Origin of the sequence: Moritella viscosa, assembly GCF_900120065.1 — a bacterium.
In the GTDB taxonomy this organism is placed as follows: Bacteria; Pseudomonadota; Gammaproteobacteria; order Enterobacterales; family Moritellaceae; genus Moritella; species Moritella viscosa.
In genome coordinates, this window is sequence record NZ_FPLG01000118.1 from 1 (window position 1) to 51,532 (window position 51,532).

Below are 51,532 nucleotides of genomic sequence, written 5' to 3' on the forward strand. Positions count from 1 at the left end.
AACAAATTAACTATTAATTACAATTAGGTAGTTAGGAATAACGACTTTAAGGCCTTGTTATAGGGTCAACTTGCTGGCAACTGTATTCAATATTTTGTAGCGCCTTGTAATCATGATTCTTTATCGCTGTTGCAATTGTTATTGGTTGCTTTCCTGTTTCATCAACGGCACTCAATAGCGCTTTCAATTCGTATTTCCTAAACGTAAGCAACGCATAAAATAATCCTACAACTGACAACAGGACGGGTAAGTAAAAACCGAACCCCGTTCTACCAACCCAATATTGTGCCAGCCAACCCACAGATGAAAACTGAAGCATTAATACCAACAAACGTAAAAGTTGGCAGCTTACACCAAGCTCTTTTATCCATACATTTTCAATTCGACTAAGTCGATATTTGTTTTTGCCTACAACAATATGTTTTGGCGTAATTTTTATACTTTTCAATTCATTATTTTCCTGACAGGAATGCATCACAGTGTATTATACAGATGTATTCATAGAGTCTATTTTAAGACAATTATAATTACATCTTAAACTAACTTATAAATCAATGTATTACATTATTTTTAAAAGATAACTTGGCCACTTTATTCCGATAAATCTAACTCAGGCCTAAACTTTAAGTGTTGCTCCATTACTACTTTCTCAATAATTTGAACCGCTAGACCCTTATTCATCACCATATTACTTAACATATAAAGCTCACCCTTTTTGATTATTTTTTTGCAGAAACCAAGCAGTTTCAGTTGATGACATTTTTCCTTTTAATCTGCTGGTGATATCCCTGCTTCCAACAGACTTCACTTGATAAGTAGCCGCATAATGGTGTTTTACTTCTACTTCGTTTATTGAGAATGGAGGGCCATCCATTAGCTGTTGATCGTATTCATAAGTGATCAGCAACTGCGGTGCAGCCGCGGTGATATTAATCAGGTGTGAGCTATATTGAACGCACATATTTCCTGGTAATGCAACCAACGCTGCTCGGTCATATACTGCCTCAACAGGCCCAAGAAGTTCTGCGGATACGTCAAAAATATCGCCGACAAATATATCGATATCTTCTGCGCTGTAGAGGATTAATGCACCTATTCTGGTGATGCTTGGTTCTACGCCAAGATCCTTAAACAACACATTAATAGCGAGTTCGCTTAATTCTGCGCCGACAACTCGATAGCCACAGGAAAGCAACCATTCAAAATCCCGTGTCTTGCCACACAAAGGGACGAATACTCGATTGTTCTTCGCTAGGTTTAGTTTTCCAAAATGTTCTATTAGCAGCGAGTTTACCTCACTTTCGTGAAAAGCGATTTCACCTTTATCCCATTTCTGATGCCAAAAACGTACTTTCATATCAATCCCCTTCAGTTCTCAAAGTATAAATTACCTACCACAAGCTTCACGACTAAAATCTTGTACTAGGTGATGGTAGAAGATAACATACAACTTCAAGTCGACTTGAAGTCAAGCAGTAATAGCACAGGGGAAAATAATGGACATAGGTGACGTTTCAAAGACTTCTGGGTTACCAGCCTCAACTCTACGATTTTATGAAGAAAAAGGGCTCATCCGATCTAACGGCAGAAATGGTTTACGGAGGCTTTTTGATGCAAGCGTAATAGAAAAACTAGCCTTGATTTCGTTGGGACGTAGTGCTGGTTTCTCACTTGATGAGATTGGTAAAATGTTTACTCCTGAAGGCCCTGAGATAAATAGAACCCTTCTCTCAGCAAAGGCTGATGAGTTGGACAAAAAAATTAGAGAACTGACCGAAATGCGTAATGGGCTCCGGCACGCAGCAGCTTGCAAAGTGCCAAACCAATTAGATTGTCCAAAATTTCTGCATCTACTCCATATTGCTGGTAAAAATCGTTCTAGAAAATCCAATATATTGAAGGAACATAAACTGAATCTAGGAGTTTAGAAAAATTAGGCAGGTAATATTAAATGCGTAGAAGGTGAACGACCTAAGGCCGTTGGTATTGAAACAGTAAGCTACTCTCACACTACGAAAAAAACAAAGAAAAAGAGCACTATTTATTCAATCAGTATATGCTGACTAAAACGAAGATTGGGCATACGAGAAAGAAGTTAGGCTATTCGCTTACAATAGGAATAAGGTTTATTACGTAAAAATCAGTTATCCAAATATAGCTAACGACAAAGTCGCTTGGTGATCACAACACCTTGAGATACCAACGCTTTGGATGTATGCCATATTTCCTATACTTGCTAAATCATATTGGTAGGGCATATTCTGAAGTCTATTTATCAGGGACTCGTTTGAATGGACAGTCGCGACCTCTCCTGACTTTTTTAAAACCGTAAGATAAGCTTTTCCTATTCGGTTATTAGCCACTAAACTGCTAGAAATCCCCCCTGCGGGTACTTTACACCTTCCATTTCCATTATGATTTGTTCTTTCTCATCAAACACATGTATTAGCCATTCGAGATAATTGAATCGAATGAAGCACTATGAAACAACAGCCGAAATAGTCATCTTGAACGAATTTAATATGGCTGGGAACGGAGCCACATATCTCCGTAAGTCTTTGCTTTTCTCTTTCTAACATTTCCAAGCATCGGTCAAGAAGTATGACTAAGTTGTTATTAGTTTCAGCATAAGCCTGAGCGGTAAAGGCCTAAAGGCAGTTACACTGCACGTATATTTTTAGTGCGGACATATATCAACGTAGCTTTAGTTCGTCTCATCGAATACGTACCATATAAGTTATCATCCATCTCTAAGCTTAGCCCCACGGCTTGATAATTTTTGAGTAGTAGAATAACTAATCGGTTTACCTATTCAGCGAAGACTCGGGAATAGGTAGCTCTCAGTTCCCAGTCTTGCTGAAATATCCACCTACTGATGCTTTGTTGACTTCTAGGTGTTATTTCAAATTGAACGTCATTACCTGTTTTACTTTGATTAAGTTGTATTCGTGGGTGAACGATACTTTAATAAACATATCCAACTTTCATTCTAAGTGAGTCACATGAACGCAGTTTGCTATCTATAGCCAAGTTTAAGAGAGCTTATTGCATTGGGTTTAATTGCTACTTTCCCATAATACTGCGCCTTTACCTGTTTGAGCCAATATGTCTTGCGGGTTTCTTAATTTACACTTATTGATAGATAGGCATCCACAACCAATGCATTCATCAAGGTCATCCCTCAAAGCTTGCAAACGATTAATACGTTCGTCCAACTGTAACTTCCATACATTTGCCATAGCTCTCCACTCTTCTTCTGTGGGGGCATTTTCTTTGGATAAATGAGAAAGCATTAGTATCACTTCTTGTAAAGACACCCCCAACTTTTGAGCCATTTTAATCACAGAGATTCGCCTTAACACACTGCGGTCATAGCGACGCTGATTTCCTGCATTACGCCGACTTTGAATAAGTCCTTTCGTCTCATAAAAATGTAAGGTTGATACCTTAACTCCAGCCCTTGTGGCGACTTGTCCAACACTCATTTCCATCTGATTTCCCTATCTAATTTTATATTTAAGTTTATGAAAATATAACTTTACCTCAACATAGGTTGAGGTATTAGACTAGCACCAATATAAATAAAAAGCATGGAGCATAAAATGAAAAATAGAACTATTCCCTATCTATTTGCGCGATTTTTTGATGGTATTTCATCTGGAATGTTTATGATGGCGTTGCCATGGATCATGCTTTCGGAAGAAGGTATGGGTATTTTTGTGGCTATTGCGGCATTAGTTTGTACCTCTTTATCATTTGTGTTTACACCATTTTTTGCCACTTTAATAGATCGCCATTCTAGAAAGAAAGTTTTGATCTTCATGCAGTTAATACAATCTACTACTGCATTGATAGTCTTCATTACTTATTACAACGGTATTCAGTCTCACTGGATTTTGGCCTTTTCTCAGTTTATTTTTTGGTTAAGTAATGATTTAGCTTGGAGTTGTAATAATGCTTTCACACAAGAAAACTATCGCCAGAATGAATACGCGAAAATATCCAGTTATCAAGAAGTCGTTATGCAAGTCACAACACTTGGTGCAGGCGCCTTAGGAATTATTTTACTTGAATACTGGTCAATGCTTGAGTTTTCATTTTTGGCCACATTTGCTTCACTCCTGTCTGGCTTATGTTATATCGCGACCCCTTACAAGCGCCAATTTCATCCAGCCTTAAAAGAGGCGTTCTTTAAACAGCTTATAGCAAGCAAAAGCATATTTTCTAAACAAAAACACTTCTATACATTTTTGGCATTATCTTGCTTGTCTTATCCAGTATTGACCTTTCTGGTAAAACTTGTCCCTATCTATTTCGCTGAACAAGGGATTAGTGGTAGTTGGTTTGCGACATGGAAAATGAGTTATGGCCTAGGTGCGTTACTTAGTGGGTTGTTGATTGCTCGCCTTTTAGCACGTTATGATCACGAAAATTCAATGATAGTTTCAATTTTAGTTATGGCGATCTTACTTCTTTTGATGGGATCTTACCTTTCCCCTACTTTGATTATATTACTTACGATTGTCCTTGGTTTTTTCAATTCATATAATCGTATTGCGAGAACCAATAAGATGCATCATGTCATTGCGATGGAAGAAAGAGGACGAGTTGAAGGTGGATTAAAACTGTTTTCTACATTAGCACAAAGTTTGAGTTACGTCGTTATTGCGCTGTTAAGTTACTTACAACTCACAGCCTTGGGTTTTATTATTATCGGGATCGTATTGTTGATTGCAGGGGGAATAATGATACATTTAAAACAGAGTTCAAGTATTAGAACATCGCTAAGTCAAGATCAGATTATCAGTCACTAGCTCAATACTCATAGGGTATTCTTGACGGTTGTAGTTCCTTTGGTTCGTCGTATCGACCTAATTTTGATGTCGATTATCTAGACACTTTACATGGATGAGAATAATATCCTTGTTAGCATGATTATACGACTTGATAAGGTTAACGATTATATTTTAGGAGGGAGTAATGAGAGGCTAACCCTCCCATTACTTTATTAATCATAGCTTTGACTCTACACATAATCATATATGACAAATATTCCTTTGAAGTACTGTAGATATTGGAACGCTATGTTTCTCGTAAGATAAAATAACTTCCTCTTGATACAGGGGATTTTGAAAATATAACATTAAGCTATTTTTCTTTTTCTTGATAAACCAAGACCCACTAAACCAAGACCCAATAATGTAGCTGAAATAGGTGCAGGAACTGTTACTGGAGGACCTGTAAATTGGATAAATAAATCCCCATCAATAGCACTGAAAACAGGGTTATCTAAAGATGAAATATTCGCATATGTGGTAGATTCGAACTGTAACGTAAAGCTGTCTGTATTAGCATAGTTTAATAACACAGCCCCTGACGTATCCGTTTCAGAAAAGTTAGTACCTGGGCCATTAAACAAAATACTAGTCCCCATATCAGTAGCGGTTAAACTTGCTGCACTAGTACCCGTGATATAGGACATCAGGCCATCACTTTTAAATACTCGTAAGTCTTCACTTTGTTGGTTACCGATATTGTCTAACTCACCATCAACATCATAGGCAATAATACTTAATTTATCGGCTGTTATTGAATTTGTAAAAGTATTAGATAGAGCACCCGTACCATCAAATAATTCAAAAAGGAAAATTAGTCCACCATTTGCTTCTTGATTTCCCGGTAATGAGCTATCCCTACGATAAAGAAAACCATGATCACCATTAGGTTCGGAAGCACTTGTATTCGAATAATTTGGTGCCTGCCAATCAGACACATAATCACCAAACACGGTAGCTGTAACCCTAGCATCAATAGTGTTACCACCACTCATACCAACATTTGTGTAGTGAACAACCGCGTCTGTGGTTGCCGCATGAGAAGTATCCCAATAGATATTCGTATCAAACGTTACGTTATATGGGTTTGAAAAATCAAGATCAATAGGCACTGCATAGGCAGATGTGGTTACAAGCATAGTACTCGCTAGTAATGATTTACAGAGTATATTTTTCATTTCACGCTCCTAGGTAAATTCCGCTTTCTATATCCACTCTACGTAAAGGTTATGGGTATAATTGCGGTTGACCATTACCATAAAGCAAGTCGTGTGCCTACTTTTTTTTGTTAAGTTAAACAATGGATTAGATCTACTATATGTTTTTTCCTAACTAAAAATTTATAAATTGTAAATTTTATCGACGATTATGTTTCAATATTTAATTGTTATTTCCAGAGTGAATTTAGCCTAACACCACTGCTTTTTTCGACTGTATCTTGTGCTGTTGCATAATGATGTGTCTTTCAAATACGCAAGATTACAGCTCCTTTAATGGAACTGGATAGAAAATTCAATTGGTGATTTAAAAATAGAGCAGACTGATTAAACAGAAAAACCCCGCTGGCAAAAGCTAACGGGGTTTCTTTGTATTTACTATGATCTTATTATTTCATGAAGAGCCCTGTACTTCGGATCTCTTGTGCTTCACGCCAACCACCTAACCACTGACCTCGCGAATCTGCGCTTTGAAATGGACAAACTTCATTCGACCTACCCGCAGCTCCTGCTTGATAACCTTTCGAATATGCTCTTTCCAAACGATCTCGTTTCTGTCTCTTCATTCTAGATTCCTCAAAAAATGTTTAACTTAAACTTGAGACTTTCCAAGCCTCTATTAAGTAATAGGTTAAGATATTCGACAAATCAAATAAAAAAAGCCGCAGTAATGAAATTACTGCGGCTTTATGAAACAAAGCGTAATATTTAGCGTTTAACGTTTAAAACGACGGAATAAAAGCAACATAGTAGGTAATAATATGAACCAATTCATACTACCGCCACGGCGTGAATATTTTTCTTCCGCTTTGATAGGGCACTGTGATGTCGTAGGCAAATTATCTAAGTCATTGGCACTAATCGTCATTGAAAAAACAGCCCGAGTAGAACCCGTTCTATTCTTATAGTTTGCTTCGGTTTTATAATCATCACCATTCGATACAACCACAACGTTACCGTTCGCATCAGGATCGCTGATACTAATTGCATGACTTAATCTATAAGTAACTTCATTACCGGCTTCAATTTGTTCCTGACAATATAAGTCATTTAGATAAGCTGATTTTTTAGTTTTGTAATCATAAATAAAAGCACTTTGTAAACGTGGAGAACCACCTGCAGTCGGTGTCGTTTCACCTCGGGCATCACGCCAACCAACAACGATACCGTCATTATTGATTTTACTGACCTGTGAATTCGCACCTTTAATAGGATTGGCCATGAATGGGTAACGTATTTCTTGTGTTTTTACATTATACGTATAAAACTCAGTTGCATAACTTCTGTTTTGAGGCTGCTTATATGTACGGTTGCCAACAACAATGAATGCTTGAGTGTCAGTATCTATACCATCTGCAGTTGCAAACGGTGAACTAGCTGAAACATAAACAGTATCTGTAATATCAATCGCAACTGTATCGCGAATTACATCATCACCACCCGCATCCGTATTAGGCTTTGTGATTTCAGACATCTTATAAGAAAGCACATCTTCTGATTTAACAGTTGGCTTAAATATGGTTGCACGAGCACGACCATCTCTTGTCGATGAATTAATCTCTTGCGTAGAAAAACCAACAGCGAAACCAGATGTGTTAATCGCATAAGCATTAGCAATAAAAGTTGCATAATTACCCGTACTTAACCATTTAGTTCCTGAATTATCAGATAGGTATGCGATAGCACTACCATCTTCATTCCAATAACTTGCTTGAAGATCAAAACCAGGACAATTGTAGAGATCATCATAATCATAACGATCATTGTCGATTGGGTAATTAAAGCAATATTTAAAACGTTCATCTGTGCGCTTATTGCCCGACCACCGTACACTCGCTTGACCTACAATTAACCTTTTTGGTTTTGTCAGAATTACGGACAGTTACGTCAGAAAAATCATGCGCAGCACTAAAACCACCATTACTATCAAAATCTAAAGGTGCAAGTGTACTATCATTATAAAAACCACGTCTAACAATCTTACGCCCTGAATCAGTGGCATAACCCGCCTGATCCGTAGATGTTATTGCAGTAATCTTGCGAGATTCACTTAAGTCGCTAGGGAGCGAAATAACAGTACCGTTTACTGATGTTTCCGTTTCTGATTCATAAGTACCGCCATTGCTGTTATAGGTATTTAAAATATTTCGGCGCCAAACGTATAGGCCATCACTTTTATCTTTCTTTGAACCATCCCAGAACATTTGACATACATCTGAATCATAAAGGCAATATTCGTTATATGTCCAAGGCGCACCAATATCGTATGAAAATTGTTGTGCATATTTCTGACTGTACGTTGCGCTGGTTAGAGTACCATTCGCAGCACTTGATGTGTTCATCGCTGACACATATGGACCAAAGTCGTGAGCACCACTGCTGTCTACAACAATAGCGGTGGTTGAAGCCACCGCAGTTGTACACAATACGAGACTAATAATCCCTGCTAACTTAGTCTTTTTTAAAAGCATTATGTTTAGATTTCCTTAGCCTTTCATTTCTTCAAGCTCTTCCCAACGTGCAAATGCAATCTCTAGTTCTTGCTCTTTACTCGCAAGATTTTCAAGCATTGCTTTTGTTTCGTCAGCTGGCTTATTAAAGAAATCAGGTTGATTAATTTCAGTTTGCAAAGTTTCAACAAGTTCTTCAAGTTGTTCCATTTTTGCAGGCAATTTATCAAGTTCAACTTGAATGTTATAAGGCAGTTTCTTTGTTTTAACAGCCTTAACTGGTTTTTCTTGTTTTACTGGCTTTTCAACTACAGCAGCTTTTGCCTTTGGCTTTGCTGAAATAGATTGAGTATTGGCTTGTTGGTTCTTAGCATCATGGTAACCACCAACAAAGTTAGTGATGTTACCTTCACCATCAAACATCCAGCAACTTGTTACTGTGTTATCGATAAAGTTACGGTCATGGCTTACTAATAATAATGTACCCTGATAATTGGCAAGTAATTCTTCTAAAAGTTCCAATGTTTCGATATCTAAATCATTGGTTGGTTCATCCATAATCAAAAGATTAGATGGTTTTAGGAATAATTTAGCCAATAATAGACGGTTACGTTCGCCACCAGACAATACTTTAACTGGTGTACGAGCACGCTGTGGGTGGAATAAGAAGTCTTGTAAATAACCGAGTGCATGACGAGGTTTACCATTAACCACGACTTCTTGTTTACCGTCAGCTAAATTGTCTATTACTGTTTTTTCAAGATCGAGTTCTGTTCTATGTTGATCGAAGTAAGACACTTCTAACTTCGTACCACATTTGATGATACCAGCTTGTGGTTGTAATTCTTCAAGCAATAACTTGATTAATGTACTCTTACCACAACCGTTTGGACCAACGAATGCAATTTTATCGCCACGCATAATATTAAAAGTAAAGTCGCTAACGATTTTCTTATTTTCGTAAGCGTAGAATACGTCTTCGCCTTCAAAGATTCGTTTACCTGAACGTGAAGTCTCATCAACAGAGATCTTAGCTTTGCCCTGTACTGAAAGACGTTCGCTACGTTCGTTACGCATTTCTTTAAGTGCTTTTACACGACCTTCATTACGCGTTCGACGTGCTTTAACACCTTGACGGATCCATACTTCTTCTTGAGCTAGACGCTTATCGAATAATGCATTTTGTTCGTCTTCTACACGTAATGCTTCTTCTTTACCTACGAGGTATTCATCATAGTTACCAGGGAAAGACATTAAGTTACCGCGGTCAATATCAATAATACGTGTAGCCATAGAGCGGATAAAACTTCTATCATGACTTACGAAGATAATAGTACCGGCAAAATCTTTTAAGAACTCTTCTAACCAAAGAATAGATTCAATATCCAAGTGGTTCGTTGGTTCATCAAGTAATAGGATATCTGGTTTGCTTGCTAATGCACGCGCTAATGCAGCGCGACGTAGCCAACCACCTGATAAATCATCAAGTAACATGTCAGCGTCTAAATCTAAACGCGTAAGTACTTGTTCAATGTTTTGTTCAAACTCCCAACCATTACGGTTATCAAGTTCTTCTTGTAGACGCATCAATTTGTTTAATGCTTTTTCACTGTAATCTTCACCAACAAGGATCGCTTGGTGATGGTAATCTTTTAGTACTTGACCGATGTCCGCTAGACCACCCGCAACAAAATCAAAGATTGTCACGCCGCTTACTTTTGGTGGATCTTGCTCTAAACGAGAAACAACTGCATCTTGTTCAATTCTAAGGACACCATCGTCAAGTTGAATTTCGCCGCCAATAACTTTCATCATTGTCGATTTACCTGCACCATTACGGCCTACAAGACAAACACGTTCTTTTCGTTCAAATACAGCATCGGCATGGTTTAATAATGGTAAGTCGCCAAAGGCTAAACATGCATTTTGTAACGTGATAACAGCCACGATAATTCCTCAATATAAAATTCAATTGTTTCAAAAATAAAACCATTATGGATAATGTTGAAACAAGCAGTTAGATAGATTCTAACATAAAGTTGTAAAATAGAAAAAATCCGAGCGTTAACAATTACCTTTAATTGAGAATCCACTCGGATAGAGTCACGTAAATCAGTCTTGTGCGATAAAATCAGCCAATTCTTCAGTATCAAATGGCCAACCAATTTCTTTATCTGTCACCTTGTTCTTAATAACGGGAATACGAATACCATAACGGGCGATGTCATCTTCATCATGGATGATCTCTACTTGCATCATTTCACCGGCCAAGTGTTGAGCGGTCACCAGTTCCCAAGCTTGTTCACATAAGTGACAACCTTCTGTAGTATAGAATACGTATTTAGTCATTATGCTACTCGTTCAACAAGCCAACAGTTACTGATGTTTTTGTTACGCGCGAAATCTTTAGAGCGATTCTTTTCAGTAATATTGGTTGCCTTAAGACCTAGTTTTTCAAGTCCTTCAAAATCGAGCTTAAAGTTACGCTTATTATTAGAGAAAACAATTTCACCGCGTGCAGATAGAATATTTTCTAACCAAGTAAACAGTTGTATATGATCACGCTCTACATCGAAGCTATCTTCCATGCGCTTTGAATTTGAGAATGTTGGCGGGTCAATAAAGATAAGGTCAAATTTATCTTCACAACGCGCTAACCAAGAAAGACAATCTGCTTGTACAACTTCGTGCTTACGCATGCTGATGTTATTCAACTCAAAGTTACGTTTAGCCCAATCAAGGTAAGTATTAGACATATCAACAGTAACTGATGATTCAGCACCACCTAAAATAGCGTGAACACTCGCACTACCTGTATATGAGAAAAGGTTTAAGAAACGTTTACCCGCACTCATTTTGCCAATCATACGACGTGTTAGGCGGTGATCGATAAACAGACCTGTATCTAAGTAATCTTTCATGTTCACTTCAAATTGAGCACCATATTCACTTACCGTGAACACCGACTTAACCTGTTGTATTTTCTCGTATTGGTTACTGCCTTTTTGTTTTTGGCGTACTTTCAATACAAGCTTATTCGGATCAATTTGAGTCACATCAAGCGTAACAGCAACAATATCCATGATGCGTTGTTTCGCTTTTTGCTCTGGCACGTCTTTCGGTGCTTTATATTCTTGTACAACAATCCAATCACCGTATAAATCAATAGCAGCATTGTATTCAGGTAAATCCGCATCATAGAGACGGTAGCAGTTAACTTGTTCTTTTTTCGCCCACTTCGTTAACTGTTTGATGTTTTTCTTTAAGCGATTACGGAAGTCTTCAGCAAAACCTGGGGTCATTTGTGTTTCAACGTGCGCTTTAGCTTGACGTGCAATCGATGAAATTTGATAAAGCTTAAGGAAACACTCTAATGAACCGTTAAACAATTTGTATTGCTTATTTGCACGCATGCCTAAACGAGAGAGCAAATCTGGATTTGATGAAAAGAATGCGACATTCCAGCCCGAAAATTCACTCTTCAGACGTTCACCTAATACTTGGTGTAACACGATAAGTTCAGGTTGCTCACCCATACGTTCACCATATGGAGGATTACAAATTAGTGTACCTTCACTGGTGAAATCGTTAACGAGGTTTTTGGCATCACCCGTTTCTAATTCGATGATGTGTTCAAGACCTGCCGCACGTACGTTAGCTTTTGCTTGGTCAAGTACACGCCAGCTCTTATCAAAACCGTATACTTTAAGATCGCTGTTCGCAATATTTTTGCGCGCTTGGTATTTAGCTTGTGCAACTAGTTCTTCCCAACCTGATTGATCGTAATCATTCAGTTGTTGGAAACAGTAACGTGTACGTAAAATACCAGCCGGCACTTTTAAAGCCATTAATGCAGCTTCAATAAGTAAAGTCGCTGAACCACACATAGGGTCAACAAGTAAACCGTCAGTATAGCCACTACGTTTAATGATAGCGGCAGCCAGGTTTTCTTTAAGTGGTGCAGCACCTGTACCTTGACGGTAACCACGTTGATGTAAGCCATTACCACATAGATCAAGAGAAAGCGTCGCTTCTTCACGACGAATATGCAGGTGAATACGTACATCAGGATCATTTTTAGCGACGTTTGGACGATCGCTCATGCTTTTAGTGAAGCGGTCAACAATACCATCTTTAACTTTCAACGCACCAAACTGCGTATCACGAATACTGTCATTCGTACCAGAACAAGAAACTGCAAAGGTTTTATCAAGATCGAATATTTTTTCCCAATGCATGCCTGTTACTGCAAGATATAGATCTAATACATCGAAGATTTTGAATGTTTTTAATTGCAAGGTCACTCGAGATGCTAAGCGGCTCCACAAACAAATTTTATACGCTGTTAATTGAGTAGATTTAAATGAAACACCAGCCATGGTTTCACGGCAATCCTGTGCGCCAAGTTCAATTAGCTCTTCTTTAAGTAGAAGTTCCAATCCCTTCGGAGAAGAAGCAAAATAAGTGTTGATTGTAGTCAATTTGAAAGCCTATATTATTTCGAGATACTTTCTTGTAAAAAGAAAGTAAGGAATGTGATTATTAATGGGTGCGAACTATACCACGCGGTATTATTGTCGCATAGTAATGTTGGGGAAATTATTAGATAAACGGAGGATTATTGATGGATTATGCTACGCCATGATCTGAACGTAGGAAAAAGAATCATCTGTCAGTGCTTTTGCTACTGCATTCTGTAATTTAACACGATCATTCATTACTCGGATAACATCAAACTGATTTAATGTTTTGGAATCTGAAAGTTGCACACGACTTGCTAATAGCATACACGTTGAAACGCGATCATCTGCTTCTAAAATAACAAACTGAACATTATCACCGCTTAACGATAAAGTAATAACGTCACCCGTACTAAACTTGTCATCAGAATAATTATATTCAAAGTACCAGCTTTGCGGCATTCGTACTTTATGAAAACGTAAATTCGTCACCGCGTTCAATGCAATTTGTACTTTTTCAGGCACACTTAATACTAAATCTTTGAGTGCTTCTAAGAAATAGTAATAATAGCTTGAATCCTCTGCGCAAAAATTGACTCGGCCTTTACACAAATTATTCATGTTTCGTTTATCTAAATGGCAAGACATAGCAAGCCCATCGGATAATTGAATGACGATGAATTGACTTGCGCAGTCGTATTGCCAATACCACTTGTTGCTTGGTTCTAGTAACATCCTGATACCAGTAATGTAATTAACTATCTGGGTAGTTTAACTACACCCTATCCATATGTAAATACCCTTATCAGAAATATAGACTAAAACCAAGCTAAAAGTTACAAACTTCTTACAATGTTTTTAACTAATTTAGGACCTTTATAGATAAATCCGCTATATACTTGGACTAATTCTGCACCTGCAATAAATTTTTCTTTTGCCGCTACAACAGAATCAATACCGCCTACACCTATGATAGGTAGTTGACCATCAAGCAATACTGCTAGTTTACGTACGATTTCAGTACTCGCGTGCTGAACAGGACGACCACTTAAACCACCCGCTTCACAAGCATGTGGCATATCATGCACTAATGTTCTGTCTAACGTTGTATTCGTCGCAATTACACCGTCCATTTTATATTTAACTAATGACTCAGCAACTTGCACTAACTCTTCATCAGTTAAATCTGGTGCAATTTTAACCGCTAATGGTACATATTTCTCGTGCGTTTTGGTTAATTCGGCCTGACGCTCTTTAAGACAGCTTAATAAACCATCAAGCGCTTCACCATACTGAAGTGTACGTAATCCTGGGGTATTTGGTGATGAGATATTAATAGTGATATAAGACGCATATTGGTAAACTTTATCCATACAAATCAGGTAATCTTCATTCCCCTTTTCGATTGGCGTATCTTTGTTTTTACCAATGTTAATACCTAAGATACCTTTATAGTTGGCTTTTTTTACATTTTCAACCAGTGCGTCAACACCTTCATTGTTAAAGCCCATGCGGTTAATGATCGCTTCAGATTCTACAATTCGAAATATACGCGGTTTATCATTACCTGCTTGTGGACGTGGTGTCACGGTACCAACTTCGATGAAACCAAAACCCATCGCGGCAAAAGCATCGATACTCTCACCATTTTTATCTAGACCAGCCGCTAAACCAACAGGGTTATCAAACTTCAGTCCCATCACAGTCACAGGCTTGCTCGGTAATTTCTGCGAATATAAGCAACTTAAAGGAGTAGAGCCGGTTAATTTTAGCCCTTTAATTGTCATTTCATGCACTACTTCTGGGTCTTGCATAAACAAAAATTCACGTGCAATACGATATAACATTTTCTATTCCTCATAAAAAAGCACTGTATCAACAGTGCTTCATAATTAAATCATTTTAATTGAGTGTATACGTAAACACTAATTTATCCATTAGCTCGCATTACGGCAGCTTAAGTGAAGTAAATTCAATTCACGTAACGCAACTGAGAATTTAGCAAACTCATGCGAAGAACTCATATTAAAATCAGCCAACATTTGCAACCAACGAACAACAAGTACATCATGTTCAGATAACCATTGGTCCATGATTATATCGCATTTACCTGTTGATGAACAAGTAGATAACACTACAGATGTTAAGCTACGTTGTTGTAGCGCAAGCTCTTCGCGGAATGCAGCTCTTGCAAGCGCTTGCCAATGGTTGGCAACTGGTTGCAAGTTAATTTGATGCATAAAGTCATGTAACTGTAGTTTGTTACCTAACGAGAAGAAAATATGCTGCACTAATGACATAGGTACTTGGTGTTGTTTACAAACATCAGCAATATCAAACGCCGAGAATAACGTGTTCTGATGTACTATTTCGTTTGCAATTTCACTCGGCACAGATTTTTCAACCAAACCTTCGATGCGTATATTTTGTTTTTCTTTGTCAGCATCAACCAACACGTCAGCAGTATTTTCTTTCATACCATCGTAGATAGGTTTATAGAACGCGATTGTATCCGCGATACTCATGTTGCGGTCACGGTAACGCACTAACCAACATGTCGCACGACGAATATAACGACGACTTTCAAATAACATGTCTAATTGTGTTTCAGAATCTAGCTCATTGTCTAATCCTGTCACGTTATCCCACATGTGTTCCATGCCAATAACGTGTTTACTGATTACAAAACATTTCGCTATTTCAACAACAGTAGCACCCGTCTCATCTTGCATACGACCAACAAAATTCAGCCCCATGTCATTAATGATTTCATTCGCAAGCTGTGTCGCGATAATTTCATTTTTAAGTGGATGGTGTTGCATTTGACCTTTGTATTTGTCTTGCAACAACTTAGGAAATGCCGTAATCAGCAATTTAGATAATAATTCATCTTCACACACTTCAGGACAATTTAATTGTTCTTTCAATTGCATTTTAGCGTAAGCAAGTAATACCGAAAGCTCGGGACGTGTTAAGCCTTCATTTTTAGCTAAACGTTCCGCGAGTTCTTCTTCACTTGGTAAAAATTCAAGTTGACGGTTTAGTTTACCTGTACGCTCAAGCATTTGCATAAAACGAATTTGTTCTTTCAGCTGTTCAGGAGCTCGGGTTTGAGTAACAGATACTGACAACGTTTGCTTGTAAGCATTATTCAATACAATTTCAGATACTTCGTCTGTCATTGAATACAATAATTCATTACGCTGTTTACGTGTTAAATCACCATTACTCACAATACTATTAAGTAAGATCTTAATGTTTACTTCATTATCTGAGCAATCTACACCGCCCACATTATCGATGAAGTCACTGTTAATACGACCGCCATTTTTCGCATATTCAATACGACCTAGCTGAGTACAACCTAAGTTACCACCCTCGCCAACAATCTTAACGTTAAGTTCATTACCGTTAATACGTACGTGGTCATTAGCTCGATCACCAACATCATTATTCGTTTCTGATGTTGCTTTAACGTAAGTACCGATACCACCATTCCACAACAAATCAGCTTGTGATGTTAGGATCGCTTTAATCAAATCGGTTGGTGTCATTAGTGACACCTTTGTACCAAGCATCTTTTTGATTTCAGGTGTTAGCGTGATAGCTTTAGCTGAACGTAAGAAGATACCACTGCCTTTAGACATGATAGAACGATCATAATCACTCCAGCTAGAACGAGGTAGATTAAATAAACGGTCACGTTCAGCATAACTTGTTGCACAATCTGGATTTGGATCGATAAAGATATGCATGTGGTTAAATGCAGCGATTAACTTGGTGCTTTTAGATAACAGCATACCATTACCAAATACATCACCCGCCATGTCACCGACAGCAATACAAGTGAACTCTTCTTCCTGGCAGTTAAGGCCCATTTCACGGAAATGACGCTTAACGGATTCCCAAGCACCCTTCGCTGTAATACCCATTTTCTTATGGTCATAACCCACTGAACCGCCCGATGCAAAAGCATCACCTAGCCAGAAGTTATACTCATCGCTGATCTCATTGGCGATATCAGAGAAAGTAGCTGTACCTTTATCTGCGGCAACAACCAAGTATGAATCATCTTCATCATAAAAACGCACATTTTGTGGATGTACAAGTTCCCCTTCAATGATGTTATCGGTAATATCAAGTAAACCACGAATAAATGTACGGTAACATTGCTTACCAATATTAAAGACTTCATCACGGCTGTGACTTGGCTGGATTTCTTTACAAACAAAACCACCTTTTGCGCCCACAGGTACAATTACCGTGTTTTTAACTTGCTGTGCTTTTACAAGACCCAGTACTTCAGTTCTGAAATCTTCACGACGATCAGACCAACGTAGACCGCCACGCGCAACTTTACCACCTCGTAAATGAACACCTTCGACTTGTGGAGAATAAACAAACACCTCAAATTTAGGTAAAGGTAACGGCATATCCGGAATTAATGACGATTCAAATTTAAACGAAATATAGGCTTTACTTTGATCAGTCGCTTTTGACTTTTGATCGATTTGATAAAAGTTCGTACGTGACGTCGCTGTAATTAAATCAATAAAACGACGAATAATACGATCATCATCCAAGTTATTAACTTGTTCAAGCTTGCTTTCAAAATTAGCAATGATATCTAGGCTATCAATCTCACTTTGATCCATTGCAAATTTTTGATGAAAATAGCAATACAAGCTATTCGCTAATTCAGGTAATGACGTTAATGTGTTCTCAATATATGCTTGGCTAAAGTTGTTACCAATTTGGCGCATGTATTTTGCGTAAGCACGTAACACTGAAATTTGGCGGCCAGCAAGATTTGTTTTTAGTACTAATTTATTAAAACCATCATTTTCTAAACGTTTTTCCCATACTTGATGGAACGTCGACATAAAGTCAGCACTACGTTTGGTCGTATCAAGTACGTTATCACCCGTGTAAAGCATGGTGAAATCGAGCACCCAGTACACTGTGCCGTCTGCTGTTTTTACTTTAAACGGGGTTTCGCCAAGTACTTTTAATCCCATATTTTCTAACATAGGCAATACATCGGATAAATGAATTGGTTGATCTTTATGGAATAATTTTAGACGTACATGATTAGAGTCATGTTCTTCCTCTTGCGCACGGTAGAAAATCATCTCGAGCTTATGCTCTGCCGACAATGTTTCTAATTTAATAATATCCGCGACAGCTGAGTTTGGTAATACATATTCTTTGTATGACTGTGGGAAAGCATGACCATATTGCTCAGATAAATAGCGGCCTTTTTCTTCACCATAGTGGCTTACAATCGCAGTTTTAAATTTATCATCCCAAGACTTGGCGGCTTCAGTTATATTTTGTTCAATATCGGAAATATTCACTTTTACTTCTTTATCATTCTGATCTACATGGACAAGATAATGTGTTCTAGCCATATTACCTTCAGAGAAATAAGTATTGAATTCAACTTCTTTATCACTACCTAAGTAGTCAGCCAATACTTGCTGCGTTTTTTCACGTAATAACGTGTTGTAGCGTTCCTTTGTTACATACACCATGCAAGAATAATAACGACCGAATAAGTCTTTACGTACAAATAACTTAACTTGATCGCGATCTTGCATGTGTAAAACACCGAGCGCACAATGTAAGATATCTTCTTCACTAGATTGAATAATTTCATCTCGTGGGTACGTTTCTAAAATGTTCAATAACGCTTTGTACGAGTGATTTGCTGGATTATAACCAGACGCAATAAGTACACGTTTAATTTTATCGCTAATAAGCGGGATATCAATTGCACTGCTGTTATAAATAGATGAAGCATATAAACCAATAAAGCGTTCTTCACCAATGACGTTGTTGTCTTCGTCAAATAATTTTATGCCAATATAATCGATGTTAGCAGGTCTGTGTACACGTGATTTAGCATCACTCTTTGTTAAAATAAGTGTGTTCTTCGACAATACTTCACGTCGTGCATCTCTCGATAAATTACCTAAACAATAACCTTTATTATTCACCGAATTTTTCATGATGCCCAAGCTTGAATCACAATCAGGTGTAATAACATAATCACCTTTCACTGGTTCAATGCCATAGTGGCGGTAACCCAGTAAAGTGAAGTTATGATCACATAACCACTTTAAAAATTTAAGTGTATCTGAATAATCAATACCTTTTTGCTTAGGTCGTGAAGATAACATCTCAATAACAGAAATTAATTTATCTTGCATTGGTGACCAATCACCAACAGCTAACGCAACCTCATTTAATACGGAGTTTAATTCCGCACTAATCGCATCTAATTTTTTACTTTCTGTTTGACGGTCAATTTCAATTAAAAATACTGTTTCTGAAGTGAAATTTTTTGCATTTTTAGGATTTGTTAAAATTTTGTTTACACGGCCGTTATCATCTCGTTTCAAAGCAATTGGCTGATGTAACATCAAATGTGAAATTACGCCAAGTCGAGATAACGCCATCATTACAGATTCGGTCAGAAAAGGTGAATCAGGGACAATGATTTCAACAATCGAGTGTGTTGATTGCCAACCATTGAGACTGATCTCTGGGTTGTACACACAAATATCAGGGCCGCTATTGTTACTGCTGTTCAATCTGTTCCACAAACTAATTGCAGCACAATACAGATCGCTATCACTACGCGAAGAAAGATCTTCTTGCCTCATTCCAGCATATAATGCAGTGACAAACTGCTCGACTAATGTATTGCTTTTCGCATCTACTTTAGTCTTTACAAGGCTGATTACGTTTTCCAGTAACACGGGAATAGGCGTTTTATTCAACATACTAGCAATCCTTCAAATCTTGGTTTATTAAGTCTAGCTAAAAAAGTAACTTATGATGTAATTCAAGCGGGCATTCTAACATTAATATTTGTAATAAAAATGCTACAGAGGCAACAAGATAGAAAGATAAATGAAGGTTTTTAAGAATAAAACATTGAATAATTACTCAAGGTGGGTATATGACGCCAAAATCGGTCAAAATACCCACTTTTTATAAAACAAACGTTTAACTTAATGTTAAATATTTGCTGGAGAGTCTGGTTAAGCTAGAGCACGGTCTATCTTTTCAAACAGATCAGTAGCTAAACCATCAAGCTTGCTTAAACGGATCAGTTGCGCTTTCATTAACGCTTGGCGGGCTTGATCAAACTTCTTAAATTCAATAAGTGGCGTAATTAATCGAGATGCGATTTGCGGGTTACTGCTATTTAACTGACATAAAATATCCGTTAAGAAAACATAACCACTACCATCAATCGCATGAAAAGCACTGGTGTTATGTGCAGAAAAGCTACCCACTAATGAACGCGTTCGATTTGGATTAGCTAAAGAGAAACTGACATGGTTCAGTGTGTCTTTAACGACAGAGAGACAATTTTCACTTGGGCTAGCCCCGATTTGCGAAAACCACTTATCCATCACTAAGCCATCATGAGACCAGTTGGTTTCAAATGCAGACATCATGGTTTTAAAACAAGGTAATTGCGCTTTGTTTGCAGCACTTATCGCCCCCATGGTATCCGTCATATTATCTGACTGTTTAAATTGAGCTAATACCAATTCATTAACATGAGTAACACCCGCTAATGCGATATATTCAAGGCACACATTTTTTAATGAGCGCAAAGCAATGTGAGCATGATCTACTTCGTAAGCACGTTTAGGCATGTCAGCATAAATAGAGGCGCAAGTTGTTGCAACATTTTCAGCGATTGCTAACTTAATAAAAGCAGTCACTGACAGTAAGGCATCGACATCTACTTCGTCAAATAAGCCCATTAAGCTGTTTGTCGATGGGAACTGTAACATCTCAGCTTTTAAGGCTGGATCGAGTTCTTCATTACTCACTAGATCACGGAAAGCCTGCCCAAACACAGTGGGGAGTAGCAGATTCTGTTTGTCACGAATACGGGTTACATTTTCAATCACATGCTTATTAATTAATAACTGTGATGCATCCCAACGTGCAAAATCATTACTCGCATGTACCATTAACATTGTAAGTTGCTCATTGGTATAAGCATAGTTAAGCTTAACTGGCGCTGAAAACTCTCTAAATAGGCTTGGTACCGGTGCTGACATTACATTTTCAAACACAAAATCTTGCTGCTTTTCAGTAAGATTTAAAATATGGTGAACACCCTTACCCTCAAATATTAATTCAATCTTGCCACCCTGCTCGTCAAGCAGTTCAATATCTACAGGAATATGAAGTACGTGTTTTACTTTTTGATCCGCAGTGCTTGGCGTATGTTGCTGCATTGATAACGTATAAATATTGTTTTCAGCATCGTAATGATCTGTCACCGTTACTTGCGGGGTACCTGATTGTGAATACCAGTTTTTAAATAAAGTGAGGTCTACACCAGATGCATCTTGCATAGACGCAACAAAGTCATCGCATGTCACAGCTTGACCGTCATGACGTTCAAAATAAAGATCCATACCTGCACGGAAATTCTGTTCACCAAGAAGCGTGTGGATCATGCGGATAACTTCTGCGCCCTTATTATAGACAGTTGCAGTGTAGAAATTATTCATTTCAATCACAGAAGCGGGACGAATTGGATGCGCCATTGGCCCGGCATCTTCAGGGAATTGTGCAGAACGTAAAATTTTAACGTTTTGAATACGGTTAACAGCACGCGACCCCAAATCAGAGCTGAACTCTTGATCACGGAATACCGTGAGGCCTTCTTTCAAACTTAACTGGAACCAATCTCGACAAGTAATGCGATTACCAGTCCAATTGTGAAAATACTCATGACCAATAACAGCTTCGATACCCAGGTAATCAACGTCAGTGGCACTAGCCGCATCAGCTAATACGTATTTAGAATTGAATACGTTAAGCCCTTTATTTTCCATCGCACCCATGTTGAAGAAATCAACGGCAACAATCATATAAATATCAAGATCGTATTCTAAGCCAAAACGGTCTTCATCCCATTTCATTGAATTTTTTAGAGATTCTATCGCATGATGACCTCGCGATAAGTTACCCTTATCTACAAACAACTCTAACTTCACATCACGACCAGATGTCGTGATGTAGTTATCACGTAATACATCAAAATCACCCGCAACCAGTGCAAACAAATATGCCGGTTTAGGATAAGGGTCACGCCATTGAACCCAATGACGACCATTATCTAATTCTCCACGATCAACACAGTTGCCATTAGACAATAAATAGGGGAAGGCCGCTTTGTCAGCCGTGATCTTAGTACTAAAAACAGCCAGTACATCTGGGCGGTCAAGATAATAGGTGATTTTTCGGAAACCTTCAGATTCACATTGCGTACAGAATGCATCAGCGGATTTATATAACCCTTCTAAACTGGTATTTTCCTGTGGATTTACTTCTGTCTCAATGATTAATACACATTCAGAGGGTAAATCAGAGATGATAAGCTGATTATCTTTGACTAAGTAGTTATCAGTGTGATGGCCATCGATAGACACTGATAATAATGTGAGGTCAACACCGTCTAGTATTAGTGGGTCATTATGACTACCGCTACGGCGAACCTTACTGATTGCAACAATTTTAGTGCTGCTATCATCAAGATTAAAATCAAGATCGATACTGTCTATGAAATAATGGGGTTCTGTATAGTCTTTTAAATGCTTAGCATTAGGCATAACTGTCATTTATAGTCCTAATCTATCGACGGATAGATACGTAAAAATAAAGGAAAAAAGTGCAGTATCCCGCTGCACTTGGAGTAAAATAGAGGTGGTTTAGCTAGATTTACTTAAATCAATCGCTATGTTGGCTGCTTCTAATAAGAATATATCGTCAAACTCGAAGTCCTCTGGTTTATCATCATATGATTCAACCGCAGGTAATTCCTTTCGTGCTAAACGTTCATTCAAACGAGTTAAACGAATCGACTCGCTCTCTTCCCGTTCTTTAATACGCACAGACTCTTTTAAAGAAATTGTTTTACTATCAAGTTCCTGTTTATATTTGACAATATCTTCTTGGATATAACCAAACTCAGGATTAACAGCAACACGCTTGTTGTGACTTTTAGTTAACTTATTAACTTTTGACTGCAATACTAACGATTGTTGATAGCTTGCTTTACGGATATGGTCCCAAGCCAGCGCATTATCTTCAATTGACTCACCAGTGTCTTCGGGTTTCACTGCCGATGGGAAGGTAATGTCAGGTAGTACACCACGTAATTGAGTGCTTCCACCGTTAATACGGTAAAATTTCGATATGGTATATTGCACACTACCAATTGGTTTGTCATATAGATCATACAAACGTGCTAAGGTTCTGTGCTGTTGTACAGTGCCCTTGCCAAATGTTTGTTCACCAACAATGAGTGCACGGCCATAATCTTGTAATGCAGCGGCAAAAATTTCGGACGCTGATGCACTGTAACGGTTAACTAATACAACGAGTGGACCATCATAGTATGTTTTCCCATCACGGTCTTCGAGTACATTAACCTTATCTCTCGCATCACGAACCTGTACTGTCGGGCCTGAATCAAAGAATAAACCAGAAAGTAAGTTTGCTTCTTTTAATGCACCACCACCATTATCACGTAAGTCGACAATAATAGAGCTCACATTATCTTTTTTAAGCTTTGTTAATTCAGTCAGAACATTTTTCGTTAAACCATCATAGAAGCTTGGTATTTCGATAACACCAACCTTCTCGCCTTCAACATCGATAACTTTCGATTTTGCAGCACGGTCTTCTAAACGTACTTTATCGCGAATGATTTCTACGATTTTGTGTTTGGCACTCGCGCCTTCACCGCGTAAGATTTCAAGACGGACTTTTGTGCCTTTCGGTCCTTTGATCTTGTCTACGACATCATCAAGACGCCAACCAACAATATCCACAATCGTTTTATCATCTTGTGCAACACCCACGATTTTATCTTCAGCTTTAAGTTGTTTCGTTGCATCTGCAGGGCCACCAGCAACTAAAGATCGAATAACGGTGTAATCATCAACGGTTTGTAATACTGCACCGATCCCTTCTAAAGAAAGGTTCATTTCAGTTTTGAAACGATCCGCATTACGTGGGGATAAATAAGACGTGTGAGGTTCAATACTTCGTGCGTACGAATTCATCAATGTTTGGAATACATCTTCACTTTGTGTCTGTTTCAAACGCTTAATGGCAGTATCGTAACGTTTACGCAGTAATTTTTGAATCTCAGGCCAGTCTTTACCCGTTAATTTTAAATTGAGTGCTTCATATTTTACTTTTTGGCGCCATAACTCATTTAACTCATCAGTCGTTTTTGCCCAATCTAATTCAGATGTGTCAAAATAATATGCGTCATCACGATCAAATTTGATTTCAGTATCAAGTAGCGTTAATGCGTATGCAAAGCGTTCGTAACGACGTTGAAGCCCTACTGTGTAAATATCATAAGCGGGTGCAAGGCGACCTTGACGGAAATCTTTTTTAAATGAAAGTGCATATTTATTAAAATTATCGATATCGCTTTGCAAGAAAATGGTGCGATAAGCATCAAGTTGCTTTAAATAACGATCAAAAACTTCAACAGCAAAGCCACTGTCAAAATCAATAGATTTGTAATGTGAACGAGTAAAGAGATTAACAAGACGTTTACTTGCTTCAGAATGCTGAGCTTCTTGCTTTAATGTAGGGAGTTCTTGAATAGAAATGGCGGGATCAAATGCGAAAGCATGTGTGGCCAATAGTACCGAAGCACTGATAAAAGTTCTTTGTAAAACTTTTTTCATTAAAAATCCTTTTGAGAATAAGTAACGCTAAATCCATAATAGTCAAGTATTAGCCAAATTTCATATATTTAGCTAACACTCAACTATTAAAAATTCAGAACACTCTTATTGCTTTATACAAAAAGGTGCTCTTTTTTTACTTTTAGAGAAAGTCCAGATAGTAGTTCAACTTGAACACCATCTTTAGATACTTCAACGATAGTTGCTTGTACCGGTGCTTTACCAATTACAACTTTGACAGATTGACCTGATTTAAGTTCCGACTCATTTACAGGACGTTCAACTTTAATTGTAGGCTTTTGATCCGCTTTAGGAGCCGATTTTTTAACTACTTTTTTAGGTGCTCTTTTAACAGCAGGTTTTTGCTTTTCAGCTTTTGCCTTTTGTTCTGCATTTTTCTTATTACGTTCAGCGAAAAATTTAGTTTTGCTTTCTTCAAGTGTTTTTTGTGCATGCTCTATGTGCTCTGCATCTAAAACACCTGCGTCGTTGCCATCTAAGTCAACTCGTACAGCATCTTTTTTAGCGCCGTGAAGGTAACGCCAGCTTGCAGTATACTGACGAAGTGCCGTACGTAATAATGTTTTACTAACTTTACTATCTTCTTTTAGACGTTCAGCTAGATCTTGAAAAATGCCAATTTTTAGCGGTTTAGCTTCGCCCTTTGCAGTGAAACATTTTGGGAATATTTCTACCAAATAAGCGATAACTTCTTTGCTATTTTTTAGCTTTTCAATGTTTTCCATGAATTACCTTAAATTACTTCTAATTGTTCTGATATAACAAAATTGTAATCTTGCTATATCGCATGTATAAAATTTATCGCTATTATAGAGCGATTGCAATTAAATGCTATCTTTAATCCGCTAACTTAGCCCAAAAAGGTGTTAAAAAATAACTCTTCCGGTGATTTTTTATGCTTTCACAAACAATAATTAAGCGTACGAAAGATTAAGCCGCTTCTTTTCCAACCGTGCTTTTTGACGATTTTTTAGCTTTTGGAGCCTTTTCTTCTTTCTCTTCACTCGCTTTTAATTTGCCACCTTTTAAGATGACCTGTAGCGATGCACTATTTTGTGCTAAGTATAATGCTAACTCTTCTGTAAGGCGGTCATCAATTCCAAGAGATGACGTGCCGATAAAGTCTGTAAGACCATCTGCAACATCTAACATCTTGTCATATGCATCCGCTTCTTTTTTACTTGTAGATACCATTTTTTCCACACCATTTCGCTCTACTACATACTTTACTATTACGGCCATGAACTAATTCCCTAAATACACTGTATATTATGACAGTGTATTTAGTATTTCCTGTTAATTCAAGTCACCACCGATAAAATATGCTTGATTCAAGCTAAGACAGACTAATTCATTCATATTATAATCAACATCATGACGGATAAACTTGTGGTACTGTTGATATTTGCAATAAAATAATGCTATTAATGAACGCAATATGATCGTGCTAACTTTAAAAGCATAGTGAATCAACTATTGGCGGGTTTAAATGTCGAATATTAATGTCTGTAATAAATGTGATCTTATTGTTGATCATATACCGATTGCAAAAAATAGGCATGCGCTGTGCCCCCGCTGTAACACGCTATTATATACAAATAATGCTTTTTCCATTAGTTCCGTATTAGCTCTTTCATTAACGGGGCTTATACTTGTTGTTATTGCAAATGTGTTTCCAATGTTCACTATCACCATGCTAGGGGCTGAAGAATCAGCGACACTCATTCAAGGCGCGTGGGCCTTATTACAAAAAAAGTTTTACTTTGTCGGTTTACTCGTTATTTTTTGTAGCTTTATTGCGCCCTTTCTATTTTTATCTTGTCTCGCACAAGCTTGTTTATTACTACTGACTAAACGTAATACACCACAGCTCATATTATTACTTAAACTCGTTAAGTTTTTTACCGAATGGAGCATGTTAGAAGTTTATCTCGTTAGTTTTTTGATCGCTGTATTTAAACTTTCTGACATTGCTGATATCGAATTACAGCTAGGTTTACTTAGCTTTGTTTCACTTATGTTTGTTTCTAGTCTTATCATGTATGGGCTCAATCTAGAAATCTTCTGGCAGAAAATGGAAAAAAATGCAAAACGCTAAAGATAATCAAATCGCCAAATGTCATGAATGTAACTTATTAATTAGTGTAAAACAGGATATTAGACGGCATCGTTGTCCGCGCTGTTTTACGCGTGTTCATTTTCGTATACCACGTAGTATCCAAAAAACATGGGCACTTTTGATCACCGCTACAATCATGATGATTCCGGCCAACTTTTTACCGATAAGTACACTAACAAGTACTGGTCAGTCGACGCCAGACACCATTATGTCTGGTACCATTGCTCTCGCAAAAAGTGACAATTTAGGTATTGCGATCATTATATTTATAGCCTCTATTTTAGTTCCCTTATTCAAAATAATCGGCTTAATGCTGATTTTATTATCGATTCAAAATAAAATATTTATTACACCAAAACGAAAATTATTATTATTTAATGCAATTCATTGGATCGGAAAATGGTCCATCATGGATTTGTTTGTTATATCGATTATGGTCGCGGTGATTAACCGAGGAAATTTACTCTCAGTTGATCCCGGGTACGGAGCAACTTGCTTTGGTTTGGTTGTTATATTAACAATACTTGCCGCAGAAAGTTTTGATACACGTTTAATTTGGGATTTAAACCATAAAAATGAAAGAAAATAACGAACCACAAATGCCGGATAACTGTGACGCACCTAAAGCAGTGTTACATAAACCGAATGTGATGTCGCCAATATGGTTGTTACCCATTGTAGCTGTCATACTTGGACTCTATCTTATGTACCAAAGTATTACCCAAGCTGGTATCGAGATCCGTGTACATTTCTCGAATGCTAATGGCATTGTCGCGGGTAAAACACTGGTTAAATATCAAGGCTTAATAATCGGTAAGGTAAAAAAAATCGCGCTAGATGACAACCTCAAAGGCGTTTACGTCACCGCAGAAATTGATAATAAAGCAGAACAAGTACTACGTCGTAATACACAATTTTGGCTTGTTGCACCGAAAGCCTCTATTGCCGGTATTTCGGGTTTAGACGCCCTAGTCACAGGTAACTATATTGACCTCTCACCAGGGGATGGTGAGTACAGTATCGACTTCATCTCGGTGCAAAATGCACCGAACAACCCGCCAGATGATGAAGGGTTAATTGTGCATTTAACAGCAGACAAGCTTTCATCTGTACGTCCTGGTTCAGAGATTTTCTACAAGAAGATCCCTGTCGGTCAAGTACATAGTTTTACGCTGGATAAAAAAACCGATAAGATCCTAGTCGAAGCCGTAATCGATAAACAATATAGCTATCTTATTAAAGACACATCTCGATTTTGGAATGCAAGTGGTATTAACGCTAAGTTTGGGTTGGATGGCGTCAAAGTGGAAACCGAGAGTTTAACCGCCATTATCAGTGGTGCACTTGCATTTGATTCACCGACCATTGGTAAACCAGCCAATGATAATCAAATATACCCTCTATACAACAGTATTAGTGATGCACAGCGGGCTGTACAAATTAAATTAAAATTAAGTAACAGCAATGATATTAAAATAGGTAATAACATTTACTTCAACGGCTTAAAAGTCGGTGAAATAACACAAGTAATGACACAATCATTAACCCCTACGACGCAAAACTCGCCATCTGTTGCCACCGCAATTGCAGATGTAGATCCTGACGTTGTAGACCTGTTTCGTGACAGCACACAGTTTTGGGTTGAAAAAGCAAACCTGTCCCTTTCTGAAAGTAAAAACATTGTGAACTTGGTCACTGGTAATTACATTCTCTTTACACCGGGGCAAGGTGAATTGCGGACTACATTTGATTTAGTGTCAAACGTAGATGATCTTATTCCACATAAACAAATATCGATTACCGCTAACGATGCTAACGGCTTAGCCGTGGGTAACAAAGTTTATTATAAGAATTACCCTATTGGCCATATTAGTCAGGTGAACTTTAATACTAAAACTAACTTAATTGATTTAAACGTTAATCTTTATCAAGACTATGCGCATTTACTTACCCCGTCATCACGTTTTATCAATGTTAGTGGTGTATCTGTGAATGCGAATATATCTGGCGTAAACATTAAATCCTCACCCATCGCAGCATTAGTCAGTGGTGGTATTGAGCTTGTTAACGACCCTGCGTTCAAAACTAAACGCAAAAAACAACAATACCGCCTCTACCCTTCTTTAGCACTCGCTAAATTGGGTGACAACGCCTTCAAAACAAATAAATCGGTGACCTTAGTCAGTAAGCCAAACCATGTTATCTCTAACGGCGCACCTGTATATTACCGTAAATTGGTTGTTGGCACAGTTGCAGATTTTCGTTTAGCATCCGATAACGAGCACATCATTATCACGCTTGATATTCTTAGCCAATATGCACACCTAATTAACAAAAATAGTGTGTTTTGGGATGTTTCTGGTGTTCAAATATCAGGTAGTTTAAGTAATTTACAAGTTCAAGCAGAATCATTATTAACGATCGCAGCGGGTGGTATTAACTTTGATAACATCAAACCAGTTAATAACAATAAAGTAAGCCTATCCAAATCAAAATTGACCCATTATAAACTGTTCCGAAGCTTTGCTGCTGCGACTGATAATCGGCCAATAGTCACGTTAACCTTTGAGTCAGGCACTGATATTCATGTCGGTACTGAAATAAAAAACAAAGGTATAAAGGTCGGTGAAATCAGTCATATTAAGCTTAAAGTTGACCAAGGTTTCGTTGAAGCAACAGCTAAATTAGAAACTGATTATGCTAAATACTTTACCCGTCAAGGCAGCCTGTATTGGTTAGAATCAGTTGAAGTGGGTTTAGATGGTATCAAAAATGCCAATACGATACTCTCAGGCGCGTACATCAACGTAACTAAAGGTAACGGTCATAAAGCTAAACGGTTCAACGTGCTCAACGCTGCGCCGGATATCGCCTCTGAAAAAGTCGGCTTATCAGTCACAGTAGTCAGTGAACGATTAATGGCATTAACAACAGGTACGCCGGTTTATTATCGCCAAATAGAAGTCGGCTCAATTACACATTCTGAATTATCTGCGCTCAGTGATAAGGTACTAATTACGCTTAACATCCAGCCTGAATATCAGCACCTTGTCCACAATGATAGCCAATTCTGGGCGGTATCAGGGTTTAATGTTGATATTGGTTTAACTGGCGCAACCCTAAAAGCTGAATCATTAAAAACGATTCTGGCTGGTGGTATTGCGTTTGCGACACCAAATCCAGATAAAAACAGCAAATTAGCCGAACCTTTCGCACAATTCAAATTAGCCCAAGAAGTTAACCCCGACTGGTTGAAGTGGGACACCAAAATCCAAAAGCCTGCTAAATAAGAGAATAATGTACTACCCGGCTACGACGAGTTTCCTAAACTTGAAGTAGTTGGGGTATATGGTAAAATGCCCGCATCTTTCTAAATTGAGCCCGCAAAGTGCATTCCAATATAAAACTGCCTGAAGATTACCTTACGCTAATGGGTAACATTATCCCTGACCACCTTTCTATGGACGACTTTATTGCTTGTTGCAAAACACCATTGAAAACCAGTGTTCGTGTAAACACGCTTAAAATTTCTGTTGAAGAATTTAAACAATTAGCAAAAACAAAACAGTGGGAACTCACATCAATCCCTTGGTGTGAAGAAGGCTTTTGGTTACAACAAGAAAATACAGAAACCAAGCTAGGAAATAGCTGGGAACATATTGCAGGTCTTTTTTATATTCAAGAAGCCAGTTCAATGCTGCCCGTTACCGCATTATTTAAAGAACAAGTATCTGGTATCACAGCGCAATACAATACCATTCTTGACTGCGCATCTGCGCCCGGCTCAAAAACAAGTCAGATTGCAGCATTGTGTAATAATAATAATTTTATTGTGGCTAACGAATTATCATCTAGCCGATTAAAAGTATTAAGCGCGAATATCAAACGCTGTGGTATTAAAAACATTGCTCTTAGTCACTATGATGCAAATGTATTTGGTACTTGGTTACCTGAAATGTTTGATGCTGTATTACTTGATGCACCTTGTTCAGGTGAAGGCGCAATCCGTAAAGATGATAAAGCGATGATTAACTGGTCGTTAGCTAGTATCAATGATATTGCAGATATCCAGAAAGAATTAATTGAAAGTGCATTTAAAGCCTTAAAACCTGGTGGCACATTAATCTATTCAACCTGTACATTAAATCAAACTGAAAACCAGGCCGTTTGCCAACATCTCCTCGATTTGTATCCTGATAACGCAGATGTTATTCCACTTACCGACCTATTCCCAACGGCCAATGACTGTTTAACGTCAGAAGGTTTTTTACATGTTTGGCCACAGATTTATGACAGTGAAGGTTTCTTTGTTGCTAAATTCACTAAAAAAGAGTCACTTGGCCTACGCCCGATTAAAAAGAAAAAACGCCTAGTATTCCCGTTTAGCCCCGTTAGCCGTATCGAGAATGACGCAATTCGTGATTATTTCCGTGACACCTTTAATTTTGAATTTGAAAGTGGCGTCTTCTATCATCGTGATAGTGAAATCTGGCTATTCCCGAAAGAATTCCCAGCGTTCATCGGTAAATTCAAATTCGATCGCATCGGCATTAAGATTGCCGAGAAGTTTAAAAAAGGTTTCCGTGCGCAACATGAATGGGCGCGTACCTTTGGTCATCACTGCGATAGAAACTCCGTGTCACTTGATATTGAGCAAGCTAAACAATACATCATGGGACGCGACATTAACTTTGCTGATGTAGACATCGATAATTTAGATGAGTTACAGGGTGAACTAGTTGTATTACTCGAAGGTAGTGTGCTTGGTTTAGGTAAACGTGTTAATCAGCGTTTAAAAAATAACTACCCGCGCGACCTAGTTCGTGATAACAACTTGTTTAACGAATAGTGTCACGACCGACAGCGCGATAATTTAATGGCAATTTGATATACGCAAATAATTTACTATATTTAATATTACTATCACGCCAGTTTCCCTAAGCCCACTACAAGGATTTGTATTGGGCTTTTTTTTATTTATTTTTATAAATAACTCACCTTGAAAATATGTTTCTAATTATTCCAGTTAAAATGGCTATTCTTTGTTCCTAACTACTAGGTAAATAAGCTAAAAAATCACATTATGCTTCGTTACATAAATAACTATGATAAAATCGCCGTTAATATTGATTTATACAAACTTGAGTAAAATATATGAACTTCGACCTTACTAACATCACTGAACTACCTGCCGGTCCTGATGCAGCGCATATCGCCTTATTCGCTCTGACTTTAATCTTATTATTAATTACCTTAGTTCGAGGTGGAAAAAAGACAGTTGAAATAGAAAAGATTGTTGAAAAAGAAGTATTCGTTGAAATCGAAAAAATAGTGGAAGTAGAAAAAATTGTTGAAATTAAAGCACCATTACAAGAAGCCAGCCCAGCCGCCGCATGTCAGCTCTTATCACTGTTACAAAATGAAGCACGTTTTGTTGATTTCATTCAAGAAGATTTAACGAGTGCAACGGATGAACAAATTGGAGCTGCAGCACGTATCATCCATACCGGTAGTAAAAAAGTACTTAATGAATACTTCACGTTCACGCCGATTCGTACTGAAGAAGAAGAAAGCCAAGTAACTGTCGCTGAAGGTTTTAATCCATCAGAAATCAAACTGATTGGTAACGTACTTGGTAGTGCGCCTTATCGTGGAATTCTAGTCCATCAAGGCTGGAAAATCAGCAGTGTAAACCTACCTAAACTGGCACAAGGCCACAATGCTAATATCGTAGCAGCAGCAGAGGTTGAACTATGAGCGACAGCACTATGAGCGAAGTTACCGCACAATACAGTATTGGTATCGATTTAGGTACAACACACTGTGTATTATCATATATCGACCTTACCGACGAAAGTGATCAAGCAGCTAAGCAGTTGTTTGCAATCCCACAACTATCAGCACCGGGGTCTGTAACAGAAAAATTCCAATTGCCTTCATTTGTGTACCAAGCACATGCCGAAGAGATCAGCCAAGACCAAACGCCATTACCATGGGATGGTGAAAATACAGCCCTTGTTGGTGATGTAGCACGCCAACTTGGTTTAAAGACCCCGATCCGCTTGGTATCAAGTGCCAAGAGCTGGTTAAGCCATGCGACCGTCAGCCCACACGATGCGATCTTACCATTCTCAAGTCCTGACGAAGTTGAAAAGATCTCCCCTGTAACAGCGACAAGCCAATACTTAAACCACCTAGCTGCAGCTTGGAATGATGCACACCCAGATGCGCCAATTTCAGAGCAGGATGTAACAATCACTATCCCTGCTTCTTTCGACCCTGCTGCACGTAACTTAACGGCGCAAGCAGCACAAGATTTAAACCTTAAACATTTAAATCTACTTGAAGAACCTCAAGCGGCCGTTTATAGCTGGTTAGAAGCATGCGGTGACGAATGGCGTGACCAAGTCAATGTTGGCGATACTATTTTAGTCATCGACATCGGTGGTGGTACAACGGATTTATCATTAATTTCTGTTGAAGAATCTGAAGGTAATTTAACATTATCACGTATTGCCGTAGGTGAGCATATCCTACTAGGCGGTGATAATATGGATCTTGCCCTTGCATATCGTCTAAAAATGAAATTAATGCAAGAAGGTAAACAGTTACAACCTTGGCAAATTCAAGCGATCACACATGCTTGTCGTGACGCTAAGGAACAACTGCTATCAGATAATGACATCGAAACAATGCCAATTGTTATCCCTAGTCGTGGTTCTAAGTTAATTGCTGGCACTATGCAAACTGAATTAACACGCGATGAAGTACACCAAACGATCTTAGAGGGTTTCTTTCCTGCAACCACTGTGACAGATATGCTACAGCAAAATACGCGAACAGCGTTAACACAGATTGGTTTACCGTATGCACAAGATGCGGCAATCACGAAGCACATTGCTCACTTCTTGAATAAACAGCATGACGCACTAGAAACCGATGCGGGTGACTTCATCAAACCAACCGCAGTATTATTTAACGGTGGTGTGTTTAAATCTGATGCAATCAGCACTAAGCTAATTGATATTATCAATGATTGGTTAGTTGAAGCTGACGTTGAAGAAGAAGCGAAACTTTTAACTGGTATTGATTTAGACCTTGCGGTTGCAAATGGTGCTTGTTACCACGGTTATGCGAAACATGGTAAAGGCGTTCGTATTAAAGGCGGTTTAGCAAGTTCATACTATGTTGGTGTTGAAAGCTCAATGCCAGCTATCCCAGGCTTCGAACCGCCACTTGAAGCAGTTTGTATTGCCCCGTTTGGTCTTGAAGAAGGTTCAAATGTTGATGTAACTACACACCAATTTGGTTTGGTTGTCGGTCAACCGGTTAAATTCAAATTTTTTGGTTCAACAGTACGTCGTGACGATGTAGTTGGTACCCACCTTGATTTCTGGCAACCAGAAGATCTTGAACAACTACCTGATATCGAAGTATCGCTCGAGACAAGCAGCCGTAACAGTGGCGATGTTGTTCCTGTATCACTTTCAGTGACAGTGACTGAAGTGGGAACTTTAAAAATTGAAGCGATTGCTGATGATAGCGACGAAGCTTGGGAAATTGAATTAACGGTTCGTCAATAAACATGATCTAACATAATCATTACACAGTCATTATATTGATAAATGTGTACTTAACTCAGGGCACTTTGCCCTGAGTTTTATTATATGGAGTTTTTAATGCCCTCACCTGTTTCTAAAACAGCGCAATATGTAATTGGCATCGATCTTGGCACCACCCACAGTGTTCTTTCTTATAAAAATATCGATGATTATCAAGCCAGCGCTTCTGTATTTCTCGTTGACCAATTGGTTGGTCCTGGCAAAGTTGCAAGAAAACCGTTACTCCCTTCATTCCGCTATCATTTTAATGACAACGAAATTGCCCCAACTGATTGTATTTTACCTTGGAAAAAAATTAATTTTAACGGTGAAATAGCGAATGTTATTGTTGGTCAATGGGCACGCGATTTAGGCACAAAGACCAAAGGCCGTTTAGTTTCGAGTGCCAAGAGTTGGTTATCTCACCCAAGTATCGATGCACAAGCAGCCATTCTCCCTTGGGCTGTTGAAGATAACATTGAAAAAGTATCGCCAGTCATTGCCAGTGCAAGCTACCTTGCACATTTTCAAGCGTCTTGGAATTATCATAATCCAGAGCACTTACTTGCCAATCAAAATATTACTATCACTGTTCCAGCCTCTTTTAACGACACCGCCCGTGCATTAACTCTCGCCGCTGCCGATCTCGTTGGCTTAACAAACGTGACGCTATTAGAAGAACCACAAGCTGTTTGTTATGACTGGTATCACCGAAATAAACAAGCTAAAACAGATTTGATTGAACACGATAAAACCATGCTTGTATGTGACATCGGTGGTGGTACAACGGATTTAAGCTTAATCGAAATGTCATTAGATCATGGCGAGCTAAATTTAAATCGTGTCGCAGTTGGTGATCATTTAATGCTGGGTGGTGATAACATCGACTTAGCGTTAGCCCATATTGTCGAATCAAGAATATCACCAGACCAACGTTTAAAATCAGCGGCATTAGGGCAACTAATACAGCAGACACGTCAAGCAAAAGAGCTATTTTTATCCGAGCAACCACCAAGTACCACATCAATTACGTTGCTGGGTCGTGGCTCTAAGTTAATTGCGCAGTCTAAGAAATGTGAACTCACTAAAAATGAAGTCATCGATATGGTGTTTAATGGCTTCCTGCCCAATAGCGCGTTTAACGAATTACCAACGCACAGAAAAAATGCGGTTGTAGAATTTGGTTTACCATATACCTCGGACCCTGCAATTTCAAAACATATTGCCGAATTCATCCATACTTATTACGATGTAGACGCAGCCGACGATTATAATACAGCTGTCGTACCAGCCGCAATGCTTGTTAATGGTGGTATCTTTAATAGCCAACAAGTAAAACTGCACATTGAAAAAGTATTATCAGGTTGGAAGCAACAAAAAGTTCAGATGCTACACAATGGTAACCCTGATTTATCAGTTGCATATGGCGCTGTTGAATTTGGCTTTGCTAAAATGGGTAAGCAGAAAAAAATTGGTGGTGGTAGCCCACGAAATTACTTCATTGAAATAACCGATCGTTCAGGTCAACCGCAATCGATTTGTTTATTGCCGAAAGGCACAGAAGATGAGCAAGTTATCAATTTAGATAGCCGTTTGTTTTCGTTAACGATCGGTGAACCCATTCGTTTTAATCTTGCTACTACCAGCTATGAAAGCAATTTAAAACCTGGTGACATTATTGATAAAAAGTTTGAAAAAGAATTTGAGAGTGAGTTGAAAGGTAAAACGCCGTTACCGCCTTTTGTCGTTACTATTCCAGAGCACAAAGATCATAAACGTTTTGAGTCAGTGTACTTGTCTTGCAAGTTAAGCAGCATTGGTACTTTACAACTTGAATGTGTGAGTGAAACTAACAGTAAGCAACGCTGGGCATTAGAGTTCTCTGTTCGCCCAAGCTTATCAAATAAGGCGACCAATGATGATGCTAAAGATACCAATGCGGTTAAACAGCGTCACCCTAACCTGCCAGAGGCAATTAAATTAATTGAAGCTGTGTACGGTGCAAGTAGTAAAAAAAGCGATCCTAAATTAGTTAAATCACTGCGTAACGACCTTGATAAACGCTTAGGTAAACGTGATACCTGGGATACAGATCTATTACGTGAACTTGCAGCGCCGTGTTTACAGTTTGCTAAAAACCGCCGCCGTACCGAGCAGCATGAACGTAATTGGTTAAAACTAACAAGCTTCCTGCTTCGTCCTGGCTTTGGCTATCCTGCTGATGACTGGCGTATGGAACAGATTTGGCCAATATTCAAATCGGCTATTCAGTACAACAAATCGACACAATCATGGAGTGATTGGTGGAATTTATGGCGTCGTATTGCTGGTGGTCTTAATGAACAACAACAGATCGAAATATATGACACTATTTCGACCTACTTTGTTGAAGACAGTAATAAACACGCCAAGATCATAAACCAAGCTAAACAGCGCAGTTATGATGATATTATTCGACTTGCCGCCTCACTAGAGCACATTCCAGTGGCGCTGAAAATTGAGTTTGGTGAATACTTACTGGCTAAATTAAAGAAACCACAGAATCAACAATTGCACTGGTGGGCATTAGGTCGTATCTCGTCTCGTGTTGCATTTTATGGTAGCCAACATAATGTTATTCCACGTCATATTGCTGAAACATGGCTAAATACATTACTTGAAGCTAATTGGCAAAAAGAACCACACATTGCTTTTGCGGCTGTGATGATTGCCAGAAAAACCGGTGACAGAGAAATGGATATTCAAGATAAGGCCAGGGATGCAGTTATAGAGAAATTAACGCAGAATAAATTATCAGAATCTTGGTTAGAATTAGTTCGTAATGTGCAAACTTCTGATGAGACAGTAATGAAGCGTATTTTTGGTGACAGTTTACCAACTGGTTTGACGTTACTATCATAGCGTTAAGTTGACGCTATTTTAATAGGTGGTCTTCATAGACCACCTATTCTTTCGTTTTAACAATTCGTAAATTACTAATAAATGGTTAAAACACTGTATTATTTACTTGTTATTCTTCAATACCATCTTTAATAAACCATACGTTAGTAAAGCCTAATTTAGTAAAATGGTTTTTACGGAATTCTCTTACGGCTTTCGTACCTTTAGATACATCTTCAACTTGTTTTTCCATTATCAAATATTGCGTTAAATCGATGCCTTCTTCTGCAGCAGCCGCTTCATAGATATGGTGGAACTGTCGGTATGAAAATGGAATTTTCTTATCTTGTTTTTTATATGTATAGGTAACTAGGTGAGCCAAAATGCCTCCAAATAATAATTGAATTCGATAGTTCGTCACACGAATATCGAGATAGTACTGTAATTTATTAAGTTATCAAACAGTGCCATAAATTTGTGTGGATAATACCACACTCAACTCAGTCGTCAAAAATTGAGTGCTGTATATACCCAGTTCGTCAAGATTCTATATCAGAGACGAGTATAGATATTAGGGCGATATTACTTTTTAGCGTTAAACAGCTTAAAGTAGTTCTCTGTCGTTGATTCCGCTAATTCAGCGAAGGTTACCCCACGTAAATCAGCAACAAATTCGGCAACTGCGCGAACATAAGCGGGTTGATTTTCTTTACCACGATAAGGTACAGGCGCTAAATAAGGTGAATCTGTTTCGACTAACAATCGATTAGTCGGAATTGTTTTAACCACTGCTTGTAAATCTTTTGCTGATTTGAACGTCACAATACCTGAAATAGAAATATAAAATCCCATTTCTAATACTGCTGCGGCCATTACATCAGATTCCGTAAAGCAATGGATAACACCACCTATTTTTTCTGCGCCTTCTTCTTTTAAGATACGTATCGTGTCATCAACAGCACCACGCGTATGAATAATCAGTGGTTTATTGAGCTCAATTGCAACTTGAATATGATTACGAAATGACGCTTGCTGGATATCTTTGTTTTCAGGTGAATAGAAATAGTCTAAACCCGTCTCACCAATAGCGACGACCTTTTCATTTTGTGCTAATGCCAATAACTCTGATTTTTCGTATTCATCTTCAAGATTAAGTGGATGGACACCACATGATGCATGAATATTGTCAAATTCAGCTATCAATTCAATCATAGTTTTGAAGCGTGGTAAGGTCACTGATACGCTTAATAAATGCGACACGCCACGTTCTGTTGCTTTATTAACAACATCGGCAAGATCAGTATGAATGGTATCGTAATTTAGGCCATCTAAATGGCAATGAGAATCTACTAACATATTAATTTATGAATCTTTTTAGTTTAATTAAAAATGACAGAACCAATGTTTCAGCCGTTAAATTATTATTTTGCATTAATAACTGGCGAAGTTCAGTCAATTCTGATTGTAGTTGAGTAATTTTTTCTTGTGATAACTGCGTTGAGAAATGTGTTAACCACTCAAGCTGATCTGTATTGACAATATAATCAACACCTACCCCCCGATTCACTTTCTGTAAATCAAGTAAGATAAATTGTAACCAAGATAGCTTCTCTAATGTACGGTCTGTAATGATCTCACACAATCGTGTAATCGCAGCAGGCTGTTGTGTTAACAACGCTATATTCGAGAATATTTCTTGACGCAAACCATCATCACCATTGTTCAAATAACTTAGTGTATGCAAAGGCGCCCCATGATTAATACGGATAGCAGTCAATGTTGGGGTCTCAATCGGAAATTGCTGCTGTAGCCATAAAAGTGTTTCCTGCTCTGGTGGCGCGGGAAGGTGCAGCTTTTGACAACGGCTATAAATTGTCGGTAACACTTGTGACTTATTTTCAGCCAACAAAATGATGTAGCTACCATTACTTGGCTCTTCTAGTGTTTTAAGTAATGCATTAGCAGAAGCTAAATTAAAACTTTCAGCATGCTCGATAATAACGACTTTGTTACCAGCAAGCTGTGAATACTCATTTAATTTCTGACTAATATGTCTTATTTGATCAACGCCAATCACTTTACCTGATTCAGTTGAAACCAGATAATAATCAGGATGTACACTTGTCTCGAATAATTGACAAGGATGGCATTGGTGGCAAGGTTCCCAACCAATAGGCTCTTTACATAATAATGTTTGAGCAAGTGTCTGCGCATATGACAATTTGCCCATACCGCTCGCACTGGTAATAAACAGGGCATGATGCAAACGACCAGCTGTCATTTGCATTTGCTGTTTTTCCCAATGAGGTAATAACCAAGGATATAACATCTAATTAATCAACATTTTTGTTATGGCAATCGACATTCGCAGATAGCACTTCACGGATCTGGGCTTGAACATTATCAATATTCTGGCCAGCGTCAACACAGTAAATACTGTCATCCGCTTCGGCAAGTTCTTTGTATTTAGCACCAATACGTTGGAAAAAAGATAACTGCTCTAATTCAATACGATCTAATTCACCTCGTACTTGAGCACGTTGTAAACCAACAGCAGGATCGATATCTAACAATAAAGTCACGTCTGGTTTAAAGTCGCCAATAGCAACCTGACGCAGTGTATTCAACACCGTAATATCAAAACCACGACCACCACCTTGATAGGCGATAGAAGATAAATCATGACGGTCACCAACAACCCATTGCCCTTTTGCCAAGGCTGGTTTAATGACATTTTCAACTAATTGTGCACGTGCTGCATACATCAACATAAGTTCTGCTGACTTAGTCAGTGGTTCTTCGGTATTCACTTCTTTAACGATGGCACGCATCTTTTCAGCAAGTTTTGTTCCACCGGGTTCACGCGTGGTGATCACGTCTGTGATCCCCTGCTCCGCTAGCCAATTAATAACGGTACTTACAGCCGTACTTTTACCTGCGCCTTCAAGGCCTTCGATTACTAAAAATTTTGCTTGCACAATAACTCTCTTCAATTTATTTCTTTAAAATGTATTTACGAACCGCACGATTGTGTTCTTTTAAATTCTTTGAAAAATAATGACCACCATTACCACTGGCAACAAAATATAAATAGCTTGTTTTGGCTGGATGTAGTGCTGCATCAATAGACGTTTTACCAACCATTGCAATCGGTGTAGGCGGTAAACCTCTAATCACATATGTGTTATAAGCTGTTTTTTGACGTAGATGTTTACGACGGATATTACCTTTATAGTCATCACCCATACCATAAATAACGGTTGGGTCAGTCTGTAAACGCATACGTCTATTTAATCGATTAATAAACACGGACGATACAGTCGTTCTTTCGCTTTCTAATCCAGTTTCTTTCTCTATGATAGAGGCAAGAATCAGCGCTTCGTAAGGTGTTTTTAACGGTAGGTTTTTATCTCTTTTCTCCCACGCTGAATTTAAATAAGTTTTTAGTTTTTTATGTGATTTTAAATATAGCGCAGAGACTAGCGTTCCTTCCGGATAAAAATAAGTCTCCGGCAGCATCAAGCCTTCAAGCTTTGTGTTTTCGATTTGTAATAACTGTGCTAATTCTATTTCAGATAAGTCAGCCGTATCATCAATAATACCCGCTGCTTTTGTAAACTGCTTGCGCCATTCTTTAAATGTTGATCCTTCGATAAAGGTGATTTTATGCTGGAATTCCCCCCCAGACACAAGGTGTTCGAATAATGTTTGGAAATTCCAACCCGCAGCTACTTTATACGAACCGAGTTTAATATGGATAATATCTGGATTTTGTTTAAAAAAGATACGTAAAAAAACTTTGGATTCGAAGTTATTCTCCAAAATCATTTTATTAGCAATTAGTTGTGCGGTATCACCCGAAGATACAGTGAGGATATGATCTGTTTGTACACGTTCAGCGGACACAAATGATTGATAGCGTGAATAGAAAAGTACACCTGCAATCAATAGAATAGTAAACAGTAAGGAAATAGCAGTAATTATCTTTTTCATAACTCGATGCATAAATTAAATTCAGCACACATTTTACACCAATGAAAAATTGTTTGATACATGCAAGGTGCGTTTAATCACCTTGCATGTATCAAATAACAAAAAACACTTATTTATTATGTTCGGTATACAAAAATGAATAATTAAATGCTTAGTGTTATAATGTTGATATATTAGTCCGCTTTTTTAAATAATAGCGAACCGTTCGTCCCACCAAAACCAAATGAGTTTGATAAAGCGTATTGCATACTTACAGCACGAGCACCATCAGTTACATAATCTAGATCACAACCTTCACTCGGATTTTCCAAGTTGATTGTTGGGGGTAATATTTGATCTTTTAAAGCAAGAATTGTAAAGATGGCTTCAATTGCACCAGCGGCACCCAAAAGGTGGCCAGTCATTGATTTTGTGGAGCTAACTGCAAGTTTATAAGCATGCTCGCCAAAAACAGATTTAACCGCGGCTGTTTCAGCTTTATCGCCAGCAGGTGTTGATGTGCCATGTGCATTGACATAACCAACTTCACTTGCGTCGATCCCAGCATCAGCGATAGCATTATTCATTGAAAGTGCAGCACCGGCACCGTTTTCAGGAGGTGACGTCATATGAAATGCATCACCGCTCATGCCGAAGCCGACTAATTCAGCATGGATAGTAGCACCGCGTGCTACTGCATGCTCATATTCTTCCAGCACTAAAATACCCGCACCATCGCCAAGCACAAAACCATCTCGGTCTTTATCCCAAGGACGACTTGCTTTTTGTGGGTCATCATTACGCGTTGATAATGCTTTAGCAGAACCAAAGCCCGCCATGCCCATTTCTGTTGATGCTTTTTCTGCACCACCGGCAACCATTACATCGGCATCGCCATATGCAATCATACGTGCAGATTGACCAATACAGTGCGTCCCTGAAGTACAAGCCGTTGCAATAGCAATGTTTGGACCTTTCAGATTGTTACGGATAGACACATGCCCAGCAACCATATTAACTATCGTTGACGGTACAAAAAATGGACTTACTTTACGTGCCCCACCTTTAGCAAAATTATTCACATTTTGCTCAATCAGACCAAGCCCACCGATACCTGAACCAATAGCAGTACCTACTCGGGTTGCATTTTGTTCAGTAACAACTAACCCTGAATCTTTAATTGCTTGCTCTGCTGCTACGATCCCGTATTGGATAAATAAATCCATTTTACGGCAGTCTTTACGGTTGAGACCAACCGCTTCAGCATCAAAATCATTAACCAAGCCAGCAAACTTTGTTGAAAAATTAGTGGTATCAAAGTGCTCAATATTTTCAATGCCGCTGGTACCAGATTTAATTGCTTCCCATGAAGTTGTAACAGAGTTACCAACCGGTGAAACAATACCTAATCCTGTAATTACAACTCTTCTATTAGCCACACTCGTTCTCCAAATAGGCAAAAAAAAAGCGGTCTTGCGACCGCTTTTATATATTTATAAAGTCATTATCAAAACAACTTTATTTTGATTATCTCTCATCGAGAAACTAATCAGCTGAATTATTCAGCGCTAGAAACAACGAAGTCGATTGCAGCTTGAACAGTAGTAATTTTCTCTGCTTCATCGTCTGGAATATCAGTATCGAATTCTTCTTCTAGAGCCATAACTAGTTCAACTGTATCTAGAGAATCTGCACCTAGGTCATCAACAAAAGAAGCTTCGTTTTTAACTTCTTCTTCTTTAACACCAAGTTGTTCGATAATGATTTTTTTTACGCGTTCTTCGTAGTTACTCATGTTTTACTTTTCCTTTAAAAAATATAAAGCTTTTGATTAGTAGTTTATTGATTACTCATAAACTTGCAACCCTTAACTTGGTGGTCAAACCACGAATGGTGAAAAAGCTCGCAAATTTATAAACAAAATCAAATATAAATGGCTATGCCATATACATTCCGCCATTTACATGGATAGTCTCACCCGTGATATAGCTTGCACCATCAGATGCTAAAAATCCAACAGTTTCCGCTATCTCAACAGTACTCCCAAGACGATTGGTTGGTACTTGAGCTAATATTGTTTGTTTTTGTTCTTCAGATAATTCACTTGTCATATCAGTTTCGATAAAACCAGGTGCAACCGCGTTCACAGTGATACCACGTGATGCAATTTCACTTGCAAGTGACTTAGTAAAACCTAGTAAACCAGACTTAGCCGCTGCATAATTTGCTTGGCCACCGTTACCAGTTGATCCAACAACAGAACCAATGTTTATAATACGACCAAAACGTTGCTTCATCATGCCACGTAAGCAAGGCTTACATAAACGGTATAAAGAGGTCAAGTTAGTGTCAATAACATTGCACCATTCATCTTCTTTCATACGTAAGAAAATATTATCTGCTGTAATACCGGCATTATTCACCAAAATATCAATGTGCCCAACACGGGTTTTGATCTCAGCATATAATGCATCGACTGAATCTTGATTTGTCACATTTAGTTCCAGACCAAAACCTGCATCCCCTAAATAAGCGCCAATACGCTCAGCACCTTGTGCAGAAGTTGCAGTACCAATAACTTGGGCACCTAACTTTGCAAAATGTTCCGCGATTGCGCGACCAATACCACGGCTTGCGCCCGTTACGAGTACTGTTTTACTTGAAAAACTCATTTATTTATTCCTACTATTATGCAAAATCAGCAATTGTTGCTTGATTATTTACTGCACTACCTTTAATCGTTTTATCAATACGCTTAACAAGGCCTGTAAGTACTTTACCAGGACCGAATTCATATAACGCTGTAATTTCTTCTTTCGCCATAGCTTCTATCACTTCAGTCCAGCGTACTGGCATATAAAGTTGACGAATAAGCGCATCTTTAATGCTATCTGCATCTGTTGGTGACGCTACATCAACATTATTAATCAACTTAATGACAGGTGTATTAAAAGTAACTTGTTCTAATGCGATTTTTAATTCATCCGCTGCAGGTTTCATTAACGAGCAATGAGAAGGCACACTTACTGGTAAAGGCATTACACGTCGAGCCCCCGCTTCAACACATAACTCAGAAGCACGCGAAACTGCAGCTTTATTACCTGCAATCACAACCTGACCTGGAGAATTAAAGTTTACAGCCGAAACAACTTCGCCTTCTGCGGCTTTCTCACAAGCTGCAACCGTCGCATCATTATCTAGACCAATAACCGCAGCCATTGCGCCAATACCTTGTGGTACGGCTTGTTGCATCAATTGTCCACGTAATTCAACAAGTGCAATCGCGTCTTCGAATTTAATCACACCAGCACATACTAATGCTGAGTACTCGCCTAAACTATGACCAGCAACTAATGAAGGCTTAAAGCTTTCTTTCGCAGAGGCGATTCGCCACAAAGCAACAGAGGTAGCCAATAATGCAGGTTGCGTGATATGAGTTTGGCTTAGATCTTCAGTAGTTCCGTTTTGCACTAAATCCCATAGGTCATAGCCAAGCACTTCACTTGCTTGTAAAAACGTCTGCTCTACAACAGAATGATCGCAAGCAAGATCTGCAAGCATACCAATTGTTTGTGATCCCTGACCTGGGAATACTACTGCATATTTTGACATAAATTACCTATAAAAAATTAATAAAGATTCATGTATCAATTTGAGAATGAACTTATCTAACTAGAAAGTAATATGAGGATAACGATGGAATTTTTCAAGAGAAAAGACTAATAAAGTGAGTTAAATTTAATCTTAATCAATAACATCAAGACTTGTGGATATTTTATCGACTAATCCACTTTCAACTTCTTTTACGGCCTGTTCAATTGCAAATTCAAAGGCAACCTGCTCAGCATTACCATGACTCTTAATTACAATACCCGGCAATCCTAACAAAGTTGCTCCGTTATACTGGTCGGGTTTCAAACGTCTTAGACTGTTCATTATTAGTGGTTTGACCAATAATGATAACAATTTAGTAAATATGTTCTTATTTGATACAGATGTGAGTTGAGAAATAACCAAGTCCACAACACCTTCACTTGTTTTAAGCGCGACATTACCAGTAAAACCATCGCATACAATGACGTCTGCTTTACCAGAAAAAATATCATTGCCTTCAATAAAACCAATATAATTTAAGCTTTGGTGGTCAGACAGTAATTGCGCAGCTCGCTTAACTAGGTCATTACCTTTAATATCCTCTTGGCCGACATTAAGTAAAGCAACTCTTGGGTTCGGTATATTACCAACATGTTCTGCAAGCGCAGTACCCATTAATGCAAATTGAAATAATGCATCGGCATCACAACTTACATTCACACCCAAATCGAGCATATATACAGGTTGTTTCGTCATAGAAGGTAGCGCAGAAACTAATGCAGGTCTGTCGACAAAAGGCAGCACTTTCAGTAAATGTCGTGAAAGCACCATTAATGCACCGGTATTTCCAGCGCTCACACAAGCTTGCGCCTTACCTTCACGGACAAGGTTCAATGCCATACGCATAGAGGACTGCTTAAAATTACGCAGTGATAGCGCAGGGGCAAGATCCATGGGTATATCATCGAAACTAGGAATAATTGTACAACGAGATGTAATAGACGTAGAAGTTTGCTGTAATAAAGGGGTTATTTCAGCTTCGTTACCGACAAGGTAAATAGAGAGATGTTTATACTTTTTAAGTATATTTATTGCGGCGGGGATAGTGACATGGGGGCCGAAATCGCCCCCCATGGCATCTAACGCAATTGTTAGATTAGGCAAAGTAATATAACTTATTTGTTAATTACTTTAACGCCTTTGTAGTAACCATCAGCTGTTACATTGTGACGTAGGTGAGTTTCACCTGAAGTCACGTCAACAGTTGTAGCTGCTGCAGTTAGAGCGTCATGTGAACGACGTTGACCACGGCGTGAACGAGTTACTTTACTTTTTTGTACGGCCATTGACCTATACTCCTAATTACTTGCGCTTTAATTCAGATAAAGCTGCAAATGGGTTGGGCTGCTCATCAGCAGGCTCGATTTCACCAAAACTCATTTCATTGGGATTCACTGAACAATCCTCCTCTGAGTGCAAAGCAACCAGAGGTAAATTGATAATCACTTCATCTTCAATGAATGAAATCGGATTAACTTCGCCATTTGCGTCCAATTCAATGGGCTCATAAGCATCTGGCAGATCTTCGGCCTGAGAATCATTTTTCACAGGACTATATCTAAATTCGGTTTCACAAGCTTGCTTAAATATTCCGCCACAGCGCTGACATTCAAGGTTAACGGTTAGTGATACGCTACCCTGTATCACTATAAGACCTTGACTGTCTTTACTGAACGAAATTGATACCTCAGCATCACTTGGTTCACCTGCCGTTGCATCCGTAATACGTTTCAACAGACGAGCTTCAACACTAGTGTTAAAGTCCAATCTTTGTTGAGCGGTACGATAAGGATCAACAGTTACTGGTAGTTTTACCTTTTTCATAGGTTGCGGATAATATAGATTCATCATGTTAGAGTCAAAAGGAAAATGAAAAAAAATCAATTTTTCCTACAAAAATAGGTCACTTGTCGTTAAAATCACCAAATAATTAAATAATTGATGATAGATAAACCATGAGACCTAAACTGATCCTTGCTTCAACATCCCCATTCCGTAAACAGATCTTAGAAAAACTAAACTGCCCTTTCGACACCTTCAACCCAAAAGTCGATGAAACCGAAAAGCCAAACGAAACGGCTGAAATTCTTGTATCACGCCTAGCACTAGAAAAAGCTCAAGCTGCCAGTCGAGAGTATAGTAACTCAATATCTATCGGATCGGATCAGGTTTGTGTCATTAATAACAAAATAATAGGTAAACCAGGCAATTTTGAAACAGCTTTTGCACAATTATCTGCCGTTTCTGCACAAAATATAACTTTTTACACAGGGCTTTCTGTTGTAAATCAATGTACGGGTCGTACAGATACGATAGTTGAACGCTTCATTGTTCATTTTAGGACGTTAACTGACAGCCAAATTCGTTACTATCTTGAAACCGAAAAACCGTATAATTGTGCCGGAAGTTTTATGTGTGAAGGTCTTGGTATCGCATTATTTTCTAAATTAGAAGGCAAGGATCCAAATACTTTAATCGGATTACCACTCATTAGTTTAGTTGAAATTTTGCAAGAGCAAGGATACGACGTTTTAGCTGAATAGTTTTTTATAAGCGCATACAAATAAAAAAGCCCACATTAGATCAATGCGGGCTTTCGACATATGGCTTAATTATCGATTTATTAGCACTTTTTCAATTTTTCCAGTGCTCTTACTAGTGCCATATCGAGTGGCGCCTCAACTTCTTGTGTTTCTTCTGTGCCCGGATTAAAGAATTTTAAGCGTGCGGCATGTAAAAATAGACGTTTTAAGCCCAAACCGTTCATGTGTTTAGTAAAATCTTTATCGCCATATTTATCATCACAAGCAATTGGATGACCAGCATGTAAAGTATGTACACGAATTTGGTGTGTTCGACCAGTAATTGGACTCGCTTGTATCAATGTGCCGTGTTCATAGCGTTGAATGATTTTAAAACGAGTCTGAGATTGTTTACCTTCTTCATCAACACGTACAATACGTTCGCCCGAGCTTACTGTATTCTTTAACAACGGTGCATTCACCACTTTTGTACTACGTGGCCATGCGCCTGCAACAAGTGCTTGATAATCTTTTTGCATGGTTTTTAAACGTAATTGCTCATGTAGTGCTTTTAGCGTACTACGTTTTTTAGCAACTAATAGGCAACCTGACGTATCACGATCTAAACGATGCACCAATTCAAGATATCGACTATCAGGTCGGATAGCACGTAAACCTTCGATTAAACCAAAGCTTAACCCACTACCACCGTGAACAGCCATTCCAGATGGTTTGTTGATGACAATTAAGTAGTCATCTTCATAAATAATTTGAGATTCAAGCGCTCGTACCGAATCTAAATTTGCAGACGGTGAGATTGCTTCGGTTTCAGAAACACGCACTGGTGGCACACGAACAATATCTTCAGGCTGTAATTTATACTCAGGTTTAATTCTACCCTTGTTAACTCTCACCTCACCTTTACGTATGATGCGGTAAATCATACTTTTTGGCACACCTTTTAACTTGGTGCGTAAAAAGTTATCAATTCGCTGTCCTTGATAATCTTCAGTAATGGTTACAAATTCTACTTTCGGTGAAATTTTATCGGTCATAATTATTTTATTGTCTAGCTCAAAATGCGTATAAGTATCAATTTGAAAAGAATTTCTAAATTGAATGGAAAGTTAACTTGCTATATTAATGCAGGCAGTGGGATAATACCCTCTGTACTGCTAAAAAAATACAGCCAAGAATGATAATGGCTTTAGTATATCTGCTATTGGGGTAAATAATCATTTATTTATACCAATAATTTCAGAATAACCAGGATGCTGTTATTCTTGCTGCGGATTTTTAGCATACATTTTGTATATAAGGTGTACGTTGATAGGGAGTTTCATTTATCCAGCTGGATACCACCTCCCACAATTCAACTTCTATATAAGACACCTTTTCGAATGCAATTATACACGTTAGTTATCGATGGAATCTAATAAGTGCAGAAATAATCGTAAGACACTTAATCACAATTAGAGCATCTAACAGCGCCTTAATTTAAACAGCCGAGAGGTTGATTATCTACAGACACAAGGCCTGATGTACGTCTAACTAATTTATCCAAGCATGAAAATTAATTTATAAGTAACATAAAAAAATGAAAAGAATGTTAATTAATGCAACTCAAAAAGAAGAGTTGCGCGTTGCGCTAGTTGATGGGCAACGCCTTTATGATCTAGATATTGAAAGCCCTGGCCATGAACAAAAGAAAGCGAATATCTATAAAGGTAAAATTACCCGTGTAGAACCAAGCTTAGAAGCTGCTTTTGTTGATTACGGTGCAGACCGCCACGGTTTCCTTCCTCTTAAAGAAATCTCTCGCACTTACTTCAAACAAGGTACTGGTAAGCAACGTGGACGTCCAAGCATTAAAGATGTTGTTGCAGAAGGTACAGAAGTAATTGTTCAGATCGAAAAAGAAGAACGTGGTAACAAAGGTGCTGCATTAACAACCTTCATCAGTTTAGCTGGTAGTTATCTTGTTCTGATGCCAAACAATCCTCGTGCAGGCGGTATTTCACGTCGTATCGAAGGTGATGAGCGTACTGAACTCAAATCTGCGCTTGCTACGTTAGAATTACCAGAAGGCATGGGACTCATTGTTCGTACTGCTGGCGTAGGTAAATCTGCAGAAGAGCTAGATTGGGACCTTAAAGTACTTTTAAATCACTGGCAAGCAATTCAAGATAGCGCAAAAGATCGACAAGGTACTTTCTTAATACATCAAGAAAGTAACGTGATAGCGCGTGCTATTCGTGATTATCTTCGTCGAGATATTGGTGAAATACTCATTGATCATCCAAAAGCATTTGAAGAAGCTAAAAGCCGCATCAAATTAATACGCCCGGACTTTATCGACCGTATTAAATTGTATCAAGGTGATGTGCCTTTATTCAATCACTACCAAATTGAAACTCAAATCGAATCAGCTTTTCAACGCGAAGTTCGTCTACCTTCAGGCGGTTCAATTGTTATTGACCCAACTGAAGCATTAACATCAATTGATATTAACTCTGCACGTGCAACACGCGGTGGTGATATTGAAGAAACGGCATTAAATACTAACTTAGAAGCCGCAGATGAAGTTGCTCGTCAACTACGCCTACGAGATCTTGGTGGCCTTGTTGTTATCGATTTTATCGATATGGGCCCAGTTAAAAACCAACGTGAAGTTGAAAACTGTTTACGTGACGCAGTACGACAAGATCGAGCACGAATTCAATTAGGTCGTATCTCTCGATTTGGTCTAATGGAAATGTCTCGTCAACGTATCCGTCCTTCTCTGGGTGAGTCAAGTACGCATGTTTGCCCTCGCTGTAATGGTCAAGGTACGATCCGTGATAATGAATCTTTAGCACTGTCTATTCTACGTTTAATCGAAGAAGAGTCTCTAAAAGAGAATACAAATCACATCGTAGCGCAAGTACCTGTTCCAGTTGCTGCTTACCTATTAAATGAAAAACGTAACTCAATCCTACGTTTAGAGAAACGTTATAAAGTTAAAAGCTTTATCATTCCAAATGAGAACTTACAAACACCTCATTTTGAAGTTTCTCGTGTTAAAGCTGATGACGATAACTCAGAATTATCGAGCACTGAACTGACACAATCACGTGAATTCACTCGTTATGAACCAAAAGTAAATAACGAAACAGTTCAACCTCTTGTGAAGCAAATTAACACACTTGAAGAGAAAACAAGTAAACCAACTCAAGCAGTTAAAAAAGTAACGCAAAGTGCAAAACCTAAAGCATCTACTCAAGCTAAAGCAGTGAAGCCTGTAGTAGAAAAAGAATCTGTATTTAGCCGTATTGGTAAAGCAATTTCTGAGTTCTTCAGTAACGACGAAAAAGTTGTCGTAAAAGAGACAGTTAAAGAAACACCTAAAAAGACGGTAACAGAAAAAACATCGAACAACCGTCATAATGATGAGCCTCGTAAACCACGTACTCGTCGAAATCGTAAACCTCGAACTCCTGATAATGTTGAGAACAAACAACAAGACGCTAATAAAAAAGTCAATGTTGAACCTAAACAGCATAAGAAGTTAGATGAAAAACAAAAAACTCACAATCAAGAAAAGTTGCCTACACAGACTAAAAATGCGAAAGAGGAAAGCAGCTCACAAAATCAAGCTGTTTTAGCCGAACGTCGCCAACGCCGAAATATGCGTAAAAAAGTACGTGTTAACAATGAACAAAAAGTATCTGCAGAATTAGAACAAACACCTGCAACAGCTAATGTTTCAAAGACGTCCAAGTCTGATGTAAATACGCAATCGGCTAAACGCACTCGTCGCGGCCCTAAAAATGCTAAAACTAACGATGTAGCAAAAGCTGAAACAGCTAAGTCCGTTACAACTGAAGTAACTAAGCCTGTAACGGCTGAAGTAGCTAAACCTGTAACGGCTGAAGTAACTAAACCTGTAACGGCTGAAGTAACTAAACCTGTAACGGCTGAAGTAACTAAACCTGTAACGGCTGCAGTAACTAAACCTGTAACGGCTCCAGCAACTAACCCTACAACCGCCGACGCAACTCAACCTTAA

41 protein-coding genes are annotated in these 51,532 nt (G+C 38.4%); 11 read left to right on the forward strand and 30 right to left on the reverse strand.

What is annotated here, in order from left to right; genetic code table 11:
• Positions 1 to 46: 46 nt before the first annotated feature.
• Together BT797_RS19725 and tmpT are read right to left on the reverse strand one after the other, a co-directional pair.
• Positions 47 to 448, reverse strand: a complete 402-nt coding sequence (locus BT797_RS19725) for a DUF6232 family protein (protein ID WP_045110375.1) — start codon at positions 446 to 448, stop codon at positions 47 to 49.
• A 258-nt stretch (positions 449 to 706) separates the two neighbouring features.
• A complete protein-coding gene (tmpT, locus tag BT797_RS19730) occupies positions 707 to 1,357 on the reverse strand; it encodes a thiopurine S-methyltransferase (RefSeq protein WP_045110374.1) in 651 nt (216 codons plus the stop codon).
• A gap of 139 nt (positions 1,358 to 1,496) precedes the next feature.
• Between tmpT and BT797_RS19735 the strand changes: the two genes are divergently transcribed.
• Positions 1,497 to 1,928 carry a helix-turn-helix domain-containing protein gene (locus tag BT797_RS19735; protein WP_045110373.1) on the forward strand — a complete coding sequence of 144 codons (432 nt, stop codon included), beginning with the start codon at positions 1,497 to 1,499 and terminating at the stop codon, positions 1,926 to 1,928.
• A gap of 1,128 nt (positions 1,929 to 3,056) precedes the next feature.
• Here BT797_RS19735 and soxR read toward each other — a convergent pair.
• Complete coding sequence (soxR, locus tag BT797_RS19740) at positions 3,057 to 3,491, reverse strand: redox-sensitive transcriptional activator SoxR (protein ID WP_075473249.1); 435 nt, start codon at positions 3,489 to 3,491, stop codon at positions 3,057 to 3,059.
• A 111-nt stretch (positions 3,492 to 3,602) separates the two neighbouring features.
• On the opposite strand from soxR, the gene BT797_RS19745 reads away from it, so the two are divergent.
• Complete coding sequence (locus BT797_RS19745; RefSeq protein WP_045110371.1) at positions 3,603 to 4,814, forward strand: MFS transporter; 1,212 nt, start codon at positions 3,603 to 3,605, stop codon at positions 4,812 to 4,814.
• A 329-nt stretch (positions 4,815 to 5,143) separates the two neighbouring features.
• Here the strand turns inward: BT797_RS19745 and BT797_RS19750 are convergent, their stop codons facing one another.
• The 14 genes from BT797_RS19750 to BT797_RS19810 all read right to left on the reverse strand — a co-directional run bounded on the left by BT797_RS19750 (position 5,144) and on the right by BT797_RS19810 (position 25,978).
• Positions 5,144 to 6,013, reverse strand: a complete 870-nt coding sequence (locus BT797_RS19750; protein ID WP_045110370.1) for a hypothetical protein — start codon at positions 6,011 to 6,013, stop codon at positions 5,144 to 5,146.
• Between the two features lie 428 nt (positions 6,014 to 6,441).
• Positions 6,442 to 6,618 (reverse strand): ribosome modulation factor, encoded by a 177-nt coding sequence (rmf, locus tag BT797_RS19755; RefSeq protein WP_045110369.1) that lies wholly within the window; start codon positions 6,616 to 6,618, stop codon positions 6,442 to 6,444.
• Between the two features lie 149 nt (positions 6,619 to 6,767).
• On the reverse strand, positions 6,768 to 7,934 hold the full coding sequence (locus BT797_RS24400) for a DUF3466 family protein (RefSeq protein WP_339391033.1): 1,167 nt from the start codon (positions 7,932 to 7,934) through the stop codon (positions 6,768 to 6,770).
• Complete coding sequence (locus BT797_RS24405) at positions 7,864 to 8,523, reverse strand: hypothetical protein (RefSeq protein WP_244893730.1); 660 nt, start codon at positions 8,521 to 8,523, stop codon at positions 7,864 to 7,866. Before BT797_RS24405 ends, BT797_RS24400 begins: the two co-directional genes overlap by 71 nt.
• Before the next feature lie 15 nt (positions 8,524 to 8,538).
• Positions 8,539 to 10,449, reverse strand: a complete 1,911-nt coding sequence (uup, locus tag BT797_RS19765; protein ID WP_045110367.1) for an ATP-binding cassette ATPase Uup — start codon at positions 10,447 to 10,449, stop codon at positions 8,539 to 8,541.
• A gap of 165 nt (positions 10,450 to 10,614) precedes the next feature.
• Entirely contained in the window at positions 10,615 to 10,851 is a 237-nt protein-coding gene (locus tag BT797_RS19770) for a glutaredoxin family protein (protein ID WP_045110366.1), read from the reverse strand.
• On the reverse strand, positions 10,851 to 12,983 hold the full coding sequence (rlmKL, locus tag BT797_RS19775) for a bifunctional 23S rRNA (guanine(2069)-N(7))-methyltransferase RlmK/23S rRNA (guanine(2445)-N(2))-methyltransferase RlmL (protein ID WP_075473250.1): 2,133 nt from the start codon (positions 12,981 to 12,983) through the stop codon (positions 10,851 to 10,853). The genes BT797_RS19770 and rlmKL overlap by 1 nt, the downstream gene beginning before the upstream one ends.
• A 153-nt stretch (positions 12,984 to 13,136) precedes the next feature.
• On the reverse strand, positions 13,137 to 13,697 hold the full coding sequence (locus tag BT797_RS19780) for a cell division protein ZapC domain-containing protein (protein WP_075473251.1): 561 nt from the start codon (positions 13,695 to 13,697) through the stop codon (positions 13,137 to 13,139).
• Positions 13,698 to 13,798: 101 nt separating this feature from the next.
• The gene (pyrD, locus tag BT797_RS19785) at positions 13,799 to 14,809 is read right to left on the reverse strand and encodes a quinone-dependent dihydroorotate dehydrogenase (RefSeq protein WP_045110363.1); all 1,011 of its coding nucleotides are present in this window, start codon (positions 14,807 to 14,809) and stop codon (positions 13,799 to 13,801) included.
• Positions 14,810 to 14,899: 90 nt separating this feature from the next.
• The gene (locus tag BT797_RS19790; RefSeq protein ID WP_075473252.1) at positions 14,900 to 19,750 is read right to left on the reverse strand and encodes an NAD-glutamate dehydrogenase; all 4,851 of its coding nucleotides are present in this window, start codon (positions 19,748 to 19,750) and stop codon (positions 14,900 to 14,902) included.
• 261 nt (positions 19,751 to 20,011) lie between these two features.
• On the reverse strand, positions 20,012 to 22,624 hold the full coding sequence (pepN, locus tag BT797_RS19795; protein WP_045110361.1) for an aminopeptidase N: 2,613 nt from the start codon (positions 22,622 to 22,624) through the stop codon (positions 20,012 to 20,014).
• A 90-nt stretch (positions 22,625 to 22,714) separates the two neighbouring features.
• Positions 22,715 to 24,715: a carboxy terminal-processing peptidase gene (prc, locus tag BT797_RS19800; protein WP_045110360.1), complete on the reverse strand. Its 2,001-nt coding sequence runs from the start codon at positions 24,713 to 24,715 to the stop codon at positions 22,715 to 22,717.
• Between the two features lie 113 nt (positions 24,716 to 24,828).
• Positions 24,829 to 25,461 carry an RNA chaperone ProQ gene (gene proQ / locus BT797_RS19805; RefSeq protein ID WP_045110359.1) on the reverse strand — a complete coding sequence of 211 codons (633 nt, stop codon included), beginning with the start codon at positions 25,459 to 25,461 and terminating at the stop codon, positions 24,829 to 24,831.
• A gap of 205 nt (positions 25,462 to 25,666) precedes the next feature.
• On the reverse strand, positions 25,667 to 25,978 hold the full coding sequence (locus BT797_RS19810; RefSeq protein ID WP_045110358.1) for a YebG family protein: 312 nt from the start codon (positions 25,976 to 25,978) through the stop codon (positions 25,667 to 25,669).
• A gap of 247 nt (positions 25,979 to 26,225) precedes the next feature.
• Here BT797_RS19810 and BT797_RS19815 point away from each other — a divergent pair, with 247 nt between their 5' ends.
• The 7 genes from BT797_RS19815 to BT797_RS19845 all read left to right on the forward strand — a co-directional run bounded on the left by BT797_RS19815 (position 26,226) and on the right by BT797_RS19845 (position 37,357).
• Positions 26,226 to 26,834: a paraquat-inducible protein A gene (locus BT797_RS19815; RefSeq protein ID WP_045110357.1), complete on the forward strand. Its 609-nt coding sequence runs from the start codon at positions 26,226 to 26,228 to the stop codon at positions 26,832 to 26,834.
• Positions 26,821 to 27,444 (forward strand): paraquat-inducible protein A, encoded by a 624-nt coding sequence (locus BT797_RS19820; RefSeq protein WP_045110356.1) that lies wholly within the window; start codon positions 26,821 to 26,823, stop codon positions 27,442 to 27,444. The genes BT797_RS19815 and BT797_RS19820 overlap by 14 nt, the downstream gene beginning before the upstream one ends.
• A complete protein-coding gene (locus BT797_RS19825) occupies positions 27,431 to 30,145 on the forward strand; it encodes an MlaD family protein (RefSeq protein WP_045110355.1) in 2,715 nt (904 codons plus the stop codon). The genes BT797_RS19820 and BT797_RS19825 overlap by 14 nt, the downstream gene beginning before the upstream one ends.
• A 98-nt stretch (positions 30,146 to 30,243) precedes the next feature.
• Complete coding sequence (rsmF, locus tag BT797_RS19830) at positions 30,244 to 31,704, forward strand: 16S rRNA (cytosine(1407)-C(5))-methyltransferase RsmF (protein WP_045110354.1); 1,461 nt, start codon at positions 30,244 to 30,246, stop codon at positions 31,702 to 31,704.
• Positions 31,705 to 32,009: 305 nt separating this feature from the next.
• Positions 32,010 to 32,612 carry a DUF2760 domain-containing protein gene (locus tag BT797_RS19835; RefSeq protein ID WP_045110353.1) on the forward strand — a complete coding sequence of 201 codons (603 nt, stop codon included), beginning with the start codon at positions 32,010 to 32,012 and terminating at the stop codon, positions 32,610 to 32,612.
• Positions 32,609 to 34,438, forward strand: a complete 1,830-nt coding sequence (locus BT797_RS19840; RefSeq protein ID WP_211705557.1) for an Hsp70 family protein — start codon at positions 32,609 to 32,611, stop codon at positions 34,436 to 34,438. The genes BT797_RS19835 and BT797_RS19840 overlap by 4 nt, the downstream gene beginning before the upstream one ends.
• Positions 34,439 to 34,534: 96 nt before the next feature.
• Positions 34,535 to 37,357, forward strand: coding sequence for an Hsp70 family protein (locus BT797_RS19845; protein WP_075473253.1), 2,823 nt, complete (start codon positions 34,535 to 34,537; stop codon positions 37,355 to 37,357).
• A 109-nt stretch (positions 37,358 to 37,466) separates the two neighbouring features.
• Here the strand turns inward: BT797_RS19845 and BT797_RS19850 are convergent, their stop codons facing one another.
• The 12 genes from BT797_RS19850 to yceD form a co-directional block, all read right to left on the reverse strand.
• The gene (locus BT797_RS19850; RefSeq protein WP_019440304.1) at positions 37,467 to 37,718 is read right to left on the reverse strand and encodes a DUF2960 domain-containing protein; all 252 of its coding nucleotides are present in this window, start codon (positions 37,716 to 37,718) and stop codon (positions 37,467 to 37,469) included.
• Between the two features lie 200 nt (positions 37,719 to 37,918).
• A complete protein-coding gene (locus tag BT797_RS19855) occupies positions 37,919 to 38,692 on the reverse strand; it encodes a TatD family hydrolase (protein ID WP_045110351.1) in 774 nt (257 codons plus the stop codon).
• A gap of 1 nt (position 38,693) precedes the next feature.
• Positions 38,694 to 39,623 (reverse strand): DNA polymerase III subunit delta', encoded by a 930-nt coding sequence (holB, locus tag BT797_RS19860; RefSeq protein ID WP_244534257.1) that lies wholly within the window; start codon positions 39,621 to 39,623, stop codon positions 38,694 to 38,696.
• 46 nt (positions 39,624 to 39,669) lie between these two features.
• Positions 39,670 to 40,314 carry a dTMP kinase gene (tmk, locus tag BT797_RS19865; protein WP_045112516.1) on the reverse strand — a complete coding sequence of 215 codons (645 nt, stop codon included), beginning with the start codon at positions 40,312 to 40,314 and terminating at the stop codon, positions 39,670 to 39,672.
• Positions 40,315 to 40,330: 16 nt separating this feature from the next.
• The gene (mltG, locus tag BT797_RS19870) at positions 40,331 to 41,329 is read right to left on the reverse strand and encodes an endolytic transglycosylase MltG (protein WP_075473255.1); all 999 of its coding nucleotides are present in this window, start codon (positions 41,327 to 41,329) and stop codon (positions 40,331 to 40,333) included.
• A 173-nt stretch (positions 41,330 to 41,502) separates the two neighbouring features.
• Positions 41,503 to 42,747 carry a beta-ketoacyl-ACP synthase II gene (gene fabF / locus BT797_RS19875; protein ID WP_045110348.1) on the reverse strand — a complete coding sequence of 415 codons (1,245 nt, stop codon included), beginning with the start codon at positions 42,745 to 42,747 and terminating at the stop codon, positions 41,503 to 41,505.
• Between the two features lie 119 nt (positions 42,748 to 42,866).
• On the reverse strand, positions 42,867 to 43,103 hold the full coding sequence (acpP, locus tag BT797_RS19880; RefSeq protein WP_045110347.1) for an acyl carrier protein: 237 nt from the start codon (positions 43,101 to 43,103) through the stop codon (positions 42,867 to 42,869).
• Positions 43,104 to 43,245: 142 nt separating this feature from the next.
• Positions 43,246 to 43,980: a 3-oxoacyl-ACP reductase FabG gene (gene fabG / locus BT797_RS19885; RefSeq protein WP_045110346.1), complete on the reverse strand. Its 735-nt coding sequence runs from the start codon at positions 43,978 to 43,980 to the stop codon at positions 43,246 to 43,248.
• Positions 43,981 to 43,996: 16 nt separating this feature from the next.
• Complete coding sequence (fabD, locus tag BT797_RS19890; protein WP_045110345.1) at positions 43,997 to 44,920, reverse strand: ACP S-malonyltransferase; 924 nt, start codon at positions 44,918 to 44,920, stop codon at positions 43,997 to 43,999.
• 132 nt (positions 44,921 to 45,052) lie between these two features.
• Positions 45,053 to 46,066 carry a phosphate acyltransferase PlsX gene (gene plsX, locus BT797_RS19895; protein ID WP_045110344.1) on the reverse strand — a complete coding sequence of 338 codons (1,014 nt, stop codon included), beginning with the start codon at positions 46,064 to 46,066 and terminating at the stop codon, positions 45,053 to 45,055.
• An 11-nt stretch (positions 46,067 to 46,077) separates the two neighbouring features.
• Positions 46,078 to 46,248, reverse strand: coding sequence for a 50S ribosomal protein L32 (rpmF, locus tag BT797_RS19900; RefSeq protein WP_006033904.1), 171 nt, complete (start codon positions 46,246 to 46,248; stop codon positions 46,078 to 46,080).
• A gap of 16 nt (positions 46,249 to 46,264) precedes the next feature.
• Entirely contained in the window at positions 46,265 to 46,813 is a 549-nt protein-coding gene (gene yceD, locus BT797_RS19905) for a 23S rRNA accumulation protein YceD (RefSeq protein ID WP_082276104.1), read from the reverse strand.
• Positions 46,814 to 46,917: 104 nt separating this feature from the next.
• Between yceD and BT797_RS19910 the strand changes: the two genes are divergently transcribed.
• Positions 46,918 to 47,505, forward strand: a complete 588-nt coding sequence (locus BT797_RS19910) for a Maf family protein (protein ID WP_045110343.1) — start codon at positions 46,918 to 46,920, stop codon at positions 47,503 to 47,505.
• Between the two features lie 80 nt (positions 47,506 to 47,585).
• Here the strand turns inward: BT797_RS19910 and rluC are convergent, their stop codons facing one another.
• Positions 47,586 to 48,539 carry a 23S rRNA pseudouridine(955/2504/2580) synthase RluC gene (rluC, locus tag BT797_RS19915; protein ID WP_045110342.1) on the reverse strand — a complete coding sequence of 318 codons (954 nt, stop codon included), beginning with the start codon at positions 48,537 to 48,539 and terminating at the stop codon, positions 47,586 to 47,588.
• 542 nt (positions 48,540 to 49,081) lie between these two features.
• On the opposite strand from rluC, the gene rne reads away from it, so the two are divergent.
• Positions 49,082 to 51,532, forward strand: coding sequence for a ribonuclease E (gene rne / locus BT797_RS19920; RefSeq protein WP_244893731.1), 2,451 nt, complete (start codon positions 49,082 to 49,084; stop codon positions 51,530 to 51,532).

Excerpts from the sequence above, each read along its gene's own strand:
- rne (WP_244893731.1), top strand. The coding sequence starts at position 49,082 with ATGAAAAGAATGTTAATTAATGCAACTCAAAAAGAAGAGTTGCGCGTT.
- BT797_RS19815 (WP_045110357.1), top strand. The coding sequence starts at position 26,226 with ATGTCGAATATTAATGTCTGTAATAAATGTGATCTTATTGTTGATCAT.
- acpP (WP_045110347.1), bottom strand. The coding sequence starts at position 43,103 with ATGAGTAACTACGAAGAACGCGTAAAAAAAATCATTATCGAACAACTT.
- pepN (WP_045110361.1), bottom strand. The coding sequence starts at position 22,624 with ATGACAGTTATGCCTAATGCTAAGCATTTAAAAGACTATACAGAACCC.
- prc (WP_045110360.1), bottom strand. The coding sequence starts at position 24,715 with ATGAAAAAAGTTTTACAAAGAACTTTTATCAGTGCTTCGGTACTATTG.
- BT797_RS19745 (WP_045110371.1), top strand. The coding sequence starts at position 3,603 with ATGAAAAATAGAACTATTCCCTATCTATTTGCGCGATTTTTTGATGGT.
- rmf (WP_045110369.1), bottom strand. The coding sequence starts at position 6,618 with ATGAAGAGACAGAAACGAGATCGTTTGGAAAGAGCATATTCGAAAGGT.
- BT797_RS19780 (WP_075473251.1), bottom strand. The coding sequence starts at position 13,697 with ATGTTACTAGAACCAAGCAACAAGTGGTATTGGCAATACGACTGCGCA.
- BT797_RS19750 (WP_045110370.1), bottom strand. The coding sequence starts at position 6,013 with ATGAAAAATATACTCTGTAAATCATTACTAGCGAGTACTATGCTTGTA.
- holB (WP_244534257.1), bottom strand. The coding sequence starts at position 39,623 with ATGCAAATGACAGCTGGTCGTTTGCATCATGCCCTGTTTATTACCAGT.
- rpmF (WP_006033904.1), bottom strand. The coding sequence starts at position 46,248 with ATGGCCGTACAAAAAAGTAAAGTAACTCGTTCACGCCGTGGTCAACGT.
- fabD (WP_045110345.1), bottom strand. The coding sequence starts at position 44,920 with ATGTCAAAATATGCAGTAGTATTCCCAGGTCAGGGATCACAAACAATT.
- fabG (WP_045110346.1), bottom strand. The coding sequence starts at position 43,980 with ATGAGTTTTTCAAGTAAAACAGTACTCGTAACGGGCGCAAGCCGTGGT.
- BT797_RS19790 (WP_075473252.1), bottom strand. The coding sequence starts at position 19,750 with ATGTTGAATAAAACGCCTATTCCCGTGTTACTGGAAAACGTAATCAGC.
- yceD (WP_082276104.1), bottom strand. The coding sequence starts at position 46,813 with ATGATGAATCTATATTATCCGCAACCTATGAAAAAGGTAAAACTACCA.
- tmpT (WP_045110374.1), bottom strand. The coding sequence starts at position 1,357 with ATGAAAGTACGTTTTTGGCATCAGAAATGGGATAAAGGTGAAATCGCT.
- BT797_RS19810 (WP_045110358.1), bottom strand. The coding sequence starts at position 25,978 with ATGGCCGTAATAGTAAAGTATGTAGTAGAGCGAAATGGTGTGGAAAAA.
- BT797_RS24405 (WP_244893730.1), bottom strand. The coding sequence starts at position 8,523 with ATGCTTTTAAAAAAGACTAAGTTAGCAGGGATTATTAGTCTCGTATTG.
- BT797_RS19820 (WP_045110356.1), top strand. The coding sequence starts at position 26,821 with ATGCAAAACGCTAAAGATAATCAAATCGCCAAATGTCATGAATGTAAC.
- BT797_RS19770 (WP_045110366.1), bottom strand. The coding sequence starts at position 10,851 with ATGACTAAATACGTATTCTATACTACAGAAGGTTGTCACTTATGTGAA.
- BT797_RS19840 (WP_211705557.1), top strand. The coding sequence starts at position 32,609 with ATGAGCGACAGCACTATGAGCGAAGTTACCGCACAATACAGTATTGGT.
- pyrD (WP_045110363.1), bottom strand. The coding sequence starts at position 14,809 with ATGTTATATCGTATTGCACGTGAATTTTTGTTTATGCAAGACCCAGAA.
- BT797_RS19735 (WP_045110373.1), top strand. The coding sequence starts at position 1,497 with ATGGACATAGGTGACGTTTCAAAGACTTCTGGGTTACCAGCCTCAACT.
- BT797_RS19845 (WP_075473253.1), top strand. The coding sequence starts at position 34,535 with ATGCCCTCACCTGTTTCTAAAACAGCGCAATATGTAATTGGCATCGAT.
- rluC (WP_045110342.1), bottom strand. The coding sequence starts at position 48,539 with ATGACCGATAAAATTTCACCGAAAGTAGAATTTGTAACCATTACTGAA.
- soxR (WP_075473249.1), bottom strand. The coding sequence starts at position 3,491 with ATGGAAATGAGTGTTGGACAAGTCGCCACAAGGGCTGGAGTTAAGGTA.
- BT797_RS19825 (WP_045110355.1), top strand. The coding sequence starts at position 27,431 with ATGAAAGAAAATAACGAACCACAAATGCCGGATAACTGTGACGCACCT.
- BT797_RS19835 (WP_045110353.1), top strand. The coding sequence starts at position 32,010 with ATGAACTTCGACCTTACTAACATCACTGAACTACCTGCCGGTCCTGAT.
- mltG (WP_075473255.1), bottom strand. The coding sequence starts at position 41,329 with ATGAAAAAGATAATTACTGCTATTTCCTTACTGTTTACTATTCTATTG.
- proQ (WP_045110359.1), bottom strand. The coding sequence starts at position 25,461 with ATGGAAAACATTGAAAAGCTAAAAAATAGCAAAGAAGTTATCGCTTAT.
- BT797_RS19855 (WP_045110351.1), bottom strand. The coding sequence starts at position 38,692 with ATGTTAGTAGATTCTCATTGCCATTTAGATGGCCTAAATTACGATACC.
- BT797_RS19910 (WP_045110343.1), top strand. The coding sequence starts at position 46,918 with ATGAGACCTAAACTGATCCTTGCTTCAACATCCCCATTCCGTAAACAG.